This is a genomic window from Lentzea tibetensis, assembly GCF_007845675.1.
Classification (GTDB): Bacteria; Actinomycetota; Actinomycetes; order Mycobacteriales; family Pseudonocardiaceae; genus Lentzea; species Lentzea tibetensis.
Genome location: NZ_VOBR01000017.1, coordinates 1 through 57,671 on the forward strand (window position 1 = coordinate 1; position 57,671 = coordinate 57,671).

54 protein-coding genes and 1 rRNA gene (1 of these 55 running past the window's edge) are annotated in these 57,671 nt (G+C 69.9%); 26 read left to right on the forward strand and 29 right to left on the reverse strand.

From position 1 onward, the window contains the following. The 9 genes from FKR81_RS25190 to FKR81_RS25230 form a co-directional block, all read right to left on the reverse strand. A 16S ribosomal RNA gene (locus FKR81_RS25190) occupies positions 1-315 on the reverse strand; the annotation flags it as partial. A gap of 454 nt (positions 316-769) precedes the next feature. Then, positions 770-1,891, reverse strand: a complete 1,122-nt coding sequence (locus FKR81_RS25195; protein WP_146355068.1) for a sensor histidine kinase — start codon at positions 1,889-1,891, stop codon at positions 770-772. Between the two features lie 4 nt (positions 1,892-1,895). Further along, positions 1,896-2,579, reverse strand: coding sequence for a response regulator transcription factor (locus tag FKR81_RS25200; RefSeq protein ID WP_146355070.1), 684 nt, complete (start codon positions 2,577-2,579; stop codon positions 1,896-1,898). 182 nt (positions 2,580-2,761) lie between these two features. Further along, positions 2,762-3,499: a pPIWI-associating nuclease domain-containing protein gene (locus FKR81_RS25205; protein WP_146355072.1), complete on the reverse strand. Its 738-nt coding sequence runs from the start codon at positions 3,497-3,499 to the stop codon at positions 2,762-2,764. A 40-nt stretch (positions 3,500-3,539) separates the two neighbouring features. Beyond that, on the reverse strand, positions 3,540-3,905 hold the full coding sequence (locus FKR81_RS25210; protein WP_146355074.1) for a VOC family protein: 366 nt from the start codon (positions 3,903-3,905) through the stop codon (positions 3,540-3,542). Between the two features lies 1 nt (position 3,906). Next, positions 3,907-4,542: an SPFH domain-containing protein gene (locus FKR81_RS25215; protein ID WP_146355076.1), complete on the reverse strand. Its 636-nt coding sequence runs from the start codon at positions 4,540-4,542 to the stop codon at positions 3,907-3,909. Between the two features lie 213 nt (positions 4,543-4,755). Then, positions 4,756-6,675: a 1-deoxy-D-xylulose-5-phosphate synthase gene (gene dxs / locus FKR81_RS25220; RefSeq protein WP_146355078.1), complete on the reverse strand. Its 1,920-nt coding sequence runs from the start codon at positions 6,673-6,675 to the stop codon at positions 4,756-4,758. A 62-nt stretch (positions 6,676-6,737) separates the two neighbouring features. Continuing rightward, a complete protein-coding gene (locus FKR81_RS25225; protein WP_146355080.1) occupies positions 6,738-7,958 on the reverse strand; it encodes a class I SAM-dependent RNA methyltransferase in 1,221 nt (406 codons plus the stop codon). Continuing rightward, entirely contained in the window at positions 7,955-9,943 is a 1,989-nt protein-coding gene (locus tag FKR81_RS25230) for an APC family permease (RefSeq protein ID WP_146355082.1), read from the reverse strand. Before FKR81_RS25230 ends, FKR81_RS25225 begins: the two co-directional genes overlap by 4 nt. A gap of 160 nt (positions 9,944-10,103) precedes the next feature. Between FKR81_RS25230 and FKR81_RS25235 the strand changes: the two genes are divergently transcribed. The 6 genes from FKR81_RS25235 (at position 10,104) to FKR81_RS25260 (ending at position 19,169) form a co-directional block, all read left to right on the forward strand. Then, positions 10,104-10,766, forward strand: coding sequence for a potassium channel family protein (locus FKR81_RS25235; RefSeq protein WP_146355084.1), 663 nt, complete (start codon positions 10,104-10,106; stop codon positions 10,764-10,766). After that, positions 10,766-11,422 (forward strand): potassium channel family protein, encoded by a 657-nt coding sequence (locus FKR81_RS25240; protein WP_146355086.1) that lies wholly within the window; start codon positions 10,766-10,768, stop codon positions 11,420-11,422. The genes FKR81_RS25235 and FKR81_RS25240 overlap by 1 nt, the downstream gene beginning before the upstream one ends. A gap of 66 nt (positions 11,423-11,488) precedes the next feature. Then, entirely contained in the window at positions 11,489-11,836 is a 348-nt protein-coding gene (locus FKR81_RS25245; RefSeq protein ID WP_186763162.1) for an ATP-binding protein, read from the forward strand. 27 nt (positions 11,837-11,863) lie between these two features. Further along, complete coding sequence (locus FKR81_RS25250; protein ID WP_146355090.1) at positions 11,864-13,921, forward strand: helix-turn-helix transcriptional regulator; 2,058 nt, start codon at positions 11,864-11,866, stop codon at positions 13,919-13,921. Positions 13,922-14,019: 98 nt separating this feature from the next. After that, entirely contained in the window at positions 14,020-16,575 is a 2,556-nt protein-coding gene (locus FKR81_RS25255; RefSeq protein ID WP_186763163.1) for an AAA family ATPase, read from the forward strand. Between the two features lie 50 nt (positions 16,576-16,625). Next, positions 16,626-19,169: a helix-turn-helix transcriptional regulator gene (locus FKR81_RS25260; protein WP_146355094.1), complete on the forward strand. Its 2,544-nt coding sequence runs from the start codon at positions 16,626-16,628 to the stop codon at positions 19,167-19,169. A gap of 601 nt (positions 19,170-19,770) precedes the next feature. Here FKR81_RS25260 and FKR81_RS25270 read toward each other — a convergent pair. Continuing rightward, entirely contained in the window at positions 19,771-20,505 is a 735-nt protein-coding gene (locus tag FKR81_RS25270; RefSeq protein WP_146355099.1) for a DUF3159 domain-containing protein, read from the reverse strand. Further along, positions 20,502-20,867 (reverse strand): OB-fold nucleic acid binding domain-containing protein, encoded by a 366-nt coding sequence (locus tag FKR81_RS25275; protein ID WP_146355101.1) that lies wholly within the window; start codon positions 20,865-20,867, stop codon positions 20,502-20,504. Before FKR81_RS25275 ends, FKR81_RS25270 begins: the two co-directional genes overlap by 4 nt. A 106-nt stretch (positions 20,868-20,973) precedes the next feature. Between FKR81_RS25275 and FKR81_RS25280 the strand changes: the two genes are divergently transcribed. Next, positions 20,974-21,621: an alpha/beta fold hydrolase gene (locus tag FKR81_RS25280; protein WP_146355430.1), complete on the forward strand. Its 648-nt coding sequence runs from the start codon at positions 20,974-20,976 to the stop codon at positions 21,619-21,621. A 55-nt stretch (positions 21,622-21,676) separates the two neighbouring features. On the opposite strand, the gene FKR81_RS25285 is transcribed toward FKR81_RS25280, so the two are convergent. After that, the gene (locus tag FKR81_RS25285; RefSeq protein WP_146355103.1) at positions 21,677-22,291 is read right to left on the reverse strand and encodes a DUF3710 domain-containing protein; all 615 of its coding nucleotides are present in this window, start codon (positions 22,289-22,291) and stop codon (positions 21,677-21,679) included. Between the two features lie 4 nt (positions 22,292-22,295). Then, a complete protein-coding gene (gene dut, locus FKR81_RS25290) occupies positions 22,296-22,772 on the reverse strand; it encodes a dUTP diphosphatase (protein WP_146355105.1) in 477 nt (158 codons plus the stop codon). Positions 22,773-22,796: 24 nt separating this feature from the next. On the opposite strand from dut, the gene FKR81_RS25295 reads away from it, so the two are divergent. After that, positions 22,797-23,255 carry a DUF3093 domain-containing protein gene (locus tag FKR81_RS25295; RefSeq protein WP_235921757.1) on the forward strand — a complete coding sequence of 153 codons (459 nt, stop codon included), beginning with the start codon at positions 22,797-22,799 and terminating at the stop codon, positions 23,253-23,255. Positions 23,256-23,333: 78 nt separating this feature from the next. On the opposite strand, the gene FKR81_RS25300 is transcribed toward FKR81_RS25295, so the two are convergent. Then, positions 23,334-23,633 carry a DUF4193 domain-containing protein gene (locus tag FKR81_RS25300; RefSeq protein ID WP_146355107.1) on the reverse strand — a complete coding sequence of 100 codons (300 nt, stop codon included), beginning with the start codon at positions 23,631-23,633 and terminating at the stop codon, positions 23,334-23,336. Between the two features lie 438 nt (positions 23,634-24,071). Between FKR81_RS25300 and cei the strand changes: the two genes are divergently transcribed. From cei to FKR81_RS25315, 3 genes are read left to right on the forward strand one after another with little or no spacing between them, the layout of a single operon-like run. Then, on the forward strand, positions 24,072-24,779 hold the full coding sequence (cei, locus tag FKR81_RS25305; protein ID WP_186763164.1) for an envelope integrity protein Cei: 708 nt from the start codon (positions 24,072-24,074) through the stop codon (positions 24,777-24,779). Positions 24,780-24,825: 46 nt separating this feature from the next. Next, complete coding sequence (locus FKR81_RS25310) at positions 24,826-25,329, forward strand: YdbT family protein (protein ID WP_146355111.1); 504 nt, start codon at positions 24,826-24,828, stop codon at positions 25,327-25,329. 41 nt (positions 25,330-25,370) lie between these two features. Then, positions 25,371-25,835, forward strand: coding sequence for a hypothetical protein (locus tag FKR81_RS25315; protein ID WP_146355113.1), 465 nt, complete (start codon positions 25,371-25,373; stop codon positions 25,833-25,835). Between the two features lie 93 nt (positions 25,836-25,928). Here FKR81_RS25315 and FKR81_RS25320 read toward each other — a convergent pair whose 3' ends face one another. Then, positions 25,929-26,750: an inositol monophosphatase family protein gene (locus FKR81_RS25320; RefSeq protein ID WP_235921758.1), complete on the reverse strand. Its 822-nt coding sequence runs from the start codon at positions 26,748-26,750 to the stop codon at positions 25,929-25,931. 71 nt (positions 26,751-26,821) lie between these two features. On the opposite strand from FKR81_RS25320, the gene ppgK reads away from it, so the two are divergent. Next, positions 26,822-27,583 carry a polyphosphate--glucose phosphotransferase gene (ppgK, locus tag FKR81_RS25325; RefSeq protein ID WP_146355115.1) on the forward strand — a complete coding sequence of 254 codons (762 nt, stop codon included), beginning with the start codon at positions 26,822-26,824 and terminating at the stop codon, positions 27,581-27,583. Between the two features lie 201 nt (positions 27,584-27,784). Then, a complete protein-coding gene (locus FKR81_RS25330) occupies positions 27,785-29,113 on the forward strand; it encodes an RNA polymerase sigma factor (protein ID WP_146355117.1) in 1,329 nt (442 codons plus the stop codon). Between the two features lie 138 nt (positions 29,114-29,251). Here FKR81_RS25330 and FKR81_RS25335 read toward each other — a convergent pair whose 3' ends face one another. Next, positions 29,252-29,716, reverse strand: a complete 465-nt coding sequence (locus tag FKR81_RS25335) for an RICIN domain-containing protein (protein ID WP_186763166.1) — start codon at positions 29,714-29,716, stop codon at positions 29,252-29,254. Between the two features lie 510 nt (positions 29,717-30,226). Between FKR81_RS25335 and FKR81_RS25340 the strand changes: the two genes are divergently transcribed. Together FKR81_RS25340 and FKR81_RS25345 are read left to right on the forward strand one after the other, a co-directional pair. Continuing rightward, positions 30,227-30,766, forward strand: a complete 540-nt coding sequence (locus FKR81_RS25340; protein WP_146355121.1) for a helix-turn-helix domain-containing protein — start codon at positions 30,227-30,229, stop codon at positions 30,764-30,766. Between the two features lie 384 nt (positions 30,767-31,150). Then, the gene (locus FKR81_RS25345; protein ID WP_146355123.1) at positions 31,151-31,330 is read left to right on the forward strand and encodes a DUF7455 domain-containing protein; all 180 of its coding nucleotides are present in this window, start codon (positions 31,151-31,153) and stop codon (positions 31,328-31,330) included. A gap of 70 nt (positions 31,331-31,400) precedes the next feature. Here FKR81_RS25345 and FKR81_RS25350 read toward each other — a convergent pair whose 3' ends face one another. The 5 genes from FKR81_RS25350 to FKR81_RS25370 all read right to left on the reverse strand — a co-directional run bounded on the left by FKR81_RS25350 (position 31,401) and on the right by FKR81_RS25370 (position 38,124). Continuing rightward, complete coding sequence (locus FKR81_RS25350; protein WP_146355125.1) at positions 31,401-32,558, reverse strand: ROK family transcriptional regulator; 1,158 nt, start codon at positions 32,556-32,558, stop codon at positions 31,401-31,403. Between the two features lie 2 nt (positions 32,559-32,560). Next, positions 32,561-33,979 (reverse strand): sugar ABC transporter permease, encoded by a 1,419-nt coding sequence (locus FKR81_RS25355; RefSeq protein WP_146355127.1) that lies wholly within the window; start codon positions 33,977-33,979, stop codon positions 32,561-32,563. Between the two features lie 10 nt (positions 33,980-33,989). Continuing rightward, complete coding sequence (locus FKR81_RS25360) at positions 33,990-34,763, reverse strand: ATP-binding cassette domain-containing protein (RefSeq protein WP_146355129.1); 774 nt, start codon at positions 34,761-34,763, stop codon at positions 33,990-33,992. A gap of 66 nt (positions 34,764-34,829) precedes the next feature. Next, complete coding sequence (locus FKR81_RS25365; RefSeq protein WP_146355131.1) at positions 34,830-35,951, reverse strand: sugar ABC transporter substrate-binding protein; 1,122 nt, start codon at positions 35,949-35,951, stop codon at positions 34,830-34,832. Between the two features lie 463 nt (positions 35,952-36,414). Further along, on the reverse strand, positions 36,415-38,124 hold the full coding sequence (locus FKR81_RS25370; protein WP_146355134.1) for a DEAD/DEAH box helicase: 1,710 nt from the start codon (positions 38,122-38,124) through the stop codon (positions 36,415-36,417). Between the two features lie 135 nt (positions 38,125-38,259). On the opposite strand from FKR81_RS25370, the gene FKR81_RS25375 reads away from it, so the two are divergent. Next, complete coding sequence (locus FKR81_RS25375; RefSeq protein WP_407936552.1) at positions 38,260-39,372, forward strand: YihY/virulence factor BrkB family protein; 1,113 nt, start codon at positions 38,260-38,262, stop codon at positions 39,370-39,372. Here FKR81_RS25375 and FKR81_RS25380 read toward each other — a convergent pair. Next, the gene (locus tag FKR81_RS25380; protein ID WP_146355138.1) at positions 39,350-39,715 is read right to left on the reverse strand and encodes a hypothetical protein; all 366 of its coding nucleotides are present in this window, start codon (positions 39,713-39,715) and stop codon (positions 39,350-39,352) included. The two genes, FKR81_RS25375 and FKR81_RS25380, sit on opposite strands and share 23 nt — an antisense overlap. 80 nt (positions 39,716-39,795) lie before the next feature. Here FKR81_RS25380 and FKR81_RS25385 point away from each other — a divergent pair, with 80 nt between their 5' ends. Both FKR81_RS25385 and FKR81_RS25390 read left to right on the forward strand, forming a co-directional pair. Beyond that, the gene (locus FKR81_RS25385; RefSeq protein ID WP_146355140.1) at positions 39,796-41,724 is read left to right on the forward strand and encodes a tachylectin-related carbohydrate-binding protein; all 1,929 of its coding nucleotides are present in this window, start codon (positions 39,796-39,798) and stop codon (positions 41,722-41,724) included. A gap of 40 nt (positions 41,725-41,764) precedes the next feature. Next, the gene (locus tag FKR81_RS25390; RefSeq protein ID WP_146355142.1) at positions 41,765-43,717 is read left to right on the forward strand and encodes a tachylectin-related carbohydrate-binding protein; all 1,953 of its coding nucleotides are present in this window, start codon (positions 41,765-41,767) and stop codon (positions 43,715-43,717) included. Positions 43,718-43,765: 48 nt separating this feature from the next. On the opposite strand, the gene FKR81_RS25395 is transcribed toward FKR81_RS25390, so the two are convergent. After that, positions 43,766-44,458, reverse strand: a complete 693-nt coding sequence (locus tag FKR81_RS25395) for a TetR/AcrR family transcriptional regulator (RefSeq protein ID WP_146355144.1) — start codon at positions 44,456-44,458, stop codon at positions 43,766-43,768. Between the two features lie 157 nt (positions 44,459-44,615). After that, on the reverse strand, positions 44,616-44,870 hold the full coding sequence (locus tag FKR81_RS25400; protein WP_146355146.1) for a DUF3039 domain-containing protein: 255 nt from the start codon (positions 44,868-44,870) through the stop codon (positions 44,616-44,618). Between the two features lie 31 nt (positions 44,871-44,901). Between FKR81_RS25400 and FKR81_RS25405 the strand changes: the two genes are divergently transcribed. After that, a complete protein-coding gene (locus FKR81_RS25405) occupies positions 44,902-45,789 on the forward strand; it encodes a pseudouridine-5'-phosphate glycosidase (RefSeq protein WP_146355148.1) in 888 nt (295 codons plus the stop codon). Beyond that, entirely contained in the window at positions 45,786-46,688 is a 903-nt protein-coding gene (locus tag FKR81_RS25410; RefSeq protein ID WP_235921759.1) for a carbohydrate kinase family protein, read from the forward strand. The genes FKR81_RS25405 and FKR81_RS25410 overlap by 4 nt, the downstream gene beginning before the upstream one ends. A 191-nt stretch (positions 46,689-46,879) precedes the next feature. Here FKR81_RS25410 and FKR81_RS25415 read toward each other — a convergent pair whose 3' ends face one another. Further along, positions 46,880-47,194, reverse strand: coding sequence for a DUF3099 domain-containing protein (locus FKR81_RS25415; RefSeq protein WP_146355150.1), 315 nt, complete (start codon positions 47,192-47,194; stop codon positions 46,880-46,882). A gap of 77 nt (positions 47,195-47,271) precedes the next feature. On the opposite strand from FKR81_RS25415, the gene FKR81_RS25420 reads away from it, so the two are divergent. The 4 genes from FKR81_RS25420 (at position 47,272) to FKR81_RS25440 (ending at position 52,172) form a co-directional block, all read left to right on the forward strand. After that, on the forward strand, positions 47,272-48,762 hold the full coding sequence (locus tag FKR81_RS25420; RefSeq protein ID WP_146355152.1) for a PucR family transcriptional regulator: 1,491 nt from the start codon (positions 47,272-47,274) through the stop codon (positions 48,760-48,762). A 346-nt stretch (positions 48,763-49,108) separates the two neighbouring features. Further along, positions 49,109-50,548, forward strand: coding sequence for a DUF7782 domain-containing protein (locus FKR81_RS25430; RefSeq protein ID WP_146355156.1), 1,440 nt, complete (start codon positions 49,109-49,111; stop codon positions 50,546-50,548). Beyond that, positions 50,545-50,970 (forward strand): D-aminoacyl-tRNA deacylase, encoded by a 426-nt coding sequence (gene dtd, locus FKR81_RS25435; RefSeq protein ID WP_146355158.1) that lies wholly within the window; start codon positions 50,545-50,547, stop codon positions 50,968-50,970. The genes FKR81_RS25430 and dtd overlap by 4 nt, the downstream gene beginning before the upstream one ends. 212 nt (positions 50,971-51,182) lie before the next feature. Next, positions 51,183-52,172 (forward strand): sigma-70 family RNA polymerase sigma factor, encoded by a 990-nt coding sequence (locus tag FKR81_RS25440; protein WP_146355160.1) that lies wholly within the window; start codon positions 51,183-51,185, stop codon positions 52,170-52,172. Positions 52,173-52,341: 169 nt separating this feature from the next. Here the strand turns inward: FKR81_RS25440 and FKR81_RS25445 are convergent, their stop codons facing one another. Further along, a complete protein-coding gene (locus tag FKR81_RS25445) occupies positions 52,342-52,761 on the reverse strand; it encodes a hypothetical protein (protein ID WP_146355162.1) in 420 nt (139 codons plus the stop codon). Positions 52,762-53,399: 638 nt separating this feature from the next. Between FKR81_RS25445 and FKR81_RS25450 the strand changes: the two genes are divergently transcribed. Further along, positions 53,400-55,064, forward strand: a complete 1,665-nt coding sequence (locus FKR81_RS25450; protein ID WP_407936553.1) for a fumarate hydratase — start codon at positions 53,400-53,402, stop codon at positions 55,062-55,064. After that, complete coding sequence (locus FKR81_RS25455; protein ID WP_146355167.1) at positions 55,064-55,513, forward strand: hypothetical protein; 450 nt, start codon at positions 55,064-55,066, stop codon at positions 55,511-55,513. Before FKR81_RS25450 ends, FKR81_RS25455 begins: the two co-directional genes overlap by 1 nt. A gap of 1 nt (position 55,514) precedes the next feature. Here FKR81_RS25455 and FKR81_RS25460 read toward each other — a convergent pair whose 3' ends face one another. The 3 genes from FKR81_RS25460 to FKR81_RS25470 form a co-directional block, all read right to left on the reverse strand. After that, complete coding sequence (locus FKR81_RS25460; RefSeq protein ID WP_146355169.1) at positions 55,515-56,024, reverse strand: hypothetical protein; 510 nt, start codon at positions 56,022-56,024, stop codon at positions 55,515-55,517. Between the two features lie 69 nt (positions 56,025-56,093). Next, positions 56,094-56,564 carry a hypothetical protein gene (locus FKR81_RS25465; RefSeq protein ID WP_235921760.1) on the reverse strand — a complete coding sequence of 157 codons (471 nt, stop codon included), beginning with the start codon at positions 56,562-56,564 and terminating at the stop codon, positions 56,094-56,096. Between the two features lie 78 nt (positions 56,565-56,642). Then, positions 56,643-57,671, reverse strand: partial view of a hypothetical protein gene (locus FKR81_RS25470; RefSeq protein ID WP_235921761.1) — the 3' portion only. It continues 96 nt past the right edge of the window; the window shows 1,029 of its 1,125 coding nt (coding positions 97-1,125); its start codon lies beyond the right edge, outside the window — the gene reads right to left on this strand; the stop codon is at positions 56,643-56,645.

Below are 57,671 nucleotides of genomic sequence, written 5' to 3' on the forward strand. Positions count from 1 at the left end.
AGTCCCAGTGTGGCCGGTCACCCTCTCAGGCCGGCTACCCGTCGTCGCCTTGGTAGGCCATTACCCCACCAACAAGCTGATAGGCCGCGGGTCCATCCCATACCGCCGGAACTTTCCACCACCAGACATGCATCCAGTGGTCGTATCCGGTATTAGACCTCGTTTCCAAGGCTTATCCCAGAGTACAGGGCAGGTTACCCACGTGTTACTCACCCGTTCGCCGCTCGTGTACCCCGAAGGGCCTTACCGCTCGACTTGCATGTGTTAAGCACGCCGCCAGCGTTCGTCCTGAGCCAGGATCAAACTCTCCAATAAGGCTTTTTTAATTGCCTTGAGGTGTTTGATCGCTCCAGACGGAATATGTCTGGCATCAATCTTCATTCACTCAAAGGAACCTCTTGACGAGGTTCATATTACTGGCTGTGTTTCGGCACGCTGTTGAGTTCTCAAAGAACACGCGCTCACCGCAGTCACATCAGCTTTACGCTGACTTACTTCCGGGGCTTGTGTGTTTGAAGCTTATTTGGTGTTTCAGGCCCTTGTCAAATCGGCGGCCGGTCCTGCTTGGCGCTTCTTCTCTTTGGGCTTCGCCCCGCTCGTTCCGGTTGTTTTCCGGCCCGTTCCGCGCTGGCAGAGAGAAATTTACACGCCTGCCTACCAACATCCAAATCGGGGGTACTCAACGCGAAACCGCAGGTCAACACACGTGCGCACGGCCTAAACCAGCCAAGATCGCGGAGCAGTGTGACCGGGACCACGTCGACAATCTTCAGTGCGGTGCGCACGGCAGGTGCACGGTGACCGACAAACCGCCTCCCGGCACGGCCACTGCCTGCACATATCCGCCGTGAGCCGCCACCGCGGCACGCACGATGGACAGGCCGAGACCCGTTCCCGTGTGCGAGGTGCGGTCGCGGACGCCCCTGCGGAACGGCTCGAACATCTCCTCCACGCGGTCCGGAGGGATGAACTGACCGGATGACGACACCCGCAGCACAGAGCCTTGCGGCCCGCCTTCGGTGAAGGTCTCGATCCACCCACCGGGCACGTTGTGCCGGACGGCGTTCTCGAGCAGGTTCCCCGCGATCCGCTCCAGCAGCGCGGGGTCACCGACAGCGGCCGCGGGCGCGCAGTGAAATGCCGTGCGCAGCCCGGCGGCTTCGTCGCGCACCGCCTTCCACGCCGACTCCACGACAGCGGCCAGGTCGACGGGCTCCCGCACGACCAGCCCCAAGCCGTCCGTCCGCGCGAGCAACAACAGGGCGGACACCAGCTGCTCAGCCCGTTCACTCGCGGCGCGCACGACGCCGGCCATGCGGCGCAGCTCGTCGGCGTCGGCGTCGGGATCGGCGAGCGTCACGTCCAGCTCGGTGCGAATGACCGACAACGGGGTGCGCAGCTCGTGCGACGCGTTCGCGACGAAGCGGTGCTGCGCGGAGAACGCGGCCTCGAGCCGGTCGAGCATGGCGTCGAACGTGTCCGCGAGCTCGGCGACCTCGTCACGCGGACCTTCAAGACGCAGCCGCTCCCCGAGCGACTCGGCGGAGAGGCGGCGGGCGGCGTCCGTGACGTCGTGCACGGGCCGCAGCAGCCGGCCGGTGAACGTCCACGCGAGCACCGCGGCCGCGAGGATCATGCAGGCGAACGCGACGACACCGGCCTGCAGCAGGTCCTGCCTCGCCTGCGCGGCCAGCGCGTCGCTCAGCACCGTGGCCTCGACGTCGACCCCGTCGACCCGGACCGTGCTGCCCGGCGGGAACTGCGGCGACGAGTCGAACACCTGCCCCACCAGCACCCAGCCGAGCGCGAGGAGCACCGCGCTCACCACTGCCACGAGCGCGGTCGTGAGCAACGTGATGCGGACGCGGAGCCCAGGCCCGCGCCGCCGCAAGCGATCAGTCCTCAGTGGAGCCGTTCCCTGCGCTGGGCACCCGGTAGCCGGAGCCGACGACGGTGTCGATGATGCCGGGTTCGCCGAGCTTCTTGCGCAAGGTCATCACGGTGACCCGGACGGTGGTGGTGAACGGGTCGGCGTTCTCGTCCCAGACCCGCTCCAGCAGTTCCTCGCTGCTGACGACCGAACCCTTCGCGGCGAGCAGCACCTCGAGCACCCCGAACTCCTTGCGGGTCAGCTCGATCGGCACCCCGCCGCGCGACACGGTGCGGCGGGCCGGGTCCAGCTCGACGTCCCGCGCGGAGAGCAGCGGCGGCGTGGCAGGCGTCGCGCGCCTGGCCAGCGCCCGCACCCGCGCCACCAGCTCGGGGAACGCGAACGGCTTCGCGAGGTAGTCGTCCGCGCCCATCGACAGGCCCGCGACGCGATCGTCGATGCCCGCGCTGGCCGTGAGCATGATGACCCTGGTGAGCGCGCCCGAGCTGAGGATCTCCTTGCACAGCTCGTCGCCCGACATTCCGGGCAGGTCGCGATCGAGCACCACCACGTCGTACCGGGTGACGCTCGACTTCTCGTGCCCCGACTCGCCGTCGTAGGCGACGTCCACGGCCATACCTTCGCGCCGCAGGCCACGCGCGATCGCGTCGGCCAGCGGCACCTCGTCCTCGACTACCAGGATCCGCACGCCGACAACGGTGCCACATCATCCTGAGACGCTGCTTAACGGCACCTTCACAGTGTTCGATGGCCGCCGCTTCGCAGACGGTGGCCAGCGTGCTCAGCAGGGCCGGGGTCTCAATCTCGTCAGCGAGTGTCCGATGTTCTTCCCCGATCCGCTCACCCGAGATCCCCCAGTGGCGCGGCAGGTCAGATGCCGCGGATGACGGCAGACAAGAAACGTACGGCGCCCTCAACCCGCGTCTTGATGACACGCAACTCGGCGAGGTCGAACTGGCCCGCATCGCCGTGCGTTGCCTTGTTGAAGTCGCCGAACAAGTTCATGACGTCGTTGACGTCGGCCTCGACGAATTCGCTGAGGCTGGCGTGGCCAGCACCGTAGCGGTCCAGCAGGTACTGGATCTTCCAGCGCCTGGCCACCCTCCCATCGGGCGTCTTGCCATCGGGGTGTGCCTCGAGGACGGCCGCGCCGGACGCCTTCAGGTCAATCATCTTGACGATGATCTCGCGGGCACTGGTGCAGAAATGCCGGGCGGCGTCGGGGTTCGAACCGTTGATCGAGTACAGGGCGCCCTGCCAACGACTGTGCAGATCCGACGACACAGTGTTCAACTCGTCGGTCAGGGATGTGCTCTCGGTCAGGTTCTCGGTATTCGTGGTATCACCGAGGAGGGTATTGGCGACCAGGGCGCTGTTGGCGGCCTCGGCTTCGGCGAAGTCCACGAGCGTCTGACTGCGCTCGTCCCAACCGGCGGTGTCGGCGGTGCGCTCGACCTGGCGATACAGGGTGTGAAGGTTCAGCGCTGAAGTCCGGGTAACGGTGTAACGCACCACTGCGGGCTGGTTGTTCAGCCGCACGATCTCCGATTGCAGACGCCGTGGGTTGGCACGAACCTTCCGGTTGTGGTCGTTGACCAGTTTGGTCACTTCGCAGACTGCTCCCCGCTCGGCGCGATTTCGCGCAGAACTACTCGTGGCTGGTGTCGACCACGCAGAAGCGGTTGCCCTCGGTGTCCGCCAGCACGACGAAGTCGGGCGACTCCGGGTACAGGTCCCACTCCACGCGTGAAGCACCGAGCGCGACCAGTCGCGACACCTCCGCGGCCTGCTCAGCCGCGCCGTCGGCGTACAGGTCGAGGTGCACGCGCGGGTGGTCCTGCACGGGCGACTCGCTGGTGTCCAGCGCCAGCGAGGCACCCGCCCCGTCCAGGATCACGAAGTCGTCGTCCGGCCCCAGCGGGCGCCGCGCCGCGTAGCCGAGGGCGGCCTGCCAGAAAGCGGCCGCCCTCCGCACGTCGGAGACACCCAGCACGACGGTGCCGATCCGCAGCACGTCAGCGCGCCGAGCGGTCGACGACCACGGTCCCCGCGTTCTGCAGGGCGCGCAGCTGCAGCAGCGCCGGGTGCTCCTCGGCCAGCCGGGCCGCGTTCAGCAGCGAACGCAGTGCGGCCGACTCGCCGCGAGCGCGTTCGAGAGCCGCACGGCCCTCGGACGCGGCCACCAGCTCGGACAGCGCCGCGCGGCGCAGTTCCGGCGGCATCACGACGTCGCGCACGGCCAGTTCGCCGACGGTGATGCCGAGCTCAGCGGCACGAGCGGTCACCGCGGCCTGCACCTCGGCGGCGATCGCGGCGCGTTCGCGGTCGACGGCGTCGTGGGCGCGCGGCAGCACGGCGCCGCGCAGTGCCAGCTGGATCGCGAGGTACAGCTCGTCCGCCGGGGTGGCCGAGGCCATCACGAACGTGACCGGCGACGTCACCGCCCAGCGCACCACCACGGTCACCCGCACGAGCACTCCGTCGGACGTCGGCACGTCCTGCGCCGCCGGAGTCAGGGAACGCGGGCGCAGGTCGACGCGGTGCAGCACCGCGTGACCGGGCAGCCTGTGCTCACCCGGACCCAGCTCGCCCACCAGGACGCCGCGGTCGAACCGCACGGCGCGTTCCCAAGGCATCAACGTCTGCTTCATCGTCTCCCCACCCCCTCGCAACGGGCCACGACCCCGGTCGCGGGAACGGCCGGCGGGAGTCCACAAGGGACTCGCAAAGCCGGACACCCCCTGGTGCGACCGGGGCCGTGGCAGTCAGGAGTTGAACCTGGTGCTTCTCAGCATGCCAGCCCGCCTCGAACGCGGGACCGGGATCGGGAATCCGTCCAGGCCGCTCAGCGGGCGTGGGGAAGGTTAGCCCACTTGCTTGTCCGCGGGCGCGTCGATTTCAGCGGAGGCGGGCTCCTCGATGCGGGCCACCCACTCGGTGACGCGGCGCGCCACGTCCTGAGCGGTGATGCCGCACAGCGCCAGCACCTCGGCGCGCTCGCCGTGGTCGTGGAACTGCTGCGGCAGGCCGATGTCGCGCAGCGGCACCTCGACGTCGGCGTCGCGCAGGGTGGTGGCCAGCGCGGAGCCGAAGCCGCCGTGGCGGCCGCCGTCCTCGACGGTCACGACCAGGCGGTGCGACGCCGCGAGCGACACCAGGTCCGGCGACACCGGGTAGATCCAGCGCGGGTCGACCACGGTCACGCCGATGCCCTGGTCGGACAGACGGGCCGCGGCCTCCAGGCCGAGCGAGCCGAGCGCGCCCACGGTCACCAGCAGCACGTCCGGCGACGCCGAGCGGGACAGCACGTCCACGGAACCGACGCGCTCGAGCGACGGCAGGTCCGGGCCGACCGAGGCCTTCGGGTAGCGGATGACCGACGGGGCGTCGGAGATCTCGACGGCCTCTTGCAGCTCCTCGGCGAGCGAACCCGCGTCGCGCGGGGCGGCCACGTGGATGCCGGGGATGACGCCGAGGATCGACATGTCCCACATGCCGTGGTGCGACGCGCCGTCCGGGCCGGTGACACCGGCGCGGTCGAGCACGACCGTCACGCCCTGCTTGTGCAGCGCCACGTCCATCAGCAGCTGGTCGAACGCGCGGTTCAGGAACGTCGCGTAGACGGCGACGACGGGGTGCAGGCCGCCGATCGCCATGCCCGCCGCGGACGTCATCGCGTGCTGCTCGGCGATGCCGACGTCGAAGCAGCGGTCCGGGTACTCACCCGCGAACTTGTCCAGGCCTGTCGGACCGCGCATCGCGGCGGTGATCGCCACGACGTCCGGGCGGCGAGCGCCGATCTCGACCAGCGAGTCCGCGAACACGTGGGTCCACGTGCGCTTGGACGGCGCCACGTTCTCGCCGGTGATCGGGTCGATGACGCCGGTGGCGTGCATCTGGTCGGCCTCGTGGTTCTCGGCGGGCGCGAAGCCCATGCCCTTGCGGGTCACCGCGTGCACGATCACCGGGCCGCCGAACGACTTGGCGCGCTTCAGCGCCGACTCGAGCGCGAGCATGTCGTGGCCGTCGACCGGGCCGATGTACTTGAGGCCGAGGTCCTCGAACATCGCCTGCGGGGCCAGCGCGTCCTTGATGCCGCGCTTGGCGGCGTGCAGCGCGGCGTAGACCGGCTTGCCGACGATGGGCGTGTGCTGCAGCGCGCTCTTGCCCTTCTCCAGCACCATCTCGTAGCCGGGGCGCAGGCGCAGCGTGGACAGGTGGTCCGCGAGACCGCCGATGGTGGGCGAGTACGAGCGGCCGTTGTCGTTGACGACGATCACGACCGGGCGGTTGCGGCCCGCGGCGATGTTGTTCAACGCCTCCCAGCACATGCCACCGGTCAGCGCGCCGTCGCCGACGACCGCGACGACGTGCCGCCGGGAACCCTTGAGCTGGAACGCCTTCGCCAGACCGTCCGCGTAGGACAGGGCGGTCGACGCGTGGCTGTTCTCCTGCACGTCGTGGTCGCTCTCGGACCTCGACGGGTAGCCGGACATGCCGCCCTGCTGACGCAGCGCGTCGAAGCCGTCACGCCGGCCGGTGACGATCTTGTGCACGTACGACTGGTGCCCGGTGTCGAACACGATCGGGTCGTGCGGGGAGTCGAACACCCGGTGCAGCGCCACGGTCAGCTCGACCACGCCCAGGTTCGGGCCCAGGTGACCGCCCGTGCGGGAAACCTTCTCGACCAGGAAACGACGGATCTCGCCGCAGAGCTCTCCCAGCTCGGCGTCGTTCATTCGTTTCAGATCAGCTGGTCCATGCACGGATTCCAGCAGGGTCACCACGTCCACCTCACCTCGTCAGACTTCCGGCCAGTCTACGGAGGTCCCGCTGAGACGTCGTCTCACTCCGTCTCAGGTACGAGCAGCGCGACGCACTCGACGTGGTGCGTCATGGGGAACGCGTCGAAGGCTCGCAAATCCTCCAGCCGGTACCCCTGCCTGGCGAATTCGGCCACGTCGCGGGCCAGCGCGGCCGGGTCGCACGCCACGTAGATCACCCGATCGGGTCGTCGTCGTGCGACTTCGGCCACAACGGCCTGACCTGCGCCTTTGCGTGGCGGGTCGAGAACCACCACATCAGGGTCCTCGCCTGACTGTCCACCCGCAACGAACCTGTCAACCCTGTCGGTGACCCACCGGACCTGGGGCAGGCGCGCGAGTGCGGCCATGCCGTCCCGGACAGCACCGCCCGCGGACTCCACGACCAGCACGTTCCCGTTCTCGCCGACCTGTCGCGCGAGGACTGAAGCGAAAAGACCGGCCCCGCCGTACAGATCCCACGCGCGCGAACCAGGTGCACACGCCGCCCACTCGCCCACGACCTGCGCGAACGTGTCCGCGGCCGCCGGGTGGACCTGCCAGAAGCCGTCCGCGTCGACCCGCCACTTTCGATTCGCCGCGAGCTCGACCGCGCGGCCGGTGCCCTGCCTGCGGATCGAGCGCGTGCGGCGGGTGCGGCGGTCCGTGTGGATCTCGCTGACGTGCACGGTTCCCTCGGCGTCACGGGTGAGGCCGATCTCGCTGCCCGGTGGCCACTGCTCACCGAGCGCGGCGTCGACCACGCCCGGCGCGGCGATCGCGCAGCTGTCGACGGGCAGCACCCGGTGACCGCGGTGCACGCGGAAACCCGGCCTGCCGTCCCGGTCGACGGCCATCCGCACCCGCGTCCGCCAGCCCAGCGGACCGCCCGGCAGCTCCTCCACGGTGACGGTCCAGTCCAGCTTCGCCAGCCGCAGCAACTGCTCGGCGACGACCTGCGCTTTCAGGTCCCGCTGCGCGGCCGGAGCGGCGTGCTGCCAGTCGCAGCCACCGCACTGACCCGGCCCGGAGAACGGGCACGGCGGCTCGACCCGGTCCGGCGACGCCTCCAGCACCTCGACGGCGTCCGCGCGGCAGAACGAGCCACCTTTGTCCTCGTCGACGAGCGCGATGACGCGTTCGCCGGGCAACGCGTGCCGCACGAACAGCACGCGCCCCTCGTGCCGCGCCACGCAGTGCCCGCCGTGCGCGACGGGCCCGACCTCGACCTCGAGCCGCTGCCCCGTCCAGTCCACGTCGCTCATCGGTCGTCGAGCCCCCGCCGCACGGCACCGGGAACGACGACGTGCTTGTCGTCCTGGGCCTTGACCGACGACGCGAGCTGCCACGGCACGCTGGTCACCATGACGCCCGGCTGGAACAGCAGCCTTCCCTTGAGCCGCAAGGCGCTCTGGTTGTGCAGGAACTGCTCCCACCAGTGACCGACCACGTACTCGGGGATGAACACGGTGACCACGTCGCGCGGGTTGTCCGTCCGCACGCGCTTCACGTAGTCCAGCACCGGCTTGGTGATCTCGCGGTACGGCGACTCGATGACCTTCAGCGGGATCTTGAAGTTCTCCTTCTCCCAGTCGGACACCAGCTTGCGCGTGTCCTGGTCGTCCACGTTGACCGTGACCGCCTCCAGCACGTCCGGCCGCGTCGCCTTGGCGTAGGACAACGCGCGCAGCGTCGGCATGTGCAGTTTGGACACCAGCACCATCGCGTGGTTGCGCGCGGGCATCGTCCGGTTGCGCTCCTGCTGCCGCAGTTCCTCCGCGACCCGGTCGTAGTGCTTGCGGATCGCCGTCATCAACGCGTAGATCGCGGCCATGGCGGCGATCGCGATCCACGCGCCGTGCGTGAACTTGGTGATCAGCACGATGATCAGCACGGTCGCCGTCATCACCAGGCCGAACGTGTTGATGCCCTGCGACCGGCGCATCCTCCGCCGCACCGCGGGATCTGTCTCCGTTGCCAGCAGGCGGTTCCAGTGCCGGATCATGCCGAGCTGCGACAGCGTGAACGACACGAACACGCCGACGATGTAGAGCTGGATCAGCCGGGTGACCTCGGCGTCGAACGCGATCACCAGCACGATCGCGAAAGCGGCGAGGAAGACGATGCCGTTGCTGAACGCGAGCCGGTCGCCGCGCGTGTGCAGCTGGCGCGGCAGGTAGCGGTCCTGCGCCAGGATCGAGCCGAGCACCGGGAACCCGTTGAACGCCGTGTTGGCGGCCAGCACGAGGATCAGCGCGGTGACGGTGGCCACGAAGAAGAATCCCGGCGGGAAGGTGTCGAACACCGCGTGCGCGACCTGCGCGACCATCGTCTTCTGCTCGTAGCCCAGCGGCGCGTTGACGATCTGCTCGAGCGGTTTCTCCGCCATCCGCACGCCGGTCAGCTGCGCCAGCACGATCAGGCCCATCAGCATGACGATCGCGATGACACCCATCATCAGCAGCGTCATGGCCGCGTTGCGGGACTTGGGCTTGCGGAACGCGGGCACGCCGTTGCTGATCGCCTCCACGCCGGTCAGCGCGGCGCAGCCGGACGAGAACGCACGCATCACGAGGAAGACGAACGCGAGCCCCATCAGGTGGTCGTTCTCCGCGCGGATCTCGATGTTCGCGCTCTCCGCGCGCATCTCGTCGCCGAACACGAAGGCGCGCATCAAGCCCCACGCGATCATCGCGAAGATGCCGATCATGAACGCGTAGGTCGGTACCGCGAAGGCGCTGCCCGACTCGCGGATGCCGCGCAGGTTGATGGCCGTGAGGACGATGATCGCGGCGACCGCGAACTCCACCTTGTGCGTCGCCACGAAGGGCACCGCGGAACCGATGTTCGCCGCCGCCGAGGCGATCGACACGGCCACGGTGAGGATGTAGTCGACCAGCAACGCGCTGGCGACGGTGAGTCCGGCTCTCCTGCCGAGGTTGACCGTGGCGACCTCGTAGTCACCACCACCCGACGGGTAGGCGTGCACGTTCTGCCGGTAGCTGGCGACCACGGTGAGCATCACGACGACGACGGCGACGCCGACCCAAGGCGCCAGTGCGTAGGCCGAGAGGCCCGCGACCGACAGCACGAGGAAGATCTCTTCCGGCGCGTACGCGACCGACGACATCGCGTCGGAGGCGAAGACCGGGAGCGCGATGCGCTTGGGCAGCAGGGTGTGCGCGAGGCGGTCACTGCGGAATGGCCGGCCGACCAGAAGGCGTTTGGCGGCAGTGGCGAGCTTGGACACGCGCAGAGCGTAAGGGGTTCACCTCGGGTTCCTCCGGTCAACGTGCGGGAACGTCACCGGGTGGCAACTGGAGTGACGCGGCTCACTCAGTACGGTCGTGTCACTGGGTCGGACTAATCCTGGGTAGGTTCTCCCCAAGGTTCGCCTGAGGAGGCATGTCGTGCACGTGGTGATCATGGGTTGCGGCCGGGTGGGCGCATCCCTGGCCAAGGCTCTGGAGCGGCTCGACCACCAGGTGTCGGTGATCGACAAGGACCCGCAGTCGTTCCGCAGGCTCGGCGGGGACTTCCACGGCCAGCAGGTCCAGGGCAACGGGTTCGACCAGAAGGTGCTGGTCGAAGCCGGTATCGAACGGGCGGGCGCGTTCGCGGCGGTGTCCAGCGGCGACAACTCCAACATCATCTCCGCGCGCGTCGCGCGCGAGACGTTCGGCGTCGAGCACGTCGTCGCCCGCATCTACGACCACAAGCGCGCCGCCGTGTACGAGCGCCTGGGCATCCCGACGGTCGCGACCGTCCCGTGGACCACCGACCGCTTCCTCCGCATGCTCATCCCCGAGGGCACCGCGTCCGCGTGGCGCGACCCGTCGGGCACCGTCGCCGTGCTGCCGGTCGAGTACTCCGAGGAGTGGGTCGGTCACCCGATCTCGGAGCTGGAGCAGGCGATCGGCGCGCGGGTCGCGTTCATCATGCGGTTCGGCACCGGCGTGCTCCCCGACCCGAAGGCGGTCGTGCAGGCCGACGACGTCCTCTACGTCGCCGCGCTGTCCGGCACCGTCACCGACGTCGCGGCCGCGGCGGCACAGGCACCCGAGGAGAACTGATGCGGATCGCGATTGCCGGCGCGGGCGCGGTTGGCCGTTCCATCGCGCAGGAGCTCGTCTCCGACGGCCACCAGGTGATGCTCATCGAGCGCGACCGGGCGCACTTCGACCCCGGCGCCGTCGAGCAGGCCGAGTGGGTGCAGGCCGACGCGTGCGAGCTGTCCTCGCTGGAGGACGCCGGGATGCAGCTGTGCGACGTGGTGATCGCCGCGACCGGTGACGACAAGGTCAACCTCGTGGTGTCGCTGCTCGCGAAGACCGAGTTCGCCGTGCGCCGTGTCGTCGCCCGCGTGAACGACCCGACGAACGAGTGGCTGTTCACCGAGTCGTGGGGCGTGGACGTGGCGGTGTCGACGCCGCGGATCCTGGCCGCGATGGTCGAGGAGGCGGTGACCGTCGGCGACGTGGTGCGGCTGCTGACGCTGCGCCAGGGCCAGGCGAACCTCGTGGAGATCACGCTCGACGACAAGACGTCCGTCGCCGGTCAGCCGGTGTCGTCGCTGCGGCTGCCGCGCGACGCGGCGCTGGTGACGATCCTGCGCGGCGGGCGCGTCATCGTGCCGCAGCCCGACGACACCCTCGAGGGCGGCGACGAGCTGCTGTTCGTCGCGACCGCGGCGGTCGAGCTGGAGATCAGGACCGCGCTGGGCTACTAGCGATGGGGTCACCAGTCCGGCGAACGGACTGAGTATCTGCGGGCCGACCGGCGCCACCTACGTTGTGTGATCGCGCGACTCCCCTTCGTGGGCCGGGACTCCGAGCTGTCCGTCGTGCTGCGGGCGCTGGCCGAGCGGCGTGGCATCGCACTGGTCGGGCCGCCCGGCGTCGGCAAGACCCGGCTCGCCGCCGAGGCCGTCGACCGGCTGCGCCGCCGCGGCCAGCGGGTGATCGACTGCTACGCGACGACGGCCGCGTCCGTCGTCCCGTTCGGCGCGCTGGCCGCGTTGCTGCCCGCGGACCTGCGGACCGGGAACCCGTTGCGGCGCGCGGTCGAGCTCATCCCGCCCGGCCTGGTGATCTCGGTCGACGACGCGCACCTGCTCGACCAGCCGTCGATCGCGTTGCTGTAGCACCTGTTGCGGCACAAGGACACGCGGATGCTGCTCACCGCGCGCACGATGCCGTGGGACGACCGCGTGCTCGAGCGCGCCGAGCTCGGGAACCTGACCCGCGAGGCGACGGGTGAGCTGGTCCGCGCGGCGCTCGGCGACGTCGACAGCACCCGGTTGTGGCAGCGCAGCGAGGGCAACCCGCTGTACCTGAACGAGCTGATCAAGGCGGGCGAGGCCGAGGTGAGCCCGCAGCTCGCCGAGGTCGTCTGGGCGAACCTCGGCAGGCTGGACGCGCCGCAGCGGCACGCACTGGAGCTGCTGGCCTACGGCGAGCCGCTGGACGTCGGCGTCTTCGCGACGCTCACCGGGTCCGAGATGGTCGACGGGCTGGAGGAACGCGGCCTGGTGACCGTGCGGGCGACGCGCGCGCAGCTCGGGCACCCGCTGTACGGCGAGCTGCTGCGACGCACCTGCCCGACGCTGCGCTCGCGGCAGCACCGGCGTCAGCTGGCCGGAGCGGTCTCCGACGACCCGCTGCGGGTCGCGATCTGGCGCCTGGAGAGCGACTCGGAGATCTCCGCGCGGGAGCTGGTGTCCGCCGCCGAGCTCGCACTGGCCGCGCGGGACGTGGACCTGACCGAACGGCTGTGCCGGGCGGCGGCCGCCCGCGGCGGCGCCGTCGCCGCGGCCGCCGTGCTCGGTCAGGCGCTCAACTACAGCCGACGGCCGGACGAGGCGGAGGCGTTGCTCAGCGAGACGATGGCGATCGCGGACGATCCCGTCGACGTGGCGCGGCTCGGCCTGGCGCGGGCGAACTGCCTGTTCTACGGGTTCGGGCGCGAACGGGAGGCGCGGGAGCTCATCGACGCCGTCGACCGGCCGGAGCTGCCCGCCGACCTCCGCTGGTACCTGCGGCTGGCCCGGATCGGCTGGAGCTCCCAGAGCTCACCGGTCCAGGTGATCCGGCGGGAGATCGAGGAGCTGAGGTCGCACCCCGCGCTGCCCGGCTGGGTGCGGTCGAGCGCCGTGATCTCCGGGGCGCTGTGCGAGCTCAGGGCCGGCAGGCACCGGAGCACGCTGGCGTTGCTCGCCGAACGACCGGCCGCCGGCGGCCCGGCGAACCCGTGGCAGGAGGACAGCCAGGCCCGGATGAGGTGCATCAGCCTGCTGAGCAGCGGTGGACTCGACGAGGCGGAGTCACTCGCCACGCGGTTGCGGGCGGAGGTCGTCGACGACCCGCGCGGCGTGTTCACGACCGTGTCGATCGCGTGCGTGCTCAGCCGCTGCGCCCAGCTCCGCGGCCACGCCGGGCGGGCACTGCGCCACGCGACGACCGCGACGAGCTTCCCGCGCACCCGGCTGATGTCGTCGGACGTGGCCGCGATGAGCGAGCTGGTCAGGGCGGCCGCGCTGCACGGCCGCGTCCGTGAGGCGCGCACGGCGCTGGAGCAGGCGGAGGAGGCGTGGCGGCCCGCGTGGCGGATCACCGGCTTCATGATCGACGCGGCGAGGACGTGGCTGCTGGCTGCCGAGGGCTCGTTCGCCGACGCGGCCGCCTCCGCGCTCACCACGGCCGGGCGGACCCGCGCGGACGGCCTGCACGGGCTGGAGGCCGAGGCGTGGCACGACGCGGCGCGCTTCGGCGCGGACACCTCGGACCGGCTGGTCGAGCTGGCGAGCCAGCTGGGCGACCCGATGACCGTCGCCTGCGCGGTGCACGCGCTCGGGCGCGCACGAGGTGACGCCGCGACGCTGGACGACGCGGCCGCCCGGTTCAGCTCCCTGGGCGCGACGCTCTTCGCCGCGGAGGCGCTGGCCGAACGGGTCCGGCTGCACGGCGGCGGTGTCGCACGGCACCGGCTGGCCACGCTGGCGGACGGGCTCGAGGGCGTCGCGCTGGACACCGTGCGGGTGCCGCGCGACGGCAGGCTCACGCCCCGGCAGCTGGAGGTGGCGCGGCACGCGATCGCCGGGCTCACCAGCCAGCAGATCGCCGGACTGCTGCACACGTCGAAGCGAACCGTGGACAACCACCTGCACGCCGTCTACACGACGCTGGGCGTCGCGGGCAGGGCCGAGCTGAAGGGTGCGCTGGAACCATGAGCGCAGACGGTGCGATCCTGGTGATCGGGAGGGGTCCGACGCCACCGCCGCGGTCCGTGCGGCGGTATCTGACGAGTGCGGACGTGCACATACAGACTGTGATCGATCAGCTGCCCTTCGTCGGCCGCGACGACGAGCTCCGGAACGCCACGCGCGCGTTGACCGCCGCGGAGCACCGCGGTGTGCTCCTCGTCGGTGAGGCCGGCGTGGGCAAGTCCCGGCTCGCGGCCGAGGTGCTCGCCCGGATCTCCGGCAACGGACGCACCGTCGCGCACTGCTACGCGACGGTCGCGACGTCGGCGATCCCGTTCGGCGCGCTGGCGTCGCTGATCCCCGCCGACCTTCCGACGTCGAACCCGCTGCGCGCCGCGGCCGAGCACCTGACCGCCGACCGCAGGCTGGTGCTGGCCGTCGACGACGCGCACCTGCTCGACGACGCGTCGGTCGCGCTGCTCCAGTACCTGATGCGGCACGACCTGGCGCGGGTGCTGTGCACGGCGCGCCCGGAGTGGCCGGGCACGCTGGACCTGGTCTCCGTGCCGCTGGAGGCACTCGGCCGCGACGACGCGGACGCGTTGCTGGAGTCACTGCTCGGCGGGCCGGTCGACGCGACGACGCGGCATCTCGTGTGGACGAACAGCCGCGGCAACCCGTTGTACGTCAAGGAGATCGTGGCGGCGGGACGGCACTCCGGCGTGCTCGCCCCGAGCGCGGCCGGGTGGTGCTGGGACGGTCCGCTCGAGCTCTCCGGTCGGCTCGCGGAGGTCGTCGACCACTCGCTGGACCGGCTGGCGCCCGCGCACCGGCGCGCGCTGGAGGTGGTGGCGTACGGCGAGCCGCTGGAGCTGGACCTGCTGTCGTCGCTGACGACGCCCGAGGTCGTCGACGACCTGGAGGCGCAGGGGCTGGTGCGGGTGGAGACGTCCCGGTCGCGCGCCCACGTCCGGCTCGGGCACCCGTTGTACGGCACCCGGTTGCGCGCGACCTGTCCCACGCTGCGGGCCCGGTCGCACCGGCGCGCGCTGGCCGACGGCGTCGAGGCGTTCGGCGCGCGCCGCGGTGGCGACCTGCTGCGGGTCGTGACGTGGCGGCTGGACGGCGGTTCTCCCGCGTCGCCCGAGCTGCTGGCGCGGGCCGCGCAGCAGGCGCTGACGGCCCAGGACTGGGAGCTGGCGGAACGACTGTGCCGCGAGGTCGTGGCGCAGGGCGAGACGTGGCGCGTCGGGCTCGTGCTCGGGCTGGTGCTGATGTACCGGCGCCGGTGCGAGCAGGCCGAGGACGTGCTGGCGGCCACGATGAAGGAGTCCTCGCCGGAGTCGCAGGTGCAGCTGGCGTGCATCAGGGCGTTCAACCTGTTCTTCGGCCTCGGCAGGCTGGACGAGGCGCTGGACGTGCTGGACTCGACGTCCGACGTGCCCGAGGAGCAGCAGCACACGCTGCTGCACACCGGGCTGACGTTCGCGGTGGAGTACGCGCCGCTGGGGCTGGTGCGCGTGGGCGCGGCGATGCTGATGGAGAGCCCCGGCTGGGCCGCCACCGCGGGGCAGCAGGTGCTGTCGTACTGCCAGCTGTTCGCCGGGCGGTCGCGGGAGGCGCTGGCGTCGGTGGCGGCCAACGAGCAGGCCGTGCTGTCGTGGCGCGACCGGTTCCCCGGCCTGCGCAACGGCGCCGAGGGAATCCGGACCGAGGCGCTGCTGCACGCGGGCGACTTCGACGCCGCGGAGAGCCGGGGCCGCCGGATGCTGGCCGACGTGCTGGAGGAGTCGCGCTGGGCGGTGACGCAGGCGCCGCCGAGGCTGCTGCTGAGCAGGCTCGCCCGGCTGCGCGGCCAGGCGGGCACGGCGGTGCGGATGATCGCCGAGTCCGTCGAGTACACCGAGGCACCGCTGATGTGGGACCTGCTGATGCTCGCCGAGCTGGCGCAGTCCCTCGCGCTGAACGGTCAGCCGGAACGGGCGGAGGAGGTGCTGGCGCGGGCCGCGTACGGGCTGCACCCGTCGTGGCGCATGGCGGGTTTCGCGGTGTCGCTCGCGCGGCCGTGGGTGCTCGCCGCGTCCGGCCGGGTCGCCGAGGCCGCCACGGCAGCGCTGGAGACGGCGGCGATGACCCGTGCGCACGGCGCACACGCCGACGAGATCGTCGCGCTGCACGACGCGGCCCGGTTCGGCGCGGACACCTCGGGCAGGCTCGCCGCGCTGGCGATGACCCGGCAGGAACCGCTGACCCAGGCCTACGCCGCGCACGCCTGCGCCCGCGCCGCTCATGAGCCGCGTGCGCTGGAGACGACGGCGTCGGCGTTCATGCGCTGCGGCGCCACCCTGTACGCGGCCGAGGCGCTGGCGGAGGCGTCGCGGCTGCACCGGCTCGCCGGGAAGCTGCGGGAGGCCGAGCAGCTGGCGCGTCAGGCCGGTGTGCTGACCGCGCGGTTCGACCGGGCGACGACACCGGGTCTCGTGGTGGGCAGCTCGCTCGCGTCGCTCACGCCGCGGCAGCTGGAGATCGCGCGGCTCGCGGTGACGGGCCTGACGAACTCGGAGATCGCCGTGCGGCTGACCATCTCGAAGCGGACCGTCGACAACCACCTGCACACCACGTACGCGGCTCTTGGGCTGACCGGACGCACCGGACTGCGCACGATCTTCGGCCTCGCCTGACGAACGGGTGCGTGAACGGGGTGGTGGACAGGGAGAGCAGACTGGGGAGGATGAGCACCGGGTGGCCGTTCATCGGCCGGGAGGACGAGCTGCGGGCGGTGCTGGAGTCGCTGTCCGGTTCGGGTGCCGCGCTCGTCGGGCCAGCCGGTGTCGGCAAGTCGCGGCTCGCCGCCGAGGTCGTCGCCCGGCTGGAACGGGCGGGGCACGTGGTGAGCCGGTGCTACGCGACCGTGGCGACGTCGACCATCCCGTTCGGCGCGTTCGCCACGCTGCTGCCGCCCGACCTGCCGTCGGCGAACCCGCTCGGCCGGGCCGTCGAACACCTGCGCGCCAACGGGAACCCGGTGCTGGCCGTCGACGACGCGCACCTGCTCGACGACGCCTCCGTCGCGCTGCTGCAGCACCTCGTGCTGCACGGGCACAGCAAGGTGCTGCTCACCGCGCGGCCCGAGGCCCCCGGTGTGCACGACCTGGTGCCGCGCTTCGACATCGGTGACCTGAGCAGGCGCGAGTCCGACGAGCTGCTGGCTCAGGCGCTCGGCCACGTCACCAGCCACACGACCGAGCTGCTGTGGTCGTGCACCGCCGGAAACCCGTTGTACCTCAAGGAGCTGGTGTCCTCGGGACGTGCGGTCGGCACGCTGTCGTCCCACGACGGCATCTGGGCGTGGCGCGGCCCGATCGACGTGGCCGGACGGCTCGCCGAGGTGGTGCGCGCCAACCTGGGCCGGCTCTCCGTCGCCGGACGTGACGCGATGGAGCTGGTCGCGCACTCCGAGCCGATCGAGCTCGCCGTGCTGGCAGAGCTGGCGGACGCCGCCGTGCTGGACGACCTGGAGTCGCGCGGCCTGCTGCGCGTCGAGTCGTCCATCCGCCGGACGGTCGTGCGGCTGGGCCACCCGCTGTACGGGAGTCTGTTGCGCGCCAACTGCCCCACGCTCCGCGCCGCGGCGCACCAGCGCGCGCTGGCCGACCGACTGGAGGCCACCGGCGCCCGGCGCCGCGAGGACCTGATGCGCATCGCGACGTGGCGGCTGAACAGCAACACCCCGACGTCCGCCTCGCTGCTGGCCGCCGCGGCGACGCAGGCGTGGATGGCCCGCGACGCCTCACTCGCGAAACGCCTGTGCCACGCGGCGATCGAGGCGGGCGGTGCCGTGCAGGTGGGCCCGGTGTACGCGCAGGTGTTGATGTACGCCCGCGAGCCCGAGCAGGCGGAGGAGATGCTCGCGTCCGTCATGGCCACCGCCACCGACCCCGTCGACCGGGCCCTGCTCGGCGAGATCCGCGCGTCGAACCTGTTCTACGGCTTGGCACGGGCGTCCGACGCCGCGGCGATGTTCGCGTCGGTCGACGTGCCCGAGCTGCCGCCCGAGATGCGCGCGATGCTGCGGGCGGGCCTCGTGACGCAGGAGGCGCAGTACCTGAACTCCGCCGAGATAGCCCTCCGCAACGACGCGCTCCCCGACGGCGTCCACAAGCGCCAGACGCGCGCGTTGTGCCAGCTGCACGTCGGCGACTACGCCGGCCTGCTCGCCACGCTCGACTCCTACGAGGCCGACGCCGCGGCGCGCGCCGCCATGTACCCCGTGATGCAACACGCGTCCCAGCTGATGCGCTGCTTCGCCCTCATGTGCAGCGGCTCGTTCCCCGCGGCCGAGGAGCTCGCGTGGACCGTCCACACCGAACTCCTGCGCGACTCCCGGTGGGCCATCACCGAGACCTCCATCTACGCGGTGCTCGCGCACTGCGCCCGCATGCGCGGCGACACCGACACCGCGCTGCGCTTCGCACGAGAAGGCGCGGGCGTCCGCGACTTCGGCGCGTACCCGCTGATCTTCGACGCGATGGTGCTCGGCGAACTGGCCCGCGTCGCGGCCGTGCGCGGCGCACTGGACGAGGCCCGCACCGCACTGGCCCGCGCGGCCTCGGCCTGCCGTCCCGCGTGGGTGGCCGTCGGCCTGTCCTGGGAGGTCGCCAACGCACACGTGCTCGCGGCCTCGGGCGACCTCACCGCCGCCGCCTCGGCCGCCTTGCGCGCCGCCGATGCCATGGCCGGGCACGGGATGCGCAGCAGCGAGGCCGCCGCCCTGCACGACGCCGCGCGGTTCGGCATGGACACCTCGGCGCGCCTGGACGCACTGGCGGCCACCATGCCCGACCCGCTCACCCAGACCTTCGCCCTGCACGCCCGCGCGGTCGCCGCCGGCAACCCCGACGAGTTCGAGTCGGCGTCCGAGTCCTTCGCCGCCATGGGCGCCACGCTGTGGGCCGCCGAGTCACTGGCGTCGGCGGCTCGGCTGCACCGGCGGACCGGACGGCTCCGGCAGGCCTCGCAGCTCGGCGCGCGGCAGGCGTTGCTGATGCGGGACTTCGGGGTCGTGCACACACCGGCTTTGGCCGGGAACCAGCTCGCGCAACTGACCGACCGGCAGGTGGAGGTGGCTCGGATGGCCGCGGCGGGGCTCACCAACCAGCAGATCGCCGACAAGCTGCACACCTCGCGGCGCACCGTCGAGAACCACTTGTACGCCGTCTACGCCACCTTGGGCGTGACCGGGCGCGACGCCTTGCGCACCACGCTCAACCTCTGAGCGCCCGCGGCTCCGCAGTTTGCGTGGCTCCGGCGCCTGGTACGCCACCAACTCCGGTTTGCCGCCCAGCTGCGACTTGCCCGCCGGAATTGTCGGTGCGTCTGGCTAGGCTTGATTCGGGGGTGCTGGCGCCCGATGCGGGGAACGACGAACCCCCCGAATCCGAGCCTAGCGGCGCACACCGACAATTCCGGCTCGCGAGCCGACACGCCACGCCACGCCACGCCACGCCACGCCACGCCACGCCACGCCACGCCACGCCACGCCACGCCAAGAAGATGCACGCATGGCCCACCCCTGCGACCGCGGCGGGCCTGCACAGTCCGAAGTGGCCGGCCTCGACGCCTTCGGCGACCTCGACGCCGGCCCCAGGCGGTGCAGCCGACACCGCCCACCGCTCACCATCACCGCGCGTCAGTCACCGAGCCACGCGCGTCGGGCGGTCAGCCCCAGCCTCATGCGCTCCAGCCCCATGCGCTCCGGCCCTAAGCGCCCCAAGCCCAGGCGCCCCGGCAAACCAAGCCACACAGCAACGCCCGTGCGGGGTGCCGGAACCGACGAGGTCCAGCACGCCGCACGGGCGTGGCAAACGAGGGCCTGCTCAGGCTGAGGAGTCGCGGGCCTTGTCGTCGAGCTTCTTCAGCTCGGACATGTCCGGCGTCAGCAGGTCGTCGTAGGTCGCGGCCAGCACCTCGTCCTCCGAGCGCTTGGCCTCCTCGGCCGCCTTGAGGCGACGGTCGGAGCGGCGGACCGCCCAGACGGTCGCGGCGATCGCGATGGCCATCAGCGGGTAGCCCATGGCGAGCTTGGCGACACCGAGCCAGCCGACGGCGTTCTCGGCGTAGAGCCACTGCTGCACGACGAAGCGCGCGCCGAACACCGCGGCCCACACGAGGGTGGCGATGTCGTAGTCGCGGATCGACGCCTTGTCCTTGCGCCACGTCATCTGCCTGCCGTTGAGGAACGTCCAGATGACGCCCGCGAGCGGCCAGCGCACCAGCACCGAGATCAGGAACGCGCCGCCGTAGACGACGCTCTGCCAGATGCCGAACAGGAAGAAGTCCTTCGCCTCACCGGTGCGGTAGGCGATGAACGCGGCGATGCCCACGCCGAACACGGCGGAGATCGCGGGCTGCACGGTGCCCTTGCGGAGCGCCAGCACCACGCCGATCACCACCGCGGCGGCCAGCGAGCTGATCAGCGCGGCGGGCAGCGACTTGAAGATGATGTTGACGAGCACGAAGATCACGACGGGCAGCGACGACAGCGCCATCCCGACGACGCCGCCCATCTGCTCCAGCAGGGTCGGCTGCTGCTCGGTCTCAGGTGAGGTCATGAAGCGTTCTGCAGCTCGTAGTAGGGGTTGTAGAGCACCTTGCGTCCGTCCCGGACCGCGATCCGGCCGCGGGCCTTGATCGTCCGGCCGGGCTCGATGCCCGCGATGCGGCGCCTGCCGAGCCAGACCAGGGTCACACCTTCGGTTCCGTCGTACAGTTCGGCCTCGAGCGTCGCCGCTGCGTCACGCGGGGAGAGCTCCACGCTGCGGAGTCTGCCGAGCACGGTGACCTCCTCGCCCGACTTGCAGTCGCACGCCTTCACCGCGCCGACGGCCTCTGCTTTTCGCGAGAGGTCGTCCGCGTCCAACTCGGCGACGTCACTGGTCAAGCGACGCACCAAGCGGCGCCAGTAGCCGCTCATCCCCGACTCCACTGCTGCCTCGAGTGCCTCTGGGTTTGAGGCCCTTCTGAGAGTCAGGGTACGCACGGGTCCGACAATTCCCGGCGTGGATGCCCGATGTGCGGTGATGCTGCCCGGAACAGGATCGGACGAGGTGTTTGTCCGTTCTGTCTTCCTCGAACCGTTGTCGCAGGTGGGGCTGCATCTGCACGCTCCAGCCACGCGTAGCGTCGCAGAACATCTGAGTGCGTTGGACGAGGCCGCGAAAGCCCACCCGATCGTGGTCGGCGGGATCTCGCTCGGCGCCCACCTCGCGGCGCTGTGGGCCTCCAGGAACCCCGGCAGGTGCGCGGGGCTGGTCCTCGCCCTGCCCGCCTGGTCCGGCCCGCCGGCGGACGCGCCAGCGGCCATGGCGGCCCGGCTGAGCGCGAACACCGTCCAGCGCGACGGCGTCGAGCGGGCATTGGCCGGTGTGGACGGATGGCTCGCCGCGGAACTGCACCGCGCGTGGCGCCGGTACGGCGACGGACTCGCCGCGCACCTCGCGGAAGCGGCGGACACCGACGCGCCCACCGAAGAGCAACTGAGCAACCTCAGCGCCCCAACGGGAATCGCGGCGTGCACCGACGACCCGGTGCACCCGCTCGAAGTCGCGCAGAGGTGGGCGAAAGCCATCCCGCGAGCCGCACTGGAGACCACGACGCTGGCCGCGCTGGGCGCGGACCGCGCGTCACTCGGCCGCGCCGCCGTAGCCGCCTGGCTGGCATGCCGTTAGGGGCACCCTTGCGACGAAAACTGTCGCGAGGGTGCCCCTGATGGCACTCGGGAACTCAGCCCTGCTGTTGCTGGATGTGCCGCGCGATGGTCTCGGGCAGCTCGATCGGCAGCGGCGTCCGCGGCGGCATCGGCTGCTCGCCGCGCACGACGACGGTGCCGCGCACGAGCTCGCGCAGCGCCTCGGCGTTGGACGCGAAGTGCTCCTCAGGGCCGGCCGCGACGCCGCGCAGCATCCAGCGCGGACCGTCGATGCCGACGAACAGGATCTGCACGCCCTGGTTGCGGGCGGTGATCTCCTCGCCCCACTCGCCGTTCTCCCGGTTGATCCGGGCGCCGTCCTCCTTGAGCTGGGTGATCAGCTCCGCGCCGATCTCCTTCCACTGCCCACCGGACTTGGGCGCGGCGAACGCGCTCACGGTCAGCTGACCGACCGGGGTCAGCAGGTGCACGGCGCGCACCTGGTTCTGCTGGTCCATCTCGACCTGCAGCTGGGCGCCGTCGGGCACGGGGAGCCGCACGGAGCCGAGGTCCAGTCGCTGCACCCCGTCGCGGGGCGCGTCGGCCTCGTCGAACGGGCCGTCGACATCGGCATCACCGAGCTCGACGTCAGGCTCCGCGCTCACCGCACCGGTGGCGTGACGACCGCGCTTGCGGCGCCTTCCGAACATCCCCTTACCCCTCCGCCTGACTTGTTCGGGCGAGCACGTCGTGCCCGCCGGTTGAGCCGTACCCGCCCGCGCCGCGTTCCGACGACGGCAGGTCGCCGACCTCGCGGAACACGGCGTGTTCGACGCGCTGCACGACGAGCTGCGCGATCCGGTCACCCCGTGAGAGCACGACCGGCTCACGCAGATCATGGTTCACGAGGCAGACCTTGATCTCACCGCGGTAGCCGGCGTCGATGGTGCCGGGCGTGTTGACCACGCTCAGGCCTACCCTGGCAGCCAGCCCCGATCGGGGGTGCACGAACCCCGCGTACCCGTCCGGCAGCGCGATCGCGACACCTGTGCCGACCACCGCCCGCTCACCGGGAGGGATCACCACGTCGGACGTGGTGACCAGGTCGGCACCCGCGTCGCCGGGACGGGCGTAGGCGGGGACAGGAACACCCGGATCGAGCCGGGACAGCAACACCTCGACGCTGGCCACGGCGGGCGAGATTACCCTGACGACGTGAGCGAGACTGCCGTGACCGCCCCAACGACCTTCCGCGAGCGCCTGTACGTCCCCTGGTGGGGCTGGCCGCTCCCGCTGGCCGCGGCCGTGCTGCTGGCCGCGGAGATCCACATGGGCTTCCCCGGCGTGCGGTCGTGGCTGCCCTACCTGATCACGGTGCCGCTGACGGCGTTCCTGATCGTGCGGATGGGCTCGGCGAAGGTCGAGGTGACCGACGGGGAGCTGCGCGTCGGTGACGCGCACATCCCGGTCGGGCTGCTCGGTGAGGTCGAGGTGTTCACGGCGCAGACCAAGCGCCAGGCCATGGGCCCGAACCTGGACCCCGCGGCCTACGTGGCGCACCGGGGCTGGATCGGGCCGATGGTGAGGGTCCGCGTGAACGACCCCGAGGACCCCACTCCCTATTGGCTCTTCAGCACGCGGCATGCCGAAGAGATCGCGGAATTGCTCCGCTGAACTGGAACAGAAAACCGGACTCGACTGGGCGCCACCCACCTGGGTGAGCGCCCAGTTCTCTTCCCCGACGGAAACGACTCAGGCGCAGTCGCGGCAGATGTACTGGCCGTTGTGCTCCTCGGCGAGCCTGCTGCGGTGGTGCACCAGGAAGCACTTCGAGCACGTGAACTCGTCAGCTTGCTTCGGCAGCACCTTGAACGTGAGCTCCTCGCCGGACAGGTCCGCACCGGGAAGCTCGAAGTTCTCCGCACTCGCGTCCTCGTCGACGTCGACGACTCCGGACTGCGTCTCGTTGCGCCGGGCCTTCAACTCCTCGAGGGAGTCCTCAGCGAGCTCGTCCGCCTCGCTGCGACGCGGCGCGTCGTAGTCGGTCGCCATCTTTTTCACCCCTGCGGTCTACGGAGACTGTTCGTGTCGCTGGTTAACGTCCCAGCGCCCTTTTTTGTGCCCACCTCCGCCGTGACGGAGGTCTCGCGCGCGTGGTTGGGAGCGGACCCCCTGGATTGCCACTGTCAGCTTGATCCAACTGCGTGCTGAGCGCGCAGAGGGTAGCTCATTGTCCATGTGACCCGACATCGGGTTACCCGTTACCGACCAGACGGGTGACAGGACCCCGTTACGCAGGCTCGATACCCTGTGAGCAAGGATGTGCAAACCCATGTGCAACCAAACCCTGTACCGGTACCGTCCCCACGGAGAGCTACCTGTTCGGGTGCGGAGGGTTACGCGCGTCGGGAGCGCGGACATCGACTGCAACGCATAGGCTGATCACAGCGAATGAACAGGCAAGCACTACGCCAGGGGAGGTCGGCGGACGTGGGACCCGCGAGCGCATCCGGATCGCCGTACAAGCGGCGCCGTCCAGCGCCTGCCGTGGTCCTGTTCGCCATATTGCTCGTCAGTTCGGTCTTCGTGTGGGTGCGGGTGTTCGGTTCGGACGCGGACGTCGACGAGGCGATCAAGTGCAACCCGCCCGGCCACTCGACGGTCGCAGCCGACCCGGCCGCCGCCGCGTCGTCCACGCCGCCGCCCGCGACCGGAACGGTGCTCGCGCACGACGCGCTCGATCGCACCGACCCGGTACCGATCGCCGAGGTGAACTTCCGCGCGTTCAACGCGGGCACCCAGCGCAACCAGGGGAAGTTCGTCGCCACCACGCTCGTCGAGCTGGGCATGAAGCAGGCGTCGGACGCGGGCAACGACCCGGTCTACCCGGCCGGTGACATGGGCTGCCGCGGCCAGATCCGCTTCGGCGCGAACGGCGCGGGCGCCGCGCGCACGCTGAGCCTGGTCGAGCCGTGCCTCGAGCTCGTGCGCGACGACCGCCAGGACGCGACCGTCGACATCGCGATCGGCCAGAAGTTCGACGAGGTCAAGCCGAACAACGACGCGCGCAAGGTGCTCGACCAGCTCACCGCGTGGGCCGAGGAGCAGCCGGAGCAGCAGGGAGGCCAGGCCGCCGAGCCGAGCCCGCCTACGCTGAACGCCGACAACCTGGCCGCCGCACGCGACGTCCACTGCTGACGTTCGGACCTGACTTCTCCGCGTCCGCGAGGTCTACCTTGCGCTCGTGAACGCCGACGTGCCGCCCGGCGAGTACGAGCTGTGGCGGGGTTCCCCCGAGGAGTACAAGGTGCTGACCTGGGCAGAGGTGCGCGGGATCCCCGGCACCCTGGTCGGTCTCGGCATCGCCTACGTGATCTGGTCGATCCCGTGGTTCCCGATCAGCCCGTGGCTGGTACTCGCGTTCGTCGTGTCGCTCCTCATCCAGATGCCGATCCGCCCGCTCGTGCGCTGGTACCGCGTCGCCACCACCTCGTACCTGCTGACCGACAAGCGCATCCTCACGACCACCCGCCCGTTCGGGTTCCGGCGCACCCGTGACTCACCACTGCGCCTGCTGAAGGCACCCGAGCTGCGCGACGAGACCGAGGACGGGTTCGGCACGATCACGTTCGACGGCAGCGGCACGCCCTCCTTCATGCTCGTCGGAAACCGCTTCGTGCCGACGCTGCGGGGCATCCCGGACGTGCGCGCCGTGCTCGCGAAGATCAAGGACCGGCTGGAGGACTGAAAACCCGGACAGGAGCGGGCGTGGAGCCCTACCTTGCGCACGTGAGCGCGGAGAAAGTGCTGTGGCGGGGTTCGCCGGTCCGGTTCCCGTTCCTCGACAGGGGTGTGCCCGCGTTCGTCTTCCACGTGATCGTCAACGGCGTCCTGCTCGGCTTCGTGCTGTCGTTCGCCAAGGGCGGCAGCTGGTTTCAGGTCGTGCTCGTCGGTGCGTGGGCGACCTACCTCGCCTGCTACGTGATCGGCGGCCCTGTGCTGAGGTGGCTCGCGCTGCACACCACCGAGTACGTGCTGACCGAAGACCAGGTGATCACGACGTACTCGGTGCTCGGCATCCGCCGGCGCAGGGTCAGGGAGCTGGCCGAGCTGCCCGAACCCGAGCTCGTCGAGACACCGGACGGCGTCGGCACCATCCGATTCGGCTACACGCTCTCGATCCAGCAGGTCAGCGACGCGCGATCGGTCCACACCATGATCATGAACCTGCGCGAGGCCGAGAACGCGGCATGACCGCGGAACTGAACTCCGCACCCGGATCCAGGAGATCACCAACGACCCTCGTCACCCGATCCCCCGCGTCCGGACGGGTGGATTTCCGCCCCGCTAGACCTTGCCGAACCCGGACTCGACGAGTGCCGCGCGCAGGTCGTCGGCGATGCCCGGCGCGGCCGCGAACGTGACGTCCTCACCCAGCTCGGGGCACTCACCGGGCAGCTTGACCACGGCACCCGCCTCGGCGGCGACCAGCGCACCCGCGGCCCAGTCCCAGCGGCCCAGGTTGTGCTCGGCGTACGCGTCGAGCCAGCCCGCGGCGACCGCGCACAGGTCGAGCGACGCGGCGCCCGCCCGGCGGATGTCCCGCACCCGCCGCGCCATCGCGGCGAGCGCGTCGGCCTGCCGCTGGCGCCGTTCCGGCCGATAGGCGAAGCCGTAGCCGAGCAGTGACAGGTTCAGGTCCGTGACGGCTGAGGTCCGCAGCGGCTTGCCGTCCAGGAACGCGCCGCGCCCCTTGGCGGCGGTCCACACGCGCCCGCTGACGGGTTCGACGACGGCCCCCGCCACCGACACGCCGTCGAGCTGCGCGGCGATCGACACGGCGTACCAGGGCAGGCCGTAGAGGTAGTTGACCGTGCCGTCGATCGGGTCGACCACCCACGTGAGTCCCTCGACGACCTCGCCGCCCTCCTCCTCACCCAGCACCGGCTCGCCCGGCCGCAGCTCGGCGAGCCTCGTCCGCACGTGCTGCTCGGAGGCCCGATCGGCGGCGGTGACGACGTCCGTCTCGGTCGACTTCGTGTCCACATCGGTGACCGCGGTGTGCCGGATCCGCTGGACGAGGTCGCCCGCCTCGCGGCCGACCGCCACCGCGATCTGGACGAGTTCCTCGACTTCGTGCGCCAACGGTTCCTCCTGCGTCACTCGCACGGGACTATCGGAGAAGGTCAGGCTAATGTCTCGGCACCACGGTTACTGAATCGAGTAGGAAGGCCACCGGGATGAGCATCACCCGCGGGTTCGGTGTGGACATCGGCGGCTCCGGGATCAAGGGCGGCCTGGTCGATCTCGAGGCGGGCGCACTGGACGGCGAACGCATGCGCATCCCCACGCCGCAGCCGTCGACCCCGGAGGCGGTCGCCGAGGTCGTCGCGGAGATCGTCGAGAAGTTCAACTGGGACGGGCCCGTTGGCATCACCCTGCCGTGCGTCGTCAAGCACGGTGTCGCGCTGAGCGCGGCCAACGTCGACAGGGGCTGGATCAACGCGAACGCCGCCGAGCTGTTCGCCCAGCGTCTCAATCGGCGTCCCGAGGACATCGTCGTGATGAACGACGCCGACGCCGCGGGCATCGCCGAGATGACGTTCGGCGCGGGCAAGGGACATGACGGCCTCGTCGTCCTGCTCACGTTCGGCACCGGGATCGGCAGCGCGGTGTTCCTCGACGGCCAGCTCGTGCCCAACACCGAGTTCGGCCACCTCGAGGTCGACGGCCACGACGCAGAGTCACGCGCGGCCGCCTCCGTGAAGGAGGAGAAGGACCTGTCGTGGGAGGAGTGGACCCCGCTCGTCAGCCGCTACGTCAACGTCCTGGAGAACCTCATCTGGCCGGACCTCGTCATCGCGGGCGGCGGCGTGAGCAAGAAGGCTCACAAATGGTTGCCGTTGCTCAAGGTTCGCACCGATGTAGTTGCAGCCGCCCTCAAGAACGACGCGGGCATCGTCGGAGCGGCCGTCGCAGCAGCTCACGGCATCCGGCATTGAACTAATTCGTACTCGATCTAGCTGCGAGAACGCCTGGTGACGCGCCCTGAAGTACCTCGGGGCGCAACAACCAGTCACCGACGTCGTTACAATGGAACGGCAACCTGCTGAACAAGATCGGCAGGGAAGCTCCCTGAACTCTGGCGACCGAGGTTTCGCGCCCTTCGGTTTGCCTTGAACGACCGTCGCGAAAGGGCGTACGTGGCAGCCGCAGAAACCGCAACCCGACGCTCCAGCTCCGCCGCGAGCGCCGCCAAAACGACCAAGGCAGCGGCCGACGAGGCCGAGGAGACTCCGAAGCGCAAGACGGCCGCGAAGAAGCCGGCCGCCGCGAAGACCGCTGCGGGCGCCAAGACCACTCGGGCGCCCCGGAAGACCGCAGCCGCCGCCAAGGCGGGGCCGGCCAAGAAGGGCGCCGAGGGCGAGGAGCCCGAGGACGCCGAAGGCGCTCCCGGCGCCGAGGACCTGGTCGAAGAGGTCGAGCTCGTCGAGGAAGTAGTCGTCGACGAGCCCGAGGAGGCCGAGGACCCCAAGGCCGAGGGCGACTTCGTCTGGGACGAGGAGGAGTCCGAGGCCCTGCGCCAGGCGCGCAAGGACGCGGAGCTCACCGCTTCGGCGGACTCCGTCCGCGCCTACCTCAAGCAGATCGGCAAGGTCGCACTCCTCAACGCCGAGGAGGAGGTCGAGCTCGCCAAGCGCATCGAGGCAGGCCTCTACGCGGCCGAGCGGGTGCGCCGCTCCGAGGACGAGCAGGAGAAGCTCACGCCGCAGCTGCGCCGTGACCTCCGCTGGATCGTCCGCGACGGCGAGCGCGCCAAGAACCACCTGCTGGAGGCCAACCTCCGCCTCGTGGTCTCGCTGGCCAAGCGCTACACCGGCCGCGGCATGGCGTTCCTGGACCTGATCCAGGAGGGCAACCTCGGTCTGATCCGCGCGGTCGAGAAGTTCGACTACACCAAGGGCTACAAGTTCTCCACGTACGCCACCTGGTGGATCCGTCAGGCGATCACCCGCGCGATGGCCGACCAGGCCCGCACCATCCGCATCCCGGTGCACATGGTCGAGGTCATCAACAAGCTCGGCCGCATACAGCGCGAACTGCTCCAGGACCTGGGCCGCGAGCCCACCCCGGAGGAGCTCGCCAAGGAAATGGACATCACGCCCGAGAAGGTGCTGGAGATCCAGCAGTACGCGCGTGAGCCCATCTCGCTGGACCAGACCATCGGTGACGAGGGCGACAGCCAGCTCGGTGACTTCATCGAGGACTCCGAGGCCGTGGTGGCCGTGGACGCGGTGTCGTTCACGCTGCTGCAGGACCAGCTCCAGTCGGTGCTCGCGACGCTGTCCGAGCGCGAGGCCGGTGTCGTCCGGTTGCGCTTCGGTCTCACCGATGGCCAGCCGCGCACGCTGGACGAGATCGGCCAGGTCTACGGCGTCACGCGTGAGCGGATCCGGCAGATCGAGTCGAAGACGATGTCCAAGCTGCGCCACCCGTCGCGGTCCCAGGTGCTCCGCGACTACTTGGACTAGCTAGACAAACGACGAACGGCCCCTCACTCGAGGGGCCGTTTTTCGTTGGCGAGGAGATACGGGAAGAGCCCCGGCGTCCGGACGCCGGGGCTCTCCTGCGTTCACAGTCCTCGTCGGCGAGCTCGCGCCGGCCGGGAATCAGGCAGCGCGGTCGTACCAGCGCTGGTTGGAGCCACCCCAGCAGTCCCACAGCCCGGAGACGGCACCGTTGTTGTTGTTGTTGAAGCCGAGGATCTCCAGGCACTTGTTGTTCTGCTTGTTCCTGATCTCGGCGCCGTTGCGGTACCACTTCTGGTTGGAGCCGCCCCAGCAGTCCCACAGACCGACGTGCGCGCCGTTGTTGTTGTTGAACCCGAGCAGCTCGAGGCACTTGTGGTTCTGGACGTTGCGGATCTGGTCACCGTCCCAGTACCACTTCTGGTTCGCGCCGCCCCAGCAGTCCCACGTGCCGACCTCGGCACCGTTGTTGTTGTTGAAGCCCAACAGCTCCAGGCACTTCTGGTTGTGCTCGGACACGATGTTGATCGTGGGGCCCGCCGCCGACGCGGGCGCCGCGGTGAACACGCCCAGCGACAGCACGACTGCCGCCGCGATGGCGAACAATCTGCCGAATCCAGAAATACGCAACTTGAACTCCCCATTCATTTTCCGTCAGCCGGGGAATCTCCCGACGAAATGCAGTCTTCCGATGAGAGGGGGCGATGCACAGCTTGCGTTCCGACTGTCGGAACATAAAGGAAGAACTCCCAGGTCGGGGCAACCGGCACGCTCCACTGCACGTCAGCGGGCCGAGGCGCGCGAGACGTGCGCGGCAGGTGCGAACTCGCGCGCATTTGCGGAATACCGAAAGACACGCACTGCGCCAATTGGAGGACTCCGCTGGCCGAATGGGATCGCGCACATTTCGGTCGAGCGCTACCACGCAGGTGCGGCGGACGCGACGGTGCCCGGTCGCCCGGACTTACTCATGCCGAGCAGCCCCTCGGCAGGCATGAATGAGTACCCCCGTACTCATGTGAATCGGGTCCCCGCCCGACACGATCAGTCTGTGGCCGAGCCCGCAGGGGTGCACAGGGTTCGTTCCGGCCACCGGACCGAGGGGGAGCAAACAGGATGGGGAGATCAGTACTGGCTGGGGCGTTCGCGTTGCTGGACACCCTGATGGAGCACGGCGAGATGGGACTGAGCCAGCTCGCGACGAAGTCCGACATGCCGAAGACGACGGTCCACCGGTTGCTCGACCAGCTGGAGGAACTGGGCGCCGTGGAGAACGCGCGGGGGCGGTACCGGATCGGGGCGCAGATGTTCCGGTTCGGTCAGGTGTGGGAGCCGTACCCGCGGCTGCTGCAGGTGGCGAGGCAACCGCTGCGCGCGCTGTCCGCGACGATCCGGACGACGACGGTGCTGGCCGTTCCGCGACGGGACAGGGAGCTCGTCGCCGCGGCCAGCGTCGTGCGGGCCGAGGACGTCATCCGGCTGCGGCCCGGCTCCACGCTGCCGAGCGGGCTCAACCTGGTGAGCGCGCCGGTCAAGTCGCCGTCGAACGGTGTCGTCGGTACGGTCTCGGCGGTGCTGACGGACGTCCGCAGCGCCACGGCGATGAGGGAGGCCGTGGGGCACGCCGCGCGAGCGATCAGCACGGCGCTGCGGTAGGGAGATCGGAAAGATCACGCTCAGACGTCCGAATCGTGGGACGTTCGTTATCTGTTCGCTCTCAGCGGACTCGAGCGACCGTTATCACACCACTGGCAGCACACAATCGACCGAATGGCCCGTTTTTGCTGCTCCGTCAGTCGAACCACGGTTGCGCTGGGTACGTGTCAAGACGGAGAACCGGTGGTGTCGGCAGGGTTGAACGTGCGACAAGCGGGTAAATCCGGGAGTGACGCGAGTCGCCACGTACACGGGAACACTGACTATCGCTGATTCGTCTGTCAGAGTGGAGCCAGCGAGCACCGCGCACCAGCCAGGGGCGCTGTGGTCGCAGCTTGGTAAGAGGGCACCTAAACGTGGGTGCCGGGACGGAGGGAGATTTCCATGACTACCGCGCTCACCCGCCCCGAACTGACCGCTGCCGACCGCTGCGACCGCTGCGGGGCTGCTGCCCAGGTTCGCGCCGTGCTCCCCTCCGGAGGAGAGCTCCTGTTCTGCGGGCACCACGCCCGTGCGCACAGCGAGAAGCTGCGCGAGCTCGCTGCTGAACTTCAGCAGGGCTGAGTTACCCTACCTAGCCGTCCCGGGGCGGGAGACCAGGAAAGGTCTCCCGCCCCCTTGCATTTCCAGCAGGTCAGATGCGTTCGAGCACCGGCTCGAAGGCCAGTTCCGCGGCCCCCAGCAGCTTCGCGTCGCGCCCCAGCGGCGACGTGACGATCTGCGTTCCGCCCACGGCGCGCGACACGAGGCTGCGCCGCTGCACCACGTCGCTCACGTAGGCCACGACGGAGTCGGGCAGCGACGTGTAGAGGTCTCCCAGCACCACCAGTTCGGGCCCCAGCACGTTCACCACGTTCACCAACCCGAGCGCCAGCCACTCGGCGAACCCGTCGAGCTTCGCGACGTCCTCGAGCGCCTTGAGCTCCGCTACGACGGCACCTCGCGGCGCGTCCTCCGGCAGGCCCAGCGCACGGCACAGCGCGGCCTCGCCGACCTCGGTCTCCCAGCAGCCGTCGCAGCCGCAGTAGCAGCGCCGGCCACCGGGACGCACGACCATGTGCCCCAGCTCCCCCACGTACCCGCCGACGCCGCGCAACGGCGCGCCGGACAGGATCACGCCACCGCCGACGCCGACGTCCGCGGAGATGTAGACCATGTCCTGCGACGCGCGGGCCGCGCCGCGCACGTGCTCGGCGAGCGCACCCAGCTCCGAGTCGTTGCCGACCTGCACGGGCAGCTTCAGCACGGCCTCGAGGCGCTTGCCCAGTGCCACGTTCGTCCAGTGCAGGTTGGGCGCCTCGTGGACGAGGCCGTCGGAGCGGCGGACGACGCCCGGCACGGAGACGCCGACGCCGACCGCCGTGACGGCCAGGTCGTCGGCCATCAGCTTGGCCGACTCGACGACGTGCGTGATGACCTCGCCCGGATCACGCGTCCGGTGGTGCAGGTTCCAGCTGTCGCGGCCGAGTATCTCGCCACCGAGACCGACGAACCCCATGGCGACCTGCTCCACCCGCACGTCGATCGTCATGACGACGGCGGCGTGCGGCTGGGGCAGGACGAGCAACGACGGACGGCCGGCGCCGCTGCGCTGCGCCGGCACGCGTTCGGCGACCACGCCACCTTCGGCGAGGCCGTCCACCAGTGCCTTGATCGTGCTGCGGTTGAGTCCGAGCTCAGCCGCGAGCGAGGCCCTGGTGGACGGGCCGTCCACGTGCAGGCGGCGCAGCAGCGCCGTCCGGTTGTGCCTGCGGATCTCGTCCGGACGGGTGCCGGAGGTCGGCCCCGTCACCGCTAGGAGACTGCCGCGCGCTTACGGGACAGCGCATCCACGCTGGCCGCCAGCAGCAGCACGAGTCCGGTGACGATCGAGACGACGGCCGCCTCCTGCTTGAGCAGGCCCAGGCCGTTCTCGATGATCGCGATCACCGCGCCACCGATCACCGCGTCCCGCAGCCGTCCCTTGCCGCCGAACAACGACGTGCCACCGATGACCGCCGCGCCGACCGCGAACAGCAGCGTGTTGCCGCCACCCGACGAAGGCGCGACCGAGCCGACCTTCGACGCGAGCACGATCGACCCGACCGCGGCGACGGTCGAGCAGATCACGAAGACGCTCATGCGGATCTTGGGCACGTTGACACCGGCACGGCGCGCCGCTTCGGCGTTGCCACCGACCGCGTAGACGTGCCGTCCGTACTTGGTGCGGTCGAGCACGGTCGTGCCGACCGTGAGCAGCACCAGCACGATGGGCACGACGTAGGGCACACCCTCGATGACGATCGTCGGGTTGGGCGCGCGGTTCAGCGTCAGCAGGTAGGTGCCGGCCGCGGCGAGCACGACGACAGCAGCCACCTTGATCAGCACCAGCGACGTCGGCTGGGCGACCAATCCCTTGCGCAGCCGCGAGAAGTGCCGCGACAGCACGACGGCGGTGTAGCCGCCTGCGGCGACGATGAACAGCGCCCACGACAGCGACGTGCTCAGGTTGCCGTTGGCGACCTTGAACAGGACCTCGTCGTTCCGGATGGGCAGCGTGCCGCCCTGACCGATCAGCTTCAGGATCACGCCGCCCCACATCAGGAACAGGGCCAGCGTCACGACGAACGACGGAATGCCGACCCGCGAGACCAGGAAACCGGTGAGGCAACCGATCGCGCAGCCGATGCAGACCGCGAGCAACATCTCCACCCACGCGTTCGGCGGAACGCCGAGCAGCATGATCGCCGCGGCACCCGCGGCGAGCACCGCGCCCGCCCAGATGCGCATCAACACCGCGGCCACGATGGCCAGCGCGATCACCACGAGGAAGATGTAGAACACGGTGTCGCCCATGCCCAGCATCATGTTGCCGCCGCGCACGTAGTGCAGCGCCATCATCGATGCCGCCACTCCGGACGCGGTGCCCGCGGAAAGGTCGATCTCACCGAGCAGCAACACGAACACCAGGCCCATCGCGATGATCACGATGCCGGCGCCCTGCTGGAACAGGTTCGCGACGTTGGCGAGCGTGAGGAACGCGTCGGACTGCGTGGCGAAGAACAGCACCAGCACCAGAAGGCCGAGCAGTGCGGGAAGCGACCCGAGGTCACCACCGCGCACCTTCGCGACGTAGTCCTTCAGCGCCTCAGTCGTGGACCTCGACGTGGTGTCGATGCCGAAGTCGGAGATGGCGCCCTCCTGCGGGGCCGCCTTCTCGTTGGTGTCAGTCATGTCCAGGTCCTCAGATGGTGGCGGCTTCGGGGCGGGCGATGCCGAGGTCACCGGAACGACCCGCGGTGATCAGCTCGACCACCTGGCCGTGGGTGACGTCCTTGGCGGGCAGTTCCGCCGCCAGCCTGCCGAGGTAGAGACACGCGATGCGGTCCGCGACCTCGAACACGTCGTTCATGTTGTGGCTGATCAGCACCACGCCCAGCCCCTGCTCGGCGAGCCTGCGCACGAGGTCCAGCACCTGCCGGGTCTGTGCGACGCCGAGCGCGGCCGTCGGCTCGTCGAGCAGCACCACCTTGCTGTCCCACAGCACGGACTTCGCGATCGCCACGGTCTGCCGCTGACCACCGGACAGCGACGACACCGGCGTGCGGACGGACTTCACCGTGCGAACGCTCAGCGACGCGAGCGTCTTGCGCGCGGCCTGTTCCATGTCCGCCTCGTCGAGCAAACCCGCCTTGCCGCGTTCCCTGCCGAGGAACATGTTCTGGACGATGTCCAGGTTGTCGCACAGCGCGAGGTCCTGGTACACGACCTCGATGCCGAGCGCGGCCGCGTCACGCGGACCGTGGATGTTGACCGGCTGATCCTCGAACAGGACCTCGCCGGAGTCGGTGCCGTGGATGCCCGCGATGCACTTGACGAGCGTGGACTTTCCGGCGCCGTTGTCACCGACGAGCGCGGTGACCTCTCCTGGCCGGACCGAGAAGTCGATGTCGTGCAACACGTGCACCGGGCCAAAGCTCTTGTTGATACCGCGTAGCTCGAGAATCGGCTCGCTCACAACACTGCCTCCTCTGTGTCGAAGCGGCGGGACGCTCGGAAGCGTCCCGCCGCAGCGAGCGATGCGCTACTTGATGCCGAGCTGGTCGCAGACGGCCTTCACGTCGGCGACACAGACCTCGGACGCCTTCACCGCACCGGAGTCGATCACGGACTTGACCTTGTCCTTGGTGATCAGCTGCGCGGGCAGCAGCACGGACTTGACGTCACGGTTGTTCTTGCTGTCCTTGGTGGTGCCCGTGGCGATCTTGTCCGCGGCGGCGGTGTCGCCCTTGGCGAGCGCGGCGGCGAGCTTGGCGGTGGCCTCCGCCTCGTCCTTGATCGGCTTGAAGACGGTCATGTACTGGTCGCCGCGCAGCACGGCCTGCAGGCCGTCCGGGGTGGCGTCCTGGCCGGTGACCGGCACCTTGCCGTTCAGGCCGACCTTCTTCAGCACGGTGATGACCGCGCCGGCGAGACCGTCGTTCGCGGCGACGACGCCGTCGACCTTGCCGGCGTTGCCGGTCAGGATCTGCTCGAAGACCTGGCCGCCCTTCTGGTTGTCCCAGCCGTCGATCGGCTGCGACTGCACCAGCTTGAGCTTGCCGCTGTCGTAGAGCGGCTTGAGGACCTTCTGCTGACCCTCGTGGAACAGGGTGGCGTTGTTGTCCGTCGGGGCACCCTCGATCTCGATGACCTGCGAGCCCGCCGGCTTGTCCTTCATCGCATCGGCAAGGCCCTGACCCTGCAGCTCGCCGACCTTCACGTTGTCGAAGGACACGTAGTACTTCGACGAGCCACCGATGTTGAGGCGGTCGTAGTCGATGACCGGGACGCCCTGCGCCTCGGCCTTCTGCGCGACCGTGGCGCCGACCGAGGTGTCCGGTGCGGCGATGATCAGGACCTTGACGCCCGAGCTGAGCATCTGGTCGGCGAGCGTCGAGAACTTCTGCAGGTCGCCCTGCGCGTTCTGGATGTCCGCGTCGAGACCGGCGTCCTTGAGCGCCTTCTCCAGGAGCGGCTTGTCGAAGCCTTCCCAGCGAGCGGAGGTCGCGGTCTCCGGGAGGATGACGCCGACCTTGGCTCCCCCGCTCGCGGACCCCGAGTTGGTGCTTCCGGAGCCACCGGAAGACGTGTTGGCACCGCACGCCGTCACAGCCACGGCAAGGCCGGCTCCGACGGCGATGAAGGCGAGGCTCTTGCTGCGCATCCGCCATCCCTTTCACTGCGTGTGAACGGAAAATGTTGTGGCGCACAACGTATGCCTGACATGTGGGTGACGGGAACCACACTGGATCGATTAAGTGGCAACAATGCGGTAACCAGAGTGACATCTAGTTACCGATGGTTATGAGAGCGTTACCACGAGCGCAGATCGCCCAACGCGGACAGTGGCGTGGTTGCGCCGATTGCCGGATCGTTCCACAATCCCACAACCTGCTTCGTCCAACTGCGGAATTGTTGAGCAATTCGACATGCAGATTGCCTCATCGTTGAACAATCCGACAGCAGAATCGTCGGATCGTTGAGCAATTCAACAGTGAGATCGCCGTATTGTTGAACAATCCCACAACCAGATCGCCTGCTTGTTGAACAATCCAGCGATCAGATCGTGTGATTGTTGAGCAATCCCACGAAGGGATCGGGGGATTGTTCAACGAGGCGCGGACCGGCTACCAGGAGCGGAGCGTGGCGATCCGCTCCTCGAGCTGCTCGATGCTGGCCATCGCGGTGGGAGGCCCACCGCAGTACTCGCGCAACTGGTTGTGGATCTTGCCGTGCGGCTTCTTGGTCCGGTGGTGGTGCATGGCGACGAGCGAGTTGAGCTCCTTGCGCAGAGCAGCGAGCCGCTCCTGCACCCCCAACGGCCGGGCCTGCTTGGGAGCGAGCGGCGACTTCGACTCACCCCGAGGCTTGGCGAGCTGAGCGTCCTGCCGCTGCCGCAACAGCTGCCGCACCTGCTCGGGCTCCAGCAGCCCAGGCAACCCGAGGTACTCCTGCTCCTCCTCGGACCCGTGAAAGGCGGCCGTCCCGAACGAGGATCCGTCGTAGATCACCTGGTCGAGCTCGGCGGAGGCACCGAGCGCGGTGAACGCCTTCTCCTCCTCGCCTTCCTCGTCCTTGGTCCGGTTGGCGTCGGCGAGCAGGTCGTCGTCCCAGCCGTCCTTCTCCCGGTGCGGCTTGCCGAGCACGTGGTCGCGCTGCTGCTCCAGCTCGGCGGCGAGCTGCAACAGCACCGGCACCGACGGCAGGAAGACCGATGCGGTCTCCCCCGGCTTCCTGGCGCGCACGAACCGCCCGATGGCCTGCGCGAAGAACAACGGCGTGGACGACGACGTCGCGTAGACACCGACGGCCAGCCGAGGCACGTCGACGCCCTCGGACACCATGCGGACGGCGATCATCCAGCGCTCGTCGGTCGCCGCGAACTCTGCGATGCGCCCGGACGCCTTGGGGTCGTCCGACAGCACGACGGTCGCGTCGTGCCCGGTGACCCGCTTGAGCACCACCGCGTACGCCTTGGCGGTCTCCTGGTCGGTCGCGATCACCAGCCCGCCCGCGTCGGGGATGCCGTTCTGGCGCTTCTGCGTGAGCCGCTGGTCGGCGGCGCGCAGGACGGACGCCATCCAGTCGCCGGTCGGGTCGAGCGCGGTGCGCCAGGCGCGGGCCGTCTGCTCCTGGGTCAGCGGCTCGCCGAGCCGCGCGCTGAACTCCTCGCCCGCACTGGTCCGCCACGACGCCTCACCGGAGTACGCCATGAACAGCACCGGACGGACGACGCCGTCGCGCAGTGCGTCGGAGTACCCGTACGAGTGATCTGCCTTCGACTTCTGGAACCCGGACGCGTCGGGCTCGTAGGTGACGAACGGGATCTGCGAGTCGTCCGACCGGAACGGGGTTCCCGTCAGCGAGAGCCTGCGGACCGCGGGCGCGAACGCCTCGCGGATCGCATCACCCCACGACTTGGCATCACCACCGTGGTGGATCTCGTCGAGCAGGACGAGCGTCTTGCGGTTCTCGGTGCGGACGCGGTGCAACGTCGGGTGCGCCGCGACCTGCGCGTACGTGACGGCGACACCGTGGTAGTCGCGGGAGGTGACCGCGTTGGTGTTGCGGAAGTTCGAGTCGATCGCGATGCCCGCCTCGGCCGCGGCCGTCGCCCACTGGTGCTTGAGGTGCTCGGTGGGCGTGACGATCGTGATGGTCTCGATCGTGCGGTCGGCGAGGAGCTCGGCCGCGACCCGCAGTCCGAACGTCGTCTTGCCCGCGCCCGGCGTGGCGACCGCCAGGAAGTCCCTGGGCTTCGCCGCCAGGTACTTGGTCAGCGCCCTGCGCTGCCAAGCCCGTAGCGGACGAGTGGCGACCTGAACTGTCGCAGCCAATCCGTTCCCCTCTGTTTGCGCTGGTAGGGCATGCGAATGCCCTCAGGCAGGCCGTTGCCGAGGGCAACTGGAGCCTACCCGTTGCGAGCGTCGATGCCGCGAAACCGCCCGCCATGCACCATGCTTGACCTTGCGATGGGCTCGCCTAACGACAACAGCACACGCAGCCAGGCCCCCAAGGGGCCGCTGCGTCTAGTGGCGCGCACGCTGTCCAAGGCGTGGCAGGGCAACATCTTCTCAGAAGCCGCCGAGGCGGCGTTCTGGCAGACGCTGTCTTTTCCACCACTTCTACTCGGAGTGCTTGGCGCGATGGGCTGGCTCGGCGACTGGTTCGGCGCCGAGGTGGTCAACGGTGTCCGGGAGAAGATCGTCGAGTTCAGCCGGACGATCTTCAGCCAGGACGTGGTGTCCGGCGTGATCGAGCCGACCGTGGTGGAGATACTCAGCACCGGCAAGGGCGAGATCGTCTCCGTGGGTTTCCTGATCTCGCTGTGGGCGGGCTCGTCGGCGATGTCGTCGTTCGTCGACGCGATCACCGTGGCGCACGGCCAGTACGGCGTGCGCAACGAGCTGTGGCAGCGGCTGTTCGCGCTCGGCCTGTACATGGTGTCGCTGGTGATCCTGGTCGTCGGCCTGCCCGTGCTGGCGCTGGGCCCGGACCTGATCCCCCGGTTCTTCCCCGAGGGGTGGCAGCCGTTCATCGCGACCTGGGTGGGCCGGTTCTACTACCCCGGCGTCGGGCTGATCCTCGTGATCGCGCTGGCGACCCTCTACAAGCTCGCCCTGCCGCGGAAGCTCCCGTGGCACCGCGGCGTGCCGGGCGCGGTGCTCGCGATGGCGGTGTTCCTGCTGTCGTCGATCGGGCTGCGCCTGTACATCCAGTGGATCACCACCACCGGCTACACCTACGGCGCGCTGGCGACACCGATCGCGTTCCTGCTGTTCGTGTTCTTCATCGGGCTGGCGATCGTGATCGGCGCGTACTTCAACAGCGCCATCCAGGACATGTGGCCCGCGCGGATGACCAAGCGGCAGCGGCGCAGGTGGCGGCGGCTGGAGATGGAGCGCGCGGCCGAGCGGATCCGCCTGGAGAAGAACGGCGGGCCGACGCCCGCGTACACCGCGCCGTCACCGGCGGACACGCAGCTCACCGCACCGTTGAAGATCCAGCCCGCCCCGCAGGCGGAGCAGCAGACGGAGAAGATCGAGAAGTCCGAGGAGCCCGCTAGCGGCGGTGGCGCTGGTTGAAGGCCGCGTTGACCGACGCGATGCCGATCCACGCCGCGATCGCCACCCAGGGACCGCCCTCGGGGAACTGAGTCGCCACGCCGGTGATCGGGAACCCGAGCGCGATGGAGCCGAGCGCGACCTTCATGGCGTCCTTGCGCGACGCGCGGTCGTCATCAGCTCGCTCGACGGGCGCGACGGTGAGCCGTTCCTCGACCCGCCGGTCGATGGCGTGGCCCGCGCGGTCGAGGAAGGCGGCGATCACCGCGTCCTCCGAGTCAGGTCCGAGTTCGCGGCGCGCGGCGAGCGTGCCCGCCACCTCATCTGCGGGAACTTCGAGTGAACGCCGCTCATCGCCCGTCACGATTGTCAGGCTACGCGGAGTTTGTCGGACCCGGTTCGTATGCTTGTCCCGACATCTCGCTCAACCTGGGGGTTGAACTCTTGAGCACGAGACTGAGGTCGCTGTGCCTCGCCGCGGCCGTGACGGCGACGACGATCACGGCGCTGACGGCCGGCGCGGGCACCGCGGCGGCCGCCGTCACCACGACGTGCAAGCCGGTCGCGAACATCTTCACGATGCAGGCCGACGGCGACCTGTGGCTGTACCAGCACGCCGATCCGGTCAACGGCTCGGGCAGCTGGGCGGGCGCCAAGCACATCGGCAACGGCTGGGGCGGCAAGACGTTCGCGGGAGCCGACGGCCGGATCTACAACATCACCACGTGGGGCGACCTGCGCAGGCTCCGCTACAACGGCACCGGGTGGGACACGTTCCCCGGCGGCGTCCAGTACGAGACGATCGGCAGCGGCTGGCAGCGGTACCTCACCGAGCGCGGCAAGATCACCGTGGACGCCACCGGCCGGATCTACACGCTCGAAGGCGACCAGCTGCGCTGGTGGTTCTTCAACGAGGAGACGCGGGCGTGGGCTCCTGGCAGCGGCGGGATCCTCGACGTGGGCTGGGGCCGGTTCGACGCCGTCACCGCCAGCGGCAAGGGCGGCCTGCAGGCCCGTGACAGCTCCGGCGCGCTGCACCGGTTCCGCCACCAGGGATTCGACCAGCTCTTCCAGGCCTACGACGTCATCCCCGCCACCCGGTGGCGCGGCTACGACAAGTTCTTCTCGGCGGGCGGCGACGTGTACTACGCCGTGCGGCCCGACACGGGTCAGCTGCTGTGGAACCGGTTCGCGGAGGAGGACGTCAGCAACTGGCGGACCTCGACCGGCTCGGTGATCGGCACGGACTGGGGCACGGACGTCGACATCACCGCGACCACGACCGACTGCACGGTGACCGGCCTCGAGGAGTCGCCGTACGCCCCCAGGGACGAACGCGTGCACGCCACCGCGATCCTGACCCCGGAAGGGGGCGGCACGCACCTGGTGAACAGCGTCGCGGACAACAAGATCACCGATACGCACTCGACCGGCTCGGGCTGGGCCACCGACACCATCGCCGGGAAGTACGTCGGCATCTCGCGCCCGGTGACCGTGGACGGCGCGGGCACCGCGGTCGTCGCGGCGACGAACGTCTCGTTCGGCGAGGTCGAGCTGCACACCCTGCGGGGCGGTCAGTGGCAGAGGACGGGCCTCCGGGGCGGGATGGACTGGGCACCTACCGTGACGCACAGGTCCAACAACACGCTCGCCGTGTACGGCGCGAGCGACTTCCACGACCAGACGCGCGGCCACGTGTACGTGCGCGAGCAGCTGCCCAACGGCGAGTTCGCGTCGTGGCGGCCGTTCGGCGACCGCTCGTCGATCTACACCGGCAAGCCGGTCGTGTTCACCCGAGGCGACGTGACCACCATCGTGATGGACATCCACGGCACCGGTCAGCAGGACTGGTTCCGGCACACGCCTGGGAGCACCCCGGTGCGGATGGGCACCTTCCCCAAGAGCGACCGGGGCGTCACGTTCACCGGTGACGGCAAGGGCGGCATCCTCGCCTTCGGCCTCAAGGACGTGAACGGGGTCCTGCGACCGGCTGTGCTGCGGGAGAAGGCGGACCGCTCCGGCTTCGAGGACAGCTGGCAGATCATCGAGAGCGACATCGGCAACGGCGGCGCGTACAACCACCTCGACGCGTTGCTGCTGCCGAACGGCACCATCGCGATGTCCCTGCTCAGCCAGAACTCCAGGGTGTTCGTGACGACCTCCGTCGCGCCCGGAAGCACCCAGTTCCACCCGTGGCAGCAGGTCAGCCCGGACACCGGCGGGTTCATCTGGCCGACGACCCTGGCGCTGACGCGGACGGGTGAGCTCGCGCTCGCCTCGAGGACCGACTACAGCGCCCACTGGCTGTGGACCGCGCCCGTCCCCGCGGAGCCGTCACCGACGCTGCAGTTCACCGGCGGTCAGATCAACTGACCGCGCGCACGTTTTCCACACGACACCTGGGGGTCATCGCTTGAGCACGAAGCTGAGATCGGTCTGCCTCGCCGCGGTGCTGACCGCGACGACGGCGACGGCGTTGTCCGCAGGCGCAGGTACCGCGTCGGCGGACACGAGGTGCACGCCGACCGCGCGCATCTTCACCATGCAGGCGGACGGCGACCTGTGGCTGTACGAGCACGCCGCCCCGAACACCGGTGAGTACAGCTGGGCAGGCGCCAAGCACATCGGCAACGGCTGGGGCGGCAAGACGTTCGCGGGCACCGACGGCCGCGTCTACAACATCACCACCGGTGGTGAGCTGCGCAGGCTGCGCTACAACGGCACCGGCTGGGACGTGTTCCCGAACGGCCGGCAGTACGAGGCGATCGGCTCGGGCTGGCAGAAGTTCGTCGAGCAGGGCAACCGGGACAAGATCACGGTGGACGCCGACGGCTCGATCTACACCCTGGAAGACGACCTGCTGCGCTGGTGGCAGTACGACGAGGGCACCCGCCAGTGGGCGCCGGGCAGCGGGCAGACGCTGGACCGCGGCCTGTACAAGTACAACGCGATCACCGCGAGCGGCTCGGGCGGCCTGCAGTTCCGCGAGAGCGCCACCGGCGAGCTGCACCGCTACCGGTACCACCGCGGGCTCGAGCGGTTCGTCGTGCACCACGGGTTCGCCGAGAACACGTGGTCCGGCACCAAGCGGCTGCTCTCCGCCGGTGGGGACATCTACTACGCGGTCAGCCTCGACACCGGTCAGCTGCTGTGGAACCGGTTCGCCGAGACCGGCGTGAAGCTCGGCTGGGAGCACGCGACCGGCCGGGTGATCGGCTCGGGCTGGGGCACCGACGTCGACGTCACGGCGATCACCACGGACTGCTCGGTGACGGGTTTGTGGCAGCCGACCAACCCCGTCGTGCAGGACCAGAACGCCATGCCGACCGCGATCGTGCAACCCGCGTCGGGTGGCCGCCGGCTGGTGAACGTCCACTCGGACAACGAGGTCACCGAGCTGTACGAGACCTCCCACGGCTGGGTGCACGGCAACGTCGGCGGCAAGTACGCGGGCATCTCCCGCGAGGTCGTCAACGGTGACGCGGAGTTGTTCGGTGCCACGAAGTTCGGCACCGGTGACGTCGAGCTCAGGACGCTGTCGAACGGGCAGTGGCAGGGCGTCCGCTCGCTGCGCGGCGGGATGGAGACGGCGCCGTCGATCGTGCGGCGGACGAACGGCACGCTGATCGTGTACTCCACGAGCGGCCGCAGCTACAGCCCGACGGCTCCGGCGACGCTGCAGTACCGCGAGCAGCAGCCGGACGGCCAGTTCCTGGCGTGGCGGCCGGTCGGGTTCAGCGACGTCGTCGGCACCCCGACCGCGGCCTCCAGGGGTGGCGGCACGGTGGTCGTCGCGCTGACCAAGTCGGGCCAGTACGAGTGGTACCGGCACTCGCCGGGCCTGTACCCGTCGCGGCAGGGTTATCTGCCGCACATCGCCGGCAAGAACGCGAAGCTGGTCGCGGACTCGCAGAACCGCATGGTGCTCTTCGACGTCGGCCACAAGAGCGGCTCGAACGGTCTGTGGGCCGCGGTGCTGCGGGAGAAGCCGGACCAGACCGGCTTCGAGAACAGCTGGACCTTCCTGCACCCGGTACCCGGCACGGCCGGTGTGGAGGGCGCCCAGCTCGACGCGCAGCTGCTGCCGAACGGCTCGTTCGCGGTCTCGGTCACGGCCAACTCCGGCAAGGTGTACGCCACGACCTCGTACGGGACGGACAACAGCTCGTTCCACCCGTGGCAGCTGGTCAGCGCCGACGCGGAGAACGTCCAGTTCACCGACCCGACCAGCATGAGGACCAACCGCTGGGACGGCTCGCTGACGCTGGCCGCGGTGCAGACGACCGGGTCGCGGCACCTGTTCAGCGCCATCATCCCCGCTGACCCGATCAACCCACTGAGGTTCAGCGGCGGTCCGGTCAGCTGATCTCACCCGGCAGAAGGGGTGGTCACCGGTCCGGTGGCCACCCCTTCGTCAGTTGTCGGCGTGTCGCCGCACGTGGGCCTCGATGCCGTCGAGGAGGAAGGCGAGGCCGGCCTGGAAGGTCTGGTCCGCGTCCAGGTGGGCACCGTCGCGCACGACCGCGGCCAGCGCGGGGAATCGGCCGGTGGCGAAGGTCCGCTGCAGATAAGGCTCGAAGGCGACCTGCCACTGCTGCTCGTCCATCCCGGTGGCCCGCTCGGCGCGCCGCTCGGCGATCTCCCGGCGCACCGCGCCGATCACGTACGCGTCGACCGCGGCGACCACCGGCATGACCGCGTCCACGTCGACACCGTCCAGTGCGGCCATCACGGCCTCGCCCCTCGCCAGGGCGTGCGGCCCGAGCTGGGGCCGCCCACCGATCAGGTCGGCGAGCCATTCGTGCTGGTGAACGGCCTTCCGGGTGGTTTCGGCAAGGGAGCGCAGCACCTCTCGCCAACCGTCTCCAGCCGGCCGGATCTCGGCGTAGACCGCATCGACCATCAGGTCGAGCAACTCGTCCTTGGTGGCGATGTAGCCGTACAGCCGCATCGGTCCGACGTCCAGCACGGCGGCGATCTTGCGCAGCGACACCGCCTCCAGGCCGTCCGCGTCGGCCAGCCCGATCGCCGCTCGCACGATCCGCTCCCGGCTCAGCTGGGCCAGCACCGGTCGACTCGGCGGCTCCGGCCGCTCCCACACCACCATGCCGCTGACGGTACATCGCATGGCACGATACTTCGTATCGGAGGATACGGCGTATCAGGGCGTTCTTCCGGCCGAGTTGACACCGCCCCAGGCGCACGAACGCCCACGGCACCTGTTCGGGTGCCGTGGGCGGGTGAAGTTGTTGTCGCGGGCGGGACTACTCGCCGCCGTCGCCACCGCCGGGCAGGCCCTCGTAGATCTTCTGGCAGTCGGGGCACACCGGCGAACCGGGCTTCGGCGACTTCGTCACCGGGAAGACCTCGCCGCACAGCGCGACCACGTGGGTTCCCATGACGGCGCTCTCGGCGATCTTCGCCTTGCGCACGTAGTGGAACATCTTCGGGGTGTCGTCCCCGGTCTGGTCGGTGCCCTCCGGGCGTACGTCGACCTCGGGGAGAGTCTGCGTGCTCACCGGCCAAGCGTACCTGGGATGATGGTCCCTCGTGACGACGCTGCACATCGCCGAGGAAGTCCGCGACGCACTGGCCGGGAACCGGCCGGTCGTGGCGCTGGAGAGCACGATCCTGTCGCACGGGCTGCCCGCGCCGCGCAACCGCGAGGTGGGCGTCCGGCTGGAGACCGTGGTGCGCGCGGCGGGGGCGGTGCCCGCGACCATCGCCGTGCTCGACGGCGTCCCGCACGTCGGGCTCACCGACCAGCAGCTGGACCGGGTGTGCTCCGATGACCTGCTGAAGCTGTCGAAGCGCGATCTGGGCGCGGCGTACGCGCTGGGCCGCAGCGGTGCGACGACCGTCGCCAGCACGGCCGCCCTCGCGCACGCCGCGGGTGTGCGGGTGTTCGCGACCGGCGGCCTCGGTGGCGTGCACCGGGGTGCGAGCGAGACCTGGGACGTGTCGGCCGACCTGGACGTCATCGCGCGGACGCCGGTGCTGATCGTGTGCTCCGGCGTGAAGTCGATCCTCGACATGGGTGCGACGCTCGAGGTGCTGGAGACGCTCTCCGTGCCGGTCGTCGGCTACCAGGTCGACCGGTTCCCCGCGTTCTACCGGCGCGAGTCCGAGTTCGAGGTGCCGTGGCGGGTCGACGACCCGAAGCAGGCGGCGGCGGTGTTCGCGAACGGCGACTCGGGCATGTTGCTCGCCAACCCGATCCCGCACGCGTTCGAGATGGACGCCGAGCTGCACGACCGGCTGCTCGCCGAGGGGCTGGAACTGCTCAGGACCCGCAACGTGCACGGCAAGGACGTCACGCCGGTGCTGCTGGAGCATTTCCACACCGCGAGCGGCGGCGTGAGCCTCGACGCGAACGAGGAGCTCGTCGTCAACAACGCGCAGCTGGCCGCCGAGGTGGCCGTGGAGCTGGCCAGGTGAAGAACCCCGGAAAGAACATCGTCGTCGTCGGCGACGCGGGACTCGACGTCGTCGCTCGGCACAGCGAGCCGATCGTGCACGGCGGTGACGCGCGCGCGAAGGTCACCATCGAGCCCGGAGGCGCGGGCGCGAACACGGCCGCGTGGCTCACGGAGTGCGGCGCGCCGACGGTGCTCGTCGCGCGCGTCGGCGCCGACTCCGCCGGCCGTCAGGTGCATGCGGAGCTGACGTCGGTGGGTGTGCGGTGCGCGTTCGCTGTCGACAGTCAACTGTCGACATGTTGCGTGGTGGTCCTCGTCGACGAGAACGGTCAGCGCAGCATGCTGCCGGATCGCGGCGCGAATGCCCGGTTCTCGCCCGACGACCTCGACCCCGGCCTGCTCGCCGACGCCGGCCACCTGCACCTGTCCGGCTACGTGCTGCTGGACGCCACGTCCCGGCCCGCCGGGCTGGCCGTGCTGGCGGCCGCGAAGGAGGCGGGCCTGACGACGTCGGTCGACCCGCAGGCGGCCGCGCTGATCCACTCCCCCGCCGCGTTCCTCGACGACGTCCGCGGCGTCGACTTCCTGCTGCCGAACGCGGACGAGCTGCACGCGCTGACGGGGTCGTCCGAGCCGTCGGCGGCGAAGTCGCTGCTCGACGACGTCGGCGCGGTCGTGCTGACGTCAGGGCCGGACGGCGCGTCGTGGGTGGACCGCGACGACCTCGTCTCGGTGCCCGCCGAGCCCGCGACGTGCGTGGACTCGACCGGCGCCGGTGACGCGTTCGACGCGGGCTTCCTCGCGGCGTGGGCAGGCGGCGGGTCGAAGCGGGACGCCCTGCTCGGCGGTGTGCGCGCGGCGGCGCGAGCGGTGAGCGTCGTCGGTGCGCAGCCGCCTCGGCAGGTGCACCTCAGGTGATGCCGCAGTGCCTGCACGGGTCCGCGGCGGCGACCGCGGGTGTCGCCGCGGATCCCAGCAGGGCTGCCAGCACCAGTGCGGCCAGCACGATCTTCTTCATCGTCTCCTCCGAATTCCACTGGGGAACGAAAGAAACGTAAGTGCGGCCGCACGGCGGACACCATCGGTGATATCCGCTGCGTTATGGCGCGTTACCCGTCGATGATCGTGGGGTTCTTGCGTTCGAGCGCGACGCGTTCGGCCTCGTAGCGGCTGGCCTTCTCGGCCTTGCGCGGCGGCCGGTCGTTCGCGATCAGCACGGCCATCCACGGCAACGGCACGGACAGCACGATGAACCCGAGCGCGAGCCACCAGGTGTGCGCGAACAGCGCCGCCAGGATCAGGCAGGGGAACCGCAGGCTCATCATGATCGCGTACTTGCGCCGCCTGGCCGCGTGCTGCTCTTCGTAGCTCGGCGCGGCCTCGGTGATCAACACCGGGGTGTCGTTCCGGTCAGGACTGCTCACGACACCACCTCCCACGCGTTCATCCTCCCACTTCCGAGTGACGCTCGGAGCACCAGGTTGGCGGATAACATCCGCTGGTGGTCGCGCTTGATCGGCTGGTGGACGTGCTCGGCAGCCTGGGCACGCACCTGAGCTGCGCGCCGCGCGGCCGGGACGTCGAGCTGCGCGGCGTCGCGCTGCACGATCCGGCTGAGCAGTCCCAGGCCGCGTCGGACGACGTGCTGCTCGGCCTGGGCACCCCGTCCGTCGCCGCGGCGGTCCGTCTGGTCTCCACGACGTCGGCCGCGGCCGTTGTCCTGCACGGCACTCCGCCGCTGGACGAACGCGTCGTCGCGGCGTCCCGCAAGTCCGGTGCGGCCGTGTTGTTGGTGGATCCCGCGGTGCCGTGGGCGCAGCTCGTGTCCGTCGCGCAGACGCTGGTGCTGGGCGGTCAGCGCACCGGCGACCTGTTCGCGCTGGCCGACGTGATCGCGGGCGTCGTCGGCGGCCCGGTGACGATCGAGGACCAGCAGTCGCGCGTGCTCGCCTACTCGTACCGGCAGCAGGACGTCGACCCGGTGCGCATCCAGACGATCCTGGGCAGGCGCGTGCCCGAGGAGGCCCGCCGCGCGCTGGACGAGTTCGGCGTCTTCACCCACCTGGCGACGACCGACGAACCGATCTTCGTGCCGCGCCTGACCACCCAGCTCGGCAACCGCCTCGTCGCGGCCGTGCGCGCGGGCCGCGAACTGCTCGGCTCGGTGTGGGTCGAGGTGAACGGCCCGGTCGACCGCGCCCGCACCGCGGCACTGGTCGACGGCGCCCGCACCGCGGCACTGCACCTGCTGCGCGCCCGCGCGTCGACCGACTTGGAACGCCAGGCCGAGGCCGACCTAGTGATCAGCCTGCTGGAGTCCGCGACACCGGCGACCCTGGCCCGCCTCGGCCTGCCGTCCACCGACCTGCGCGTGATCGCCGTGCAGGCGCACGTCGGCCACGGCGAGCACGGCGCCGCCCTGCTGGCGTTCCAACGCGCGACCGCTGGTTTCGGCTGGTCGCGTCCCGGCCGCTCGGCACTGTTCGGCAACGTGCTCTACACCGTGATCCCGTCCGGCGACGACGCCGTCGAGTGGGTGCGCTCGCTGGCGCGCGAGCTACCGGCCGAGGCCGTCGTGCAGGCCGGCATCGGCGGCCCGGCGGACTGCGCCCAGCTGTCCGCGTCGCGCCAGGAGGCCGACGAGTGCCTGGCGCTGTCCGTCGACTCCCCGGTCGTGTACGACTCGGCGTGGGCGAAGGTGCTGCTGCGCCGCCTCGCGGCCGAGGCCGACGGCGGCCGCCTGCCGACCCGCGGCCCGGTGGCCGACCTGATCCGCCACGACGCCGAGCACGGCACCCAGTACGCGGTCACCCTGCACGCCTGGCTTGCGGCACAAGGGGATGCGCGTTCGGCGGCGCGCGAGCTGAACGTGCACCCCAACACGCTGCGGTACCGGCTGCAGAAGATGTCCGAGGCGACCGACCTGCCGCTCGACGACCCGCAACAACGCCTGGCGATGGCCATCGCCCTGTCGATCACCTTGAACCGCTAGCACTGCCGACCCCAGCCGCACCGACACCAGGCAGCAGGCAGCAGGCAGCAGGCAGCAGGCAGCAGGCAGCAGGCAGCAGGCAGCAGGCAGCAGGCAGCAGGCAGCAGGCAGCAGGCAGCAGGCAGCAGGCAGCAGGCAGCAGGCAGCAGGCAGCTCACCGTGCTCGGAATCCACCCGACGAACCTCGGCGCCAGCGCCAAAAAAGCCCCAACTGACAGCCCCCACCCACCCTGGGGGGCGTCCCCGCTCCAGTCTACCAACATAACCGCAGGTCAAGGCGCCGTTCGGCGATCTGTGGACAACTCGCGATCACGGACCCACCCGAGCCGTGAAAGCATCTGCGTCCGTGCACCCCGATCTTTCCGCCGACCTGTGCGCACGACTGCGCGAGGCGTTCCTGACCGCCGGATACACCGCGGACGGCGTCGTCGACGCCCTCGGCCCGCAAGCGCACGCCGCGCTCGGCCGCAACGAACCGGAAGCCGCCCGCCGGGCGAGCCGCGACGCGGGTGACCTCGGCGCGCTCATCCGGCTCTTCCTGCTCGGCGACACCGAACCCGGCGCCGCCAAGGTCCTGAACCTCAGCGACGAGCAGGCCGCCCAGATCATCCGCGACGACAAGGCGGCGCTGGACATCCGCCCGCACGAGGACAACTGGTGGGTGATCGCCGACCTCGATGCCGACCAGCGGGGCGGCCCGGTGCCCGAGGACCACGTGCTGGGCGTCGGCCACGCGTCGATCAGCCTCGCCCGCGCCACCGCGCGCAGGCCGGTCGGCACGCTGCTCGACCTCGGCACCGGGTGCGGTGTCCAGGCGCTGTACGCGAGCACGCACGCGCGGAAGATCACCGCGACCGACGTGTCCGAGCGCGCGCTGAAGCTCGCCGAGGGCACGTTCCGGATCAACGAGCTCGATGTCGAGCTGCGGCAGGGCGAGTGGTTCGGGCCGGTGCGCAACCGGCGGTTCGACCAGGTCGTGTGCAACCCGCCGTTCGTGGTCGGGCCGCCGCGCGTCGACTACGTCTACCGCGACTCGGGGCTCGGCGGTGACGACGCGAGCGCGCTGGTGATCCGGCAGATGCCGGCGTTCCTCAACGAGGGCGGCGTCGGGCAGCTGCTCGCGTCGTGGCTGCACGTCAAGGGGCAGGACTGGGCCGACCGCGTGTCGGGCTGGCTGCCGCGCGGCGGGGTGGACGCGTGGTTCGTGCAGCGCGACGTCGCGGATCCCGCGCTGTACGTGGGGACGTGGCTGCGGGACGCGGGCGTCGACCCGCGCAGTCCCGAAGGGCGCGAGAAGGCCAACGCGTGGCTGGACTGGTTCGCGGAGAACGACGTCGAGGGCGTCGGCTTCGGGTACGTGACGTTGCGGCGCACCGAAGAAGCGCACGCCGAGGTGGTCTGCGAGGACCTGCGGCACGCGTTCGACGACCCGCTGGGCCCGGAGGCCGCGGCGTGGCTCGACCGGGTCGCGTGGCTGCGCGCGCACGGCGACGAGCTGCTCGGCACGCGCTTCACCGTGCCGGAAAGCGTGCTGCTGGAAGAGGTTTCGCAGGCGAGCGAGGACGGCTGGGCGTCGATCGTGCGCAGGCTGCACCGCACGGACGGGCCGGGCTGGCAGCACGAGGTCGACGAGCCGACCGCGAAGCTGCTCGCGGGTTGCCGCGGCGCGCTGCCGCTGGAGGACCTGCTGGCGCTGCTGGAGTTCGCGTACGGCGAGATCGACGTGCGGTCCGCGTTGCCGATCGTTCGCGACCTGATCCGGCACGGCATGTTGGTGCCGGCGTGAAGGCTGTGGTCGCGCGGGTGACCGAGGCGAGTGTCGTGGTGGAGGGCGAGGTCGTCGGCGAGATCGACGAGCCGGGGCTGCTGGTGCTCCTCGGTGTCCACCACGACGACGGCGAGGAGCAGGCGGCCGTCATGGCGCGGAAGCTGCACGAGTTGCGGATCCTGCGGGACGAGCAGTCGTGTGCGACAACCGGAGCACCCTTGCTCATTGTGAGCCAATTCACACTTTACGGAGACGTGCGGAAAGGTCGCCGTCCGTCGTGGACGGCGGCCGCCCGGCCGGAGGTCGCGGAGCCGTTGGTCGACTCGGTCGTCTCGATGTTGCGCACAAAGGGTGCACGGGTGGAAACAGGACGTTTCGGCGCGATGATGGCGGTACGGAGTGTGAACGACGGTCCGTTCACGGTGTTGGTCGAGGTCTGATCGTTCTCAGGCAATCCTCAGATTAGTCGCGCAACCGTTGTGACAGCGGCGACGTCTTCAGATCGGGTAGGCGGGAACGAATTCAGAAACGTGCTCGTTTACCCAGATGTCAGCCAGCAAGCGATGGGATCCCGAGCGGGCCCGCCGCCAAACGGGGCGCAGCGCCGCGCCGCAGACGCTGAAGCCAGCCCGCGACAGGGGGAGGGAGATCCATGACCGTCCCGAGGATCTTCGACCGCGAAGTCGAAGCGAACGCAGCAACGCCAGGGGAGCACGACCTCGACGCCCAGGGGCCAGCAGCCGACCTGGTTCGAGTCTACCTGAACGGCATCGGCAAGACCGCGCTGCTCACCGCCGACGAGGAAGTCGATCTCGCCAAGCGGATCGAGGCCGGAATCTTCGCGCAGCACATGATGGAGACGGCCAAGCGCCTCTCCCCGACCCGGCGTTCGGAGCTCGGCGAACTGGTGCGCGACGGCCGCAGGGCCAAGGACCACCTGCTGAAGGCAAATCTCCGACTCGTGGTTTCCCTCGCGAAGAGGTACACCGGTCGTGGAATGCCTCTGCTCGATCTGATCCAGGAGGGGAACCTGGGACTGATCCGCGCGGTGGAGAAGTTCGACTACACCAAGGGATTCAAGTTCTCGACCTACGCCACCTGGTGGATCCGTCAAGCGATCACCCGAGGAATGGCGGATCAGGGTCGCACCATTCGCCTTCCTGTTCACCTCGTCGAACAGGTGAACAAGCTCGCGCGGATCAAGCGCGACCTTCACCAGTCGCTCGGCAGGGAAGCCACCAACGAGGAACTGGCGAAGGAGTCCGGCATCGCGCCGGAGAAGGTCGCCGACCTGTTGGACCACGCTCGCGACCCGGTATCGCTGGACATGCCGGTCGGCACGGAGGAGGACGCTCCGCTCGGTGACTTCATCGAGGACTCGGACGCGACCGACGCCGAGAGCGCCGTCATCTCCGGTCTGCTGCAGGACGACCTGCGGCGCGTGCTCGCCACGCTGGAACCGCGCGAGCAGGCGGTCATCCGGCTGCGCTACGGCCTGGAAGACGGCCAGCCGCGCACGCTGGACCAGATCGGCAAGCGTTTCGGCCTGTCACGCGAGCGCGTGCGGCAGATCGAGCGCGAGGTGATGGGCAAGCTGCGCCAGGGCGAGAGGGCCGCGAAGCTGCGCGCTTACGCCAGCTGAGGACACCGCGCGGGATCTCACCCGTTCGGCAGTGTTGACTTGTGACTCAACTCACGGCACGGTCGGGCGTTACACGGACCACGCGACGCCCGCCACCTCATGTCGTGGTCGGACGTCGCACTCGGAGGAAGGTCGGGGCAGCCGGGGGCTGCCCCGGCCTTCCGCATGTTCACCGAACTTCTTCGAACGCCTTCACCGGCACCACGACGGACGAGCCGTCTTCGAACGGCAGCCGCACGCCCGCGCCCCAGCCGCGATGGGTGACCTCCGCCTGACCCTGCCACGCGGTGATCGTGGCCCGCTTGACCAGGCGCATGTCGTGGTCGGTGACCAGCAGCCACATGTGCTCGTCGTCGTCGTTCGCCCTGGCCCACTGAACCGCCATGGCTTCGTCGTTGTCCGCGTGGACGTACGTCCGTCTGCCGACGCCGTAGACGAGGGCGAGCAGGGGCAGGCTGATCGGGAAGATGAGGGCGTACAACGTCCAGACGAGCGCCTTGGTCGGGCCGGTCATCTCCCGGCCCGGCACGCGATAGCTGAACCGCAGGCGAACCGGGGTCCGCTTGAGCACCTCCGCCACGCCGGGCATCACACCACGGTGGCCGGCCCGTGCACGCCGCCGATCGGCCGCCTCGCAGACGAGCTTCCGGCGCGCCCACCGCGGACCTGGCAGAAGCGAACCCAGGACGCCCCGCGAGCCCCCACCCCACACGCAAAGCCAAACGCCAAAGGCCCCAAGCCCAACGCCCGCCCCACCACTCACACCGCGAAAGCCCAACCCCAAGCCTCAGGCCAACGCCTCGGGCCCGACCCGAGCCGCCCCGAGCCGAGCCGAGCCGCCCTGACCCGAGCCGCCCAAGCCAAAGCCAAAGCCCCGGCCCCGGCCCCGGCCCCGGCCCCGGCCCCAAGAGAACAAGCTCACGCAGGCGTCCCCGCCCAGGGGATCCCCTGACTTTCATTCTCCCAGCCGACCCTGACAATTCCGGGCCTCCACCCACACCTCAAGGCAGACCTATCCACAAGGCCAGACCTATCCACAGGTCAAAGCACAAGCCAAGCAACAAGACGAGGACGACAAAACCAGGACGACAAGCCAAGGCGACCAAGGCGCCCCAAAGCCCAGGACGCCGGCGCCAAACCCGGCGACAGGGATCACACCAGGGCAGACCGCCCACAAGAGGACAGCAGGTATACGGTTTTCAGACCCGAACGCACACCGATGGAGTTGTGTCCGCTGTGCCCACCACTTTCGAGTACACCGACGTCCTGCCACTGGCGAAGGACACCCGCACGGAATACCGCCTGGTCACGCCGGACGGGGTGAAGCTCGTAGAGGCAGGCGGACGCAAGTTCCTCGAGATCGCGCCGGAGACGCTGACGCTGCTCGCGAAGGAAGCGATCCGCGACATCCAGCACCTGCTGCGCCCGTCGCACCTCGCCCAGCTGCGCAAGATCGTCGACGACCCCGAGGCCAGCGGCAACGACCGGTTCGTCGCGATGGACCTCCTGCGCAACGCCTGCATCTCCGCGGGCGGCGTGCTGCCCATGTGCCAGGACACCGGCACGGCGATCATCATGGGCAAGCGGACCGAGTCGGTGCTGACCGGTGGCGCCGATGAGGAAGCGCTCGCGAAGGGCGTGTTCGAGGCCTACCAGGAGCTGAACCTCCGGTACTCGCAGATGGCCCCGGTGAACTTCTGGGACGAGAAGAACACCGGCACGAACCTGCCCGCGCAGATCGAGCTGTTCCACAAGCCGGGCGCGGAGCCGTCCTACGAGTTCCTGTTCATGGCCAAGGGCGGCGGCAGCGCCAACAAGACGTTCCTCTACCAGGAGACGAAGGCGCTGCTGAACCCGAAGCGGCTCGCCACGTTCCTCGACGAGAAGCTGCGCAGCCTCGGCACCGCGGCGTGCCCGCCGTACCACCTGGCCGTCGTCGTCGGTGGTCTGTCCGCGGAGCAGAACCTCAAGGTCGCCAAGCTCGCGAGTGCCCGCTACCTCGACGACCTGCCCACCGAGGGGTCGCCGCTGGGCCACGCGTTCCGCGACGTCGACCTCGAGCAGCAGGTGCTGGAGCTGACCAGGAACTTCGGCATCGGCGCGCAGTTCGGCGGCAAGTACTTCTGCCACGACGTGCGCGTCATCCGGCTCCCCCGGCACGGCGCGTCGTGCCCCGTCGGCATCGCCGTCTCCTGCTCCGCCGACCGCCAGGCCAAGGCGAAGATCACGGCCGACGGCGTGTTCCTGGAGCAGCTGGAGCGCGACCCGGCGCACTTCCTGCCGGAGATCGAGGGCGAGGACCTGTCCGACGAGGTCGTCAAGATCGACCTGACGCTGCCGATGGACGAGATCCGCGCGACGCTCACCAAGCTGCCGGTGAAGACCCGCGTCTCGCTGAACGGCCCGCTGGTCGTGGCGCGCGACATCGCGCACGCCAAGATCAAGGAGCGGCTGGACGCCGGCGAGCCCATGCCGCAGTACCTCAAGGACCACCCGGTGTACTACGCCGGTCCGGCCAAGACGCCGGAGGGCTATGCGTCCGGCAGCTTCGGCCCGACGACGGCAGGCCGGATGGACTCCTACGTCGAGCAGTTCCAGGCGGCGGGCGGCTCACTGGTGATGCTCGCCAAGGGCAACCGGTCCAAGCAGGTCACGAACGCCTGCGCGGGACACGGCGGCTTCTACCTCGGCTCGATCGGTGGACCGGCGGCCCGGCTGGCGCAGGACTGCATCCGCAAGGTCGAGGTGCTCGAGTACCCCGAGCTGGGCATGGAGGCGGTCTGGAAGATCGAGGTGGAGGACTTCCCCGCGTTCGTCGTCGTCGACGACAAGGGCAACGACTTCTTCGCCGAGACCTCCGCGCCGACGCTGCAGATCAGCTTCCACAAGTAGTGCTGCTGACCTGGATCCGCGAGGTCGCGGACGAGCCGCTGCTCATCGACCCCTTCGACCTGCGTGCCGAGGTGCGGGAGAACACGTGGCGGCTCGGCCCGACGGCCGACCGGCCCGCGGCCGACGACGTCGTCGCGGCGTTCGAGGAGTGCGCGGCACTGCTGCGGGCGCGGATCAACGCCATGGGGCACGAGGGCAGGGCCACGTTCTACGTGTTCCACGACGCGCAGGCGGGCAGTTTGAAGTGTTCGACCACTTCGCTGCCCGCCGACCGCCTGCCGTTCCGCGCGCGGGTCGAGCTGGTGCCGCTGGCCGGGATCGTCGAGGAGTTCCTGTCCGACGAGACTCCAGGGCTCGTGCCGTGGGAAGACCTGGAGGACGTCGGTCCCGGCCAGGTGGCCGACCACGTGGTGCGGGTGTGGGCGACCGAGGTCGGCGCCGGCGGCTGACTCAGCCGGTCTCCTCGCGCGACTCGAGCGCGAGCTGCCGGTCCCCGAGCGGTGCGTCCAGCCGGACGGTCAACGGCACCTGCCGCAGCTCCTGCGTGCACATGGTCCCGGACGGCTGACGGGTGATCGTCACCAGCGTCACCTGCACGACCTCGGCGGACTGCCCGGTGACCTCGGCCTTGGCCTCCTTGCAGCCACCGGCGAGCCCGAAGACCTGGATGTCGCGCCCGTCGTTGAACACGTACGCGTCACGCCGGTAGGTGTCGGAGAGCGAACCCGCGTCGACCTTCTCGCGCGGCACCTCCTGCACGCCCGGAGGCACGACGACCGCGGTGTCGGAGATCGTCACGGGCGGCGTGGGCGCGGGAACGGCCGTCGCCGAGGACGGGGAGCCGGAACCGCCGGTCATGACCACCGAGGTGGACGTCGGCGCGGAACCCGACGACGGCGTGCCGCTGCCGCATCCCGCGAGCACGACGGCCAGAGCAACGACTCCGATGACGTTTCTCATGAGCACCATCCTTGCAGGTGATGCCCGGCCGACGGGGCAGTGTCGGCCGGGCATCCGGGAGGGAGGTCTTTACTTCTGTTCCTGGCGGGACGAAAGCACGACCGTGCGGTCACCCAGCGGGGCGTCCAACGACACCGTCAGCGGTGGGAAGCGGATGTCCATGGTGCACATCTTCTTCTCCAGCGGGAGCGTTTCCAGTAGCTCGATCTTCACCGAGTCCGCTGCCTGGGACAGCACTGACGCGCTGACCTTGCCACAGCCGCCTTCCTGGCCGACCACGCCGACAGTTCTGCCGTCGCCCTGCGTCCACACGGTCTTCGGATGGTCAGCGACCAGTCCGTTGGTGTCGATCTTGGACAGTGCGACCGGTTTGCCGTCCGGAGGAATCTCGCCGGGCGCGACACCGGGAGGCGTCGGTTCCGACACGGACGAGCCGGTGGGCAGCGTTGCGGGGCTGCCCGCGGAGCCCGATCCGAGCTGCGCACTGCCGCAGGCGGTCATCACCAGCAGCAGGACGCCAGTGCCAACTACGGTTCCCATGCGTCTCATGTTCAGAGGACGGAACCGCGCCCGGATCGGGTTGCAGGCCGGCTGTTGACAGTTACGCCGGAGAACCGTTTACCGGGGCAGGCCCGCCACCGCCTCGCGCAGCGCGTCCAGCCTGGCCGCGGACGACAAACCCGCGTGGTAGAGGTGGAACTCGGAGACACCGGCGTCGACGTAGTGCAGCCACTCCTTGAGCAGCGCCCCGCCGTCGGCGGGCTTCGGCGGCAGCCCCAGCACGTACGCCGCGAGCGGGATGTCCGTGACCGCCTGCAACGCGCGGATGCCCGGCACCGCGACCTCGGGACCCGGCCAGCACATCGTGGTCAGCACGTCGACCGGCGCGTCCACGCCCCCGGCGACTGTCGCGAACGGACCGGTCCCCCACGGGTCGGCCGTCACGTGCATGCCGACGCGGATCGACGGAGCGACGGAGCGGATCAGCTCCACCAACGAGGCCCGCAGCGAACGAACGATGCCCGTGCGCACCGCCTGGGTGGGGCCGGCGAGGTCGCCCAACGCTTCCTCGACACCGGGCGCCCCGCCGTCCACCCCGGCCCGGACCGCCTGACGCAGAGCATCCGGGTCGTCGTACAACTCCACGCACGTGGCGCAGAAACACAGGGACAGCAACTTCTGCTGCACCGGACCCCAGTCGGAGCCCTCGGTCTTCTCGTGGTGACCGCCGTGCACGAACCCCAGCGGGCCGCACGCCTCCAGGATGATCCCGTCGGGCTGGCCGAGCGCCAGCACCTCGGACACCACCGACCGCGTGTACTCGACGACGTCGGGATTGGCGGTGCACAAGGCGTACGGGTACCGGTCGCCGAACGCGTTGACGACCGTCGTGTCCGGGTGCAGGTCGCCGAGCCGGCTGTTGTGCGTCAGCACGGTCCACGCGTACACCGGCAGACCGGCCGCGCGCACTGCCGCGGCGGCCTCGCCGAACGAGTTCGAACCGTCCACCCAGGACGGTTCCGCGGGCACCAGCCTGCCGAACTTCTCCGAGCGCACCGGCAGGTAGAACGCCGCGTGCCGCGCGTCGATCATCCGGTGCCGCGGGTGGATCGGTGTCGCGGCGCGGACCGTGTGATAAGACGACGC

What these genes read in the sequence shown, in the direction of transcription:
- FKR81_RS25215 (WP_146355076.1), bottom strand. Translation starts at nt 4,542, where the DNA reads ATGAAGCAGACGTTGATGCCTTGGGAACGCGCCGTGCGGTTCGACCGC.
- FKR81_RS25225 (WP_146355080.1), bottom strand. Translation starts at nt 7,958, where the DNA reads ATGAGCGACGTGGACTGGACGGGGCAGCGGCTCGAGGTCGAGGTCGGG.
- FKR81_RS25240 (WP_146355086.1), top strand. Translation starts at nt 10,766, where the DNA reads ATGCGGATCGCGATTGCCGGCGCGGGCGCGGTTGGCCGTTCCATCGCG.
- FKR81_RS25250 (WP_146355090.1), top strand. Translation starts at nt 11,864, where the DNA reads ATGCTGCTCACCGCGCGCACGATGCCGTGGGACGACCGCGTGCTCGAG.
- FKR81_RS25260 (WP_146355094.1), top strand. Translation starts at nt 16,626, where the DNA reads ATGAGCACCGGGTGGCCGTTCATCGGCCGGGAGGACGAGCTGCGGGCG.
- FKR81_RS25270 (WP_146355099.1), bottom strand. Translation starts at nt 20,505, where the DNA reads ATGACCTCACCTGAGACCGAGCAGCAGCCGACCCTGCTGGAGCAGATG.
- FKR81_RS25275 (WP_146355101.1), bottom strand. Translation starts at nt 20,867, where the DNA reads ATGAGCGGCTACTGGCGCCGCTTGGTGCGTCGCTTGACCAGTGACGTC.
- FKR81_RS25280 (WP_146355430.1), top strand. Translation starts at nt 20,974, where the DNA reads ATGCTGCCCGGAACAGGATCGGACGAGGTGTTTGTCCGTTCTGTCTTC.
- FKR81_RS25285 (WP_146355103.1), bottom strand. Translation starts at nt 22,291, where the DNA reads ATGTTCGGAAGGCGCCGCAAGCGCGGTCGTCACGCCACCGGTGCGGTG.
- FKR81_RS25300 (WP_146355107.1), bottom strand. Translation starts at nt 23,633, where the DNA reads ATGGCGACCGACTACGACGCGCCGCGTCGCAGCGAGGCGGACGAGCTC.
- ppgK (WP_146355115.1), top strand. Translation starts at nt 26,822, where the DNA reads ATGAGCATCACCCGCGGGTTCGGTGTGGACATCGGCGGCTCCGGGATC.
- FKR81_RS25340 (WP_146355121.1), top strand. Translation starts at nt 30,227, where the DNA reads ATGGGGAGATCAGTACTGGCTGGGGCGTTCGCGTTGCTGGACACCCTG.
- FKR81_RS25345 (WP_146355123.1), top strand. Translation starts at nt 31,151, where the DNA reads ATGACTACCGCGCTCACCCGCCCCGAACTGACCGCTGCCGACCGCTGC.
- FKR81_RS25355 (WP_146355127.1), bottom strand. Translation starts at nt 33,979, where the DNA reads ATGACTGACACCAACGAGAAGGCGGCCCCGCAGGAGGGCGCCATCTCC.
- FKR81_RS25365 (WP_146355131.1), bottom strand. Translation starts at nt 35,951, where the DNA reads ATGCGCAGCAAGAGCCTCGCCTTCATCGCCGTCGGAGCCGGCCTTGCC.
- FKR81_RS25375 (WP_407936552.1), top strand. Translation starts at nt 38,260, where the DNA reads ATGGGCTCGCCTAACGACAACAGCACACGCAGCCAGGCCCCCAAGGGG.
- FKR81_RS25395 (WP_146355144.1), bottom strand. Translation starts at nt 44,458, where the DNA reads ATGGTGGTGTGGGAGCGGCCGGAGCCGCCGAGTCGACCGGTGCTGGCC.
- FKR81_RS25440 (WP_146355160.1), top strand. Translation starts at nt 51,183, where the DNA reads ATGACCGTCCCGAGGATCTTCGACCGCGAAGTCGAAGCGAACGCAGCA.
- FKR81_RS25445 (WP_146355162.1), bottom strand. Translation starts at nt 52,761, where the DNA reads ATGCCCGGCGTGGCGGAGGTGCTCAAGCGGACCCCGGTTCGCCTGCGG.
- FKR81_RS25460 (WP_146355169.1), bottom strand. Translation starts at nt 56,024, where the DNA reads ATGAGAAACGTCATCGGAGTCGTTGCTCTGGCCGTCGTGCTCGCGGGA.
- FKR81_RS25465 (WP_235921760.1), bottom strand. Translation starts at nt 56,564, where the DNA reads ATGGGAACCGTAGTTGGCACTGGCGTCCTGCTGCTGGTGATGACCGCC.